This is a genomic window from Rhodopseudomonas parapalustris (assembly GCF_053772255.1).
Genome location: NZ_JAMKBZ010000018.1, coordinates 1 through 57,411, shown reverse-complemented (window position 1 = coordinate 57,411; position 57,411 = coordinate 1). Strand labels below are relative to the sequence as shown.

The window sequence follows — 57,411 nt, the reverse complement described above, 5'->3', positions numbered from 1 at the left end:
TCGTCTCCGGCGGCCCGATGGAAGCCGGCAAGGTGGTGCTGAAGGGCAAGACCCACGCGGTCGATCTGATCGACGCGATGGTCGCCGCCGCCGACAGCGCGATGAGCGACGAAGACGTGCAGACGATGGAGCGCTCGGCGTGTCCGACCTGCGGTTCGTGCTCGGGCATGTTCACCGCCAATTCGATGAATTGCCTCGCCGAGGCGCTCGGCCTGGCGCTGCCGGGCAACGGCTCGGTGCTCGCCACTCACGCCGATCGCAAGCGGCTGTTCGTCGAGGCCGGCCATACCATCGTCGATCTGGCACGGCGTTATTACGAGAGCGACGACGCCTCGGTGCTGCCGCGCAACATCGCCAGCTTCAAGGCGTTCGAGAACGCGATGACGCTCGACATCGCGATGGGCGGCTCGACCAACACCGTGCTGCATCTGCTCGCCGCGGCGCGCGAGGCCGAGCTCGACTTTTCGATGAAGGACATCGACCGGCTCTCGCGCCGCGTGCCGTGCCTCAGCAAGATCGCGCCGTCGGTGCCCGACGTTCATATGGAGGACGTGCATCGCGCCGGCGGCATCATGGCGATCCTCGGCGAGCTCGACCGCGCCGGCCTGCTCGATACCTCCTGCACCACGGTGCATTCCGAAACGCTCGGTGCAGCGCTCGCGCGCTGGGACATCCGCCAGAGCAACAGCGAGAGCGTCCGCACCTTCTTCCGCGCCGCGCCGGGTGGCGTGCCGTCGCAGACCGCGTTCAGCCAGGACCGCCGCTACGACGAGCTCGATCTCGACCGTGAAAAGGGCGTGATCCGCGATGCCGCGCACGCCTTCAGCAAGGATGGCGGCCTCGCCGTGCTGTACGGCAACATCGCGCAGGAAGGCTGCATCGTGAAGACTGCCGGCGTCGACGCCTCGATCCTGACCTTCTCGGGTCCGGTGAAGGTGTTCGAGAGCCAGGACGATGCGGTGTCGGCAATACTGACCAACAAGATCGTCGCCGGCGATGTCGTGGTGATCCGCTACGAAGGTCCGCGTGGTGGTCCGGGTATGCAGGAGATGCTGTATCCGACCAGCTACCTGAAATCGAAGGGCCTCGGCAAAGCCTGCGCGCTGATCACCGACGGCCGGTTCTCCGGCGGCACGTCGGGTCTGTCGATCGGCCACGTTTCGCCGGAAGCGGCGGAAGGCGGTCTGATCGGTCTGGTGCGCGACGGCGATCGGATCTCGATCGACATCCCGAACCGCACCATCAGCCTCGACGTCTCCGAGGCCGAGCTCGCCAAGCGCGGCGAGGAGGAGCAGGCGCGCGGCGACGCCGCCTGGACGCCGAAGGACCGCAAGCGCAACGTCTCGGCGGCGCTGCAGGCCTACGCGATGATGACCACCAGCGCCGCCAATGGTGCTGTGCGCGATGTGAAACGGCGGGGTCGGTAAGCTGAACTAAGCGGCTGACGTTCGGCTGGGCAGCTTTGTTTTGATCAACTCAGAGCTGCCCGCTACTGAGCCCAGTACAAGCACCTCCTCATTGTGAGGAGGCGCGAAGCGCCGTCTCGAACCATGTGCCACAGGCATCCGTGGCCTCATCGTTCGAGACGCCCCCGCTGCGCCCTTCGGGCTACGCCGCGGCTCCTTAGAGCCAGACCGGAAATGCGGGCAGCAAATTTAAAGGCTTTTGTAAGTCGTTCAATTGACGATTAGTTTCGTCATGGCCGGGCTTGTCCCGGCCATCCTCGCCTTTCTTGCTGCGTTCGCTTCAACCCGTCATGCCCGGCACAAGGGCGGGCATGACGGGTTGAAATGAAAGTGCTTGATTTCATCGCCCGTATTTCCAGTCGGGCTCAGGACGAGGACGCAGTGCGTGGGGCAATGATGCTGTGCCCTAGCCTGACCGCCGGAGCGCGGCGAACGGCTGTTGCCGCTTGTCGCGATACGCGGCGACGGCTTCGCCGAAAGCGAGAAACAGTGCGCGGTTGATCGGATTGACCTGCGGATCGTATTCGGCGTGCCACTGCACGCCGAGCGCGAAGCCGGGCGCATCGGCAATGCGGATCGCCTCGATAGTGCCGTCTTCCGCGACGCCTTCGATCACGATGCGCGGGCCGGGCTCGAGAATGCCCTGACCGTGGAGCGAATTCACCCGGATCAGATCGCGGCCGAGCAGGTGGGCGAACACGCCACCTGCTGTGAGCTGCACGTCGTGGCGATCGGCGAATACGACCGTCGGATCGGGATGGATCTCGCCATTCTCCAGCCGCGGCATGCGGTGGTTCATCCGCCCCGGCAGCTCACGGATCTCCGGATGCAGTGAGCCGCCATAGGCGACGTTCATCTCCTGGAAGCCGCGGCAGATCCCGAACAGGGGTATGCCGCGCTCGACGCAGGTTCGCACCAGTGCCAGCGCCAGCTCGTCACGGGGCTGATCATAGGGTTCGTGGCGAGGATTCGGCTCGACCTTGAAATGCGTCGGGTGAACGTTGGCGCGGCCGCCGGTCAGCAAAATGCCGTCGACCACGGCGAGCAGATCTTCGATCTCGGTAAATTCGGACGAGGCGCCGAACATCAGCGGCAGAGCCCCGGCAACCTCGGCGACCGCGCGAAGATTGCGCTCTCCCACATGCTGGACCGCATACCGATTCTCGGCGAGATGGGCGTTGCCGATCACCCCGATCACCGTTCTGCCCGCCATCCTGTTCCTCCCTGACAACCCTCGGACCATACAGCCAAAATGGCGAAAATCGAGCCCAACGATACCGCCGGAACTGGTTGTCAGCTCTGCGCTGGCGAACCCACCGATCAGCCGGTAGAAGCGGGCGCGTGTCGGCCGAGCGCACGTTCGCAACAGGCCGTCGCTGCCCCGTATTTCACCAGGATTCCCCGCAGCCATGGGCCACGCGTCATGACGAGTGTCGTTTCAGCCGGGGGCACCCGATGAGTGCAGTTTTGGGTCCCGAGTCGCCGGCGGTTTCCGGCAGCGCTTCTGCCTCAGCGGCGCCCGGACCCTGGCGGCTGCCGGCCTCCCTGCGTAACTTCGTCCGCAACCGGGAAATCGGCCTGGTGCTTGTCGCAGTGGTGATCGGCCTGCTCTCCGGTCTGCTGGTGGCGATCATCTGGCACGCGAGCGAATTGGCTCACGCCGTGCTGTTCGACATTCCGTTCGACACCCGGCTCAGCGCCAACGGCGTGATCTCGTGGCAGCGGACGCTGTTGGTGCCGCTCGGCGGCGCCGTCATCCTGACCATCATCGGACTGTTCTACGCCGGCCGCTTCAAGGGGCGGCTGGCCGACGCGATCGAGGCCAATGCGCTGTACGGCGGGCGGATGTCGATGCGCGGCAGCCTGCTGATCTCGTTGCAGACCTTGCTGTCGAACGGTTGCGGCGGCTCGGTCGGGCTGGAAGCCGGCTACACCCAGATCTGCGCCGCGCTCAGTTCGCAGATCGGACAGCGCCTCGCCGCCCGACGTGCCGACATGCGGCTGCTGGTCGCCTGCGGTGCCGCGGGCGCGATCAGCGCCGCCTTCACCGCGCCATTGGCGGGGGCATTCTTCGCATTCGAAGTCGTGCTCGGCGCCTACACCTCGGCCAGCCTGGTGCCGGTGATCGCCAGCGCGGTGTCGTCATGGCTGGTGATGCGCAACCTCGTGCACACCTCGTTCCTGCAGATCCCCGGCGTGCCGACGCCGGCGTCGGTCGAGATGGTCGGACAGACCATGCTGATTGGTGTGCTGTGTGCGTTTGTCAGCATCCTGGTGATGCTGGCTGTGGCGTTCTCGGAGCGGGTGTTTCAGCGCATCACCGTGCTGCGCGGCGGGCTGCGGCTGGTGATCGGTGCGGCTCTGCTCGGCGGGTTGGCGCTGCTCACGCCGACCGTGCTCGGCTCGGGCCACGGCGCGATGCAGCTTCTGCTGATGAGCGACCCGACTTGGCTGATGCTGGCGACCACGCTGGTGCTCAAGTCTCTGGCGTCTGCGATTTCGCTCGGCGCCGGCTTTCGCGGCGGTCTGTTCTTTGCCTCACTGATGCTCGGCGCGCTGATCGGGCAGCTCTACAGCACGGTGCTATTGCCGTATTTCCCGAACATCGCGTTGCAGCCCGGGACAGCGGCGGTCGCCGGCATGGTGGCGTTCGGCACTGGAGTGATCGGCGCACCGTTCAGTATGATCTGTCTGGCGCTCGAACTGACCGGGGACTTCTGGGTGACGATCGGTGCGGTGGTGGCGGCCTCGACGAGCGCGCTGATCGTGCGCGAATTGTTCGGCTACAGCTTCGCGACCTGGCGCTTCCATCTGCGCGGCGAGACGATCCGCGGCCCGCAGGACATCGGCTGGGTCAAGCAAATCAGCGCCGCGACGCTGATGCGGTCGGATTTCGCCTCGGCGCAGGACGATCTGCCGATCTCGACCGCGCAGAAACTGTTTCCGCCAGGCCGCGTCAAACAGATCGTGTTGCGACGGGGCGACGGCAGCTATGGCGGAATCGTCAGCTCGGCGGAACTACACGGCCTCACCGACGCCGATCACGATACGCTCGCGACGTTGGCGCAGCAGCGCCATCAGTACCTGCTTCCGAGCGTCACCGTGCGCGACATTCTCGCCACCTTCGATCGCAGCGAGGCAGACGTTTTGGCGGTCGTCGACAGCGCTGCGACGAGGCAGGTGATCGGCACCGTCAGCGAGGCCCATGTGCTGCGAACCTACTCGACCGAACTCGAGCGGCGTCATCAGGAAGTGTTCTTCCGCTGATCGATGCACTGCCGGCTCCGCGCCTGTGCTCGCAAGTTCGTGACAAAGGTTCCCGCTGCGGAGCCTTGCTCAGTGCACGGCTTCTCCTAGCTGTACCGAGCGCCCGCGGTTGGGCGCTCTACGGAGAAAATGATGCCGCACCACGATAACGTCGCCCTTTCGGGCGTCATCCAGCACGTCTTTGCCCATCGCTTCACGCTGGAAGCGCAAGGCGAAACCCATCTGGCAGATCTCGGCCCGAAGGGCGCGGAGGCGTTTCCGCTCGCAGCGGGACTGGCCGTGACGCTGGAGGGCGAGCGTCGTCCTTCCGAGATCAAGGTCACGCGGATCGCTGCGCGAGGCCGCGACGCCGTGCTGATTCATCACAAGAAGCCGCACCATCCGCCGGGGCATCATCATCCCGACGTGCCGGCAGATCCGAAACGTGTGCTCGCGGCGGTCGAGTCCGCGGGCTGGAGCGCGAAGGGCGATCCGCAGCGCAAGCCGAAGCATTTCGAGGTGCTGGCGCGGCAGGGCCGCGGTCCGTGGACCGAGCTTCACGTCGATTTCGCCGGCACGATCTACAAGCAGAAATCGCCCGATCCGGCGAAGTGGTCGGTTCACGCGTAGTTGGACGTCGGGGCAGCGCGACGCGCTGCCCCTCTCGTTTGCGAGGAGGTCAACCCGCTTTGGCGAGCCCGGCCATATAGGCGCGCCAGCCGCCGAAATGGGTGATATCGCGTGCGCCCTCGAGGGCGGCCGGTTCGACCAGAAAGCCCTTGACCTTCGTGCCGTCTGCCAGCGTGATCGTGCCGATCGACAGCGGCTGGGGGATCGCGGCGACGAAACGGCCGAATGCGGATGCCGACAGCGTCCAAACCTCCACCGCGATCGCAGCGCCCGCGCCACGAGCGACCCGTAGCATCCCCGGCTTCGGTGGCACGGTGCCGCTGAGCGCATAGAGCTTGTAGTCCGGCGCTGTGGATGTGGCGCAAGCAAGCCGGCCGTCGAGCGCGGTGAGCTCGCCGTTCAACGCCATGCCGGAGAGATGCGCACCGACCACCGCGATGGCGATTTCGTCGGTAGAGGCACCATCCGCGATCGGGGCCAGCGGCGGTTGCGGCCGGCGACTTGCTCCGATCGGCAACCCGGTATCGGCATGGAAGACACGCCCGAGACTGGCGAGCACGGCGTCGCGGCCTGCGGGTGCCAGCAGCGTGATGCCGAACGGAGTGCCGTCGCTGCGGATCGACGCCGGCAGCGCGAGGCCGCAGAGGTCGAGCAGATTGACGAAATTGGTGTAGGTGCCGAGCCGGCTGTTCAGCGTGATCGGATCGGCCTGCACCTGTTCGACCGTGTAGGCGGTCGGCGCGGTCGGCAGCACCAGCACATCGATGCCGGCGAAGCTGCGCTCGGCGATCTTGCGCAGCGCCTGCAGCCGGTACAGCGCCGCGAAAGTGTCGGCGGCGGACTGTTTGGCGCCGGCGAGGGTGATCTGTCGCGTCACCGCGTGCACCGCGTCCGGTTGCGTGTCTAGCAGCTTCCGGATCGTCAGGTAGCGTTCGGCCACCCACGGCCCTTCGTACAGCAGCCGCGCCGTCTCGTAGAGCGGTTCGACATCGATCTCGACCAGCTCCGCGCCGAGCCGCCGCCAGCGCTGCAGCGCCTCGTCGTAGCTGCGCGCCGCGGTGTCGTCGCCGAAGAACTGCAGTTGATCTTCTTGCGGCACGCCGAGCCGCGCGCGCTCCGGCGTCGCGGTGATCGCCGCCACCGGCCGTTCGCGCGAGAACGGATCTTCGGCGTCCGGCCCCGTCATCACCTGCAGGGCGGTGATCGCGTCATCGGTGGTCAGTGCGAAGATCGAGACGCAGTCGAGCGTGCGGCACGCCGGCACCACACCCGTGGTCGCAATCATCCCGAGGCTCGGCTTCAGCCCGACGATGTTGTTGAGCATCGCCGGCACCCGCCCGGAGCCTGCCGTATCGGTGCCGAGCGACAGCGGCACCAGCCCGGCACCGACCGCGACCGCCGAGCCGGAGCTCGACCCGCCGGGCACCAGATCGCTGCGCATTGCGTTGCGCGGCACGCCATAGGGCGAGCGCACGCCGACCAGCCCGGTGGCGAATTGATCGAGATTGGTCTTGCCGATCACAATCGCGCCGGCGGCGCGCAGTTTGGCGACTGCGGCGGCGTCGCGCGCTGGCTGGTAAGCGAACGCCGGGCAGGCGGCGGTGGTCGGCAGGCCGGCGACATCGATATTGTCCTTCACCGCGACCGGCACGCCGTACAGCGGCAGCAACGGATCGCGCGCCGTCAGCGCGACCGCTTCGGCGATCACATCGGCCTCGTCGCGCAGGGTGATGAACAGCGCCGGATCCGCATAGGCGCGGATGCGCTGGTAGCACCGCGCGATTGTCTGCGCCGGCGTCGTGGTGCCGGCGCGATGCGCGGCGACGATTTCACTGATGGTTTCGAATTGGCTCATACCGACACCGCGTAGATTTCATATTCGTCACGCACCAGATCGATGTGATGGCGCATCGCCTTGGCGGCGCCATCACGGTCGCCGCGCAGAATCGCGATCACCACGCGGTCGTGCTCGGCGTGCGACTTCGCCAGCCGGCCGAGATTGCGGAACTGGGCCCGGCGGAACGGCTGCACCCGTACCCGTGTCGCCAGCGTGATCTCGGCGATGTAGTCGTTGTGCGCGCCGGCATAGATCGCGTTGTGGAAGTGTTCGTTGACGTCGTGGAAGCGCTCCGGATTGCCCTGCGAGCTGAGCATCCGCAGCTCCTCATGGATCGTCTCCAGCGCCCTCCGCTCCAGCGGCGTCATGCGTTCGGCGGCGAAACTGGCGCACAGCGCTTCGAGTTCGGACATTGCTTCGAACATGCCGGTCAGCCGTTCGAACGACGGCTGCGCCACCACTGCGCCGTAGTGGGGTCGCGATTCGACGAGGCCGCTGGTGACGAGCTGCCGCAGCGCTTCGCGCACCGGCGTGCGCGACACCTTGAAGCGTTGTGCGATCTCGGTTTCGTCGAGCGCGGCGCCGGGACGGAGCGTGCCGCGAACGATCTCGTCCGCGAGCTGGCGCCGTAGCTCCTCGGCGCGGGTGATCTTCACCGGCGCCGGTGCGACCCGAGCCAGCCGCACATCGGGCTTGATCACTCCGGCAGGGATCGGAGATGACTTGCCTCGGCGTGGAATGAGGGCCTTGTCGACACTCATGGCGACGCTCGCGGCTCGTCGATGATGCTGACATGGGCCGCGACGATGCGCCAGCCTTCGGCAAATCGCACCCAGGTCTGCATCTGGCGTCCGACCTTGCCGGGCGCGTTGTCGCGGTAGAACAAGGTCGATGCGACCGCGGTGTCGCGGCCGTAAGCTGTGATGATCGTGCGCGCGGTGGTGCGCATCAGTCCGGTCGGCGAGCGGGCGCCGCGGAATGCCTTGATCTCATCATAGCCGTAGAGATTTTCGCCGCCGCCGTAGCGAAGCGTCCGCGGATCGTTGTGGAACAGCTCGTTGAGCGTGGCGACGTCGTTGCCGACAAGCGCGGCCTCGTAGCGGGCGAAGGCTTCGCTGACTTCGGCGACGACTTCGGGCAGATCGATATCCATCTTCAGAAACCTTCTGGCCGCGGTGCGCGGGCGACGCCGGCGCGTTCCAGCGCCGCGGCCACGCGCAGCGCGATGTCCTCGCGCCACGGCGCGGCGATGATCTGCACCCCGATCGGCATCGGCTCGAGCGGGATTGGGGCGGCCACCACCGGCAGGCCGATGAACGAGATCGGCTGGGTGTGGATGCCGACGTTGGCACGCACCGGCAGTTCGACACCATCGAGCGTGAAGGTGACCTGCCCGAGCTTGGGGGCGACGCAGGGCGTTGCCGGGGCGATGATGACGTCGACCTGCTCGAACAATTCGAGCACGCGGGCGCGATACCAGCGCCGGAATTTCTGCGCGCGGTCGACCAGCGGCGCCGGCACCATCGCGCCGGCCAGCAGCCGGTCGCGCACCGCGGGATCGAAGTCATTCGGCTGCCGCCGCAGCCGGTCGAGATGCAGCGAGGCACCTTCGGTCGTGCTGATCACGTAAGCCGCGGCGCGGGCGCGGGCGGCTTCCGGCAGTTCGACCGAGCGGGTGACGCCGAGCGCCTTCACCACGCGGCCAACGGCTTCCTGCGCTTCCGGAAACACATTGGCCTCGAAGTAACCGCCGGCCTTCGCGATCCGTAGTCCATCAATGCCTTGGGCGAGCAGGCCGGAGACCGGCTCGGGAGCCCGCGTGGTGCAGGCGGCGTCGCCATCGTCCGGCCCCTGCATCGCGTCGTAGGCCAGCGCCAGATCGGCGGCACTGCGCGCCAGCGGACCAAGGTGATCGAAGCTCGCCACGAATGGGAACGACCCGGTGCGCGGCAGCCGTCCGTAGGTCGGCTTCAGTCCGAAGATGCCGCACAGCGAGGAGGGCACGCGGATCGAGCCGTTGGTATCCGAGCCGAGCGCCAACGGCACCTCGCCGCCGGCGACCGCAGCGCCCGATCCGCCCGAGGAGCCGCCGGTCATCCGGGTGGGATCGTGCGGATTGCGCGACGGACCGTCGTGAATGTTCTCGCCGGTGAAGTCGTAGGCGTACTCGCCCATGTTGAGCGCGCCGATCAGCACGGCGCCGGCCGCTTCCAGCCGCTTGATCAGCGGTGCATCGTCGGCGGCCGGGCTGCGGTCGCGGTTGATCTTGGAGCCGGCCCGGGTGGGGAGCCCGGCGACGTCGAACAGGTTCTTCACCGCGAACGGCACGCCGGCGAGCGGGCCGATGCTTTCGCCGCGTGCGATTGCGGCGTCGATCTCGCGGGCGCGAGCGCGGGCACGCTCGGCAACGACATCGGTGAACGCGTTGAGCGTCGCGTCGGCCTTGGCGATGCGCGCAAGTGCGGCCTCGGTGGCGGCGAGCGCAGTGGTGGTCCGGTTCGCCACGGCTGCGGCGGTCTCGGCGGCGGTCATCCAGTCAGTGGACATGGCGGAACTGATCTCAGGCACGGAACACGCTCGCAGGTTCGGTCTCGTCGGGAAGCGGAAATTCATCGACCAGCCGCCCCAGCTTCAGCGAGACTTCGAGATTGGCCCGCACCGCGGGCTTCCACGCCGGATCGATCGGCAAATCCAGCGCGGCGGCGACGGCGTCGATGTAGGAGTCGAGAGAGTCGGTCAAAGCAGGCCCCTTTCAAGTAACAGGTTGGTCATTCCGGGGCGCGCGCAGCGCGAACCCGGAATCCCGAGATGATAACAGCGAGATTCCGGGTTCGCTCGCTGGCGCGAGCGCCCCGGAATGACCATGGAGAATTGTGCATCGCGTCATCACGCTGCCGACGGTGGATGCGGGATCGCGGTGAGGAGTTCGCGGGTGTAGTCGTGCTTCGGGCTGCCGAGCACCTGCTCGGAGGATCCTTGCTCGACGATCTTTCCAGCGCGCATCACGATGACGCGGTCGCACAGCAGCCGCACCACGTTGAGGTCGTGCGACACGAACAGGTAGCTCATCCCCATCGATTGCTTGAGGTCCTGCAGCAGGTTCAGCACCACCGCCTGCACCGAGACGTCGAGTGCCGCGGTCGGCTCGTCGAGGATCACCAGCTTGGGCCGCAGCGCGATCGCACGGGCGATGCCGACGCGTGCCTTCTGGCCGCCGGAGAGCTGATGCGGAAAGCGGTCGAGCAGATCGAGCGGCAGGCCGACCTGCTCGGCCAGCTCCTCGCAGCGGGCGCGCACCGCACTCCGGCCTTTGATCTCGTCGAGCTGCAGGATCGGATCGGCGATCGCGCGCGCCGCGGTGAAGCGCGGGTTCAGGCTGTCGGTCGGATCCTGAAACACCATCTGGATCGACTTGCGCAGCGGCAGCCGCGCGAAGCGTTGCGGCAGGATGGTGCCGATCTCCTCACCATCGAACACGATGCGGCCCGAGGTCTGGTCGAGCAGCCGCATCAGCATCATCGACGTGGTCGACTTGCCGCAACCGGACTCGCCGACCAGTCCAACGCTTTCGCCGTGCCCGATCTGGAAGCTGATGCCGTCGACCGCACGAAACACCTCCGGCTCCGGTGACGGCCCGCGCGAGAACAGCCGGCTCAGCGTCGCAGTCGCCCCCTGGCGCGGATATTCCTTCACCAGCTTTTCGACCAGGAGGAGGGGAGCGGCCTGCTCCCTCTCCCCGCTTGCGGGGAGAGGGGTGGGGTGAGGGGGCGTCTCCGCGAGGCCGAGCGCTCCGACTCGTGGAGACGCCCCCTCACCCGGATCGCTGCGCGATCCGACCTCTCCCCGCGCGCGGGGAGAGGTTTGCGCTGTGCCGTGTTCGGTCGCGGTGCTTCGCTCACCTTCCGGCAAAAGCTCCCGCAGACTCACCCCGAGGCGCGGCGTCGCGCGCATCAGTTTCTTGGTGTAGGGGTGCTGCGGATTGGCGAAGATGTCGGCCGCGGAGGCGGTTTCGACCACGCGGCCCTTCTCCATCACCACCACGCGATCGCAATAGGCCGCGGCGAGGCCGAGGTCGTGGGTGATCAGGATGGTCGACAGCCCGCGGCTCTTGGTCAGCTCAACGATCAGGTCCATCACCGCCTTCTGGGTCGTGACGTCGAGTCCGGTGGTCGGCTCGTCGGCGATCAGAAGCTGCGGATTGCAGGCGAGCGCCAGCGCGATCACCACGCGCTGGCACATGCCGCCGGAGAGCTGGAACGGATAGGCGTGGTAGCGCTCGCGCGGCCGCGCGATCTTCACCGCCTCCAGCGCCGCGATCGCCTTCTCGCCGCGATCGGCCGAGGTGGACTGCACATGCTGGCGCAGCACGTCTTCGATCTGGTCGCCGACCTTGCGGATCGGATTGAGCGCGGCGCGCGGGTTCTGGAAGATCATCGAGATCTCGCGCCCGCGCAGGTCGCGCATCTGGTGCTCGCTGGCCGCTTTGAGATCCATGCCACCGAACATTACCGAGCCTTCGGCGATCCGTCCGGCACGATCGAGGATCCGCATCACCGCGTAGGATGTCACCGACTTGCCGGAGCCGGACTCACCGACGATCGCCAGCGTCTCGCCCTTGCCGACACTGATATCGACATGCTGCACCGCCTTGACGATGCCGCGGCGGGTGACGAATTCGACCGTGAGATCTCGAACATCGAGCAGGGGCTGGGTGGTCATGATTACGTCCTCCGCTGCGGATCGAAGATGTCGCGCAGGCCGTCGCCGAGCAGGTTGAAGCAGAACACGGCGATCATCAGCGCGAGGCCGGGGAACAACGCGATCCACCATTCGCCGGAGACCATGAACGACGCGCCTTCCGCGACCATAATGCCCCATTCGGCGGTCGGCGGGCGCACGCCGAGGCCGATGAACGACAGGCCGGCGGCGTTGAGGATGGCGTAGCCCATCGTCAGCGACATCTGAACGATCATGATCGGCATGATGTTCGGCAGGATGTGCACCAGCAGGATGCGCATCTCGCTGTTGCCGGACAGCCTTGCGGCCATCACGAAGCCGGCGTCGCGGCGCACATTGGCTTCGGCGCGGGCGACGCGGGCGTACAGCGGGAAGTTCACGATCGCGGTGGCGATGATGATGTTCTGCACCGTATTGCCGAGCGCCGCGACGATGCCCATCGCCAATACGAACAGCGGAAACGCCATGATGGTGTCGGCGATGCGGCCGACGATGCGGTCGGTCCAGCCGCCGAAGTAACCGGCCGCGACGCCGGCGAGGCCACCCATCAGGAACACCAGCACCACCGAGGCTACCGCGATGAAGACGTCGAGCCTCGTCGCAACGACGACGCGGCTGAAGATGTCGCGGCCGAGCTGATCGGTGCCGAACCAGTTGGTCGCCGACGGTGGCTTCAGCGCCTGCGCGGTGTTGCTGGCGAGAGGGTCGTGCGGCACGATGTAAGGCCCGAACAACGCGGCGAACACGATCACCACCAAGAGGCCGAAGGCGAACGCGGTGACGCGATTGCCGCCGAGCACGTAACGCGCATGCGAGATCATCTCGGCAAGGCCGGAGCGGCGCGCGGGCTTGGCGGGCGCAGTCGGTTCGCCGATCGGAGGGGCGACGGTGGTCATGGTCATGCTCCTAGCCTTCCAGCCGGACGCGTGGGTCGATCACGCCGTAGAGGATGTCGATCACCAGGTTGAGCAGCACGTACATCACCGCCATGGTGAGCACGAAGCCTTGGACCGGGGCGAAGTCGGATGCGATCAGTGCCTCGACCGCGTAGGAGCCGATGCCGGGCCAAGCAAACACCTTTTCGACCAGCACATTGGCGCCGAGCAGGAACGAGAACACCATCGACAGAGTGGTGATCACCGGCAGCATCGCGTTGCGGAACGCGTAGGTCATCGTCACCTTGCGTGGCGACAGGCCGCTGGCGCGGGCGGTGCGGACGAAATCCGATGCCAGCACTGCCAGCATCGAGGCACGGGTCATGCGCGCGATCGGTGCCAGCGAGAAGATCGCCAGGGTTGCTGCTGGGAGCAGAAGCTGGCTCAGCGCCGAGCGGAAGGTCTCGAAGTCGCGCGCGATCAGGCTGTCGATCAGATAGAAGCCGGTCACATTGGGGGGCGCGCTGTAGAACACATCGAGCCGGCCGAGCGGCGCCGGCGCCCAGCCGAGCTTGAAGTAGAAAACGTAGACCAGCAGCAGCCCGGTGAAGAACACCGGCAGCGACACGCCCGCGGTGGTCGTGACGCGGCAGAGATGATCGATCCACGAGCCCGGCCGCGTCGCCGCCATGATGCCGAGCGGGATCGCGATCACGATCGCCAGCGCGAGGCCGAGCAGGGTCAGTTCGGCGGAGGCGGGCAGGCGGTTCTTGAGTTCAGTGACCACCGGCTGGCCGGTGGTCAGCGACTCGCCGAGATCGCCGCGGGCGAGGTCGACGGTGTAGCGGACGAATTGCTCCGGCAGCGATTTGTCGAGACCGAGCTTGTGGCGGATCTGCTCGATCGCCTCTTTGCTCGCCGCTGGTCCGGCGAAATACGCCGCCGGATCGCCGGGCAGCGCACGCGTCAGTAGAAAGGTGACGATCACCACCCCGATCAGGCTCGGGATCGCGAACATCAGGCGTTTGCCGATCAGGGTGAGCATTGGATCATACCCTTAAGTCATCGCGTTAGAGAGCATTGCGTCGTCGAACGCCGCGGCCGGCTCCCCTCCCCCTTGCGGGGAGGGGTCGGGGGTGGGGGGGCCCAGGCGCTTTGCCCGCGTCGCCCTCACCCCGGCCCTCTCCCGCAAGCGGGAGAGGGAGAAGAGCCTCAGCCCTTCACCATCGTCCGGTAGTCGAGGCGGCGGTGGAACCAGTAGGCGAAGCCGGAGACGTTCTTCTGCATCGCGACGTTGAGGTAGGGCTGATACAGCGGGATCCGTGGGATGTCGTGGAAGGCGAGATCAACGAAGCCCTTGACGTCGGCGTCATAAGTCGCGGTGTCGTGGTTGGCTGCGGCGATGCGTGCGCCTTCGATCAGCTTGTCCATCTCTGGCGAATTGTAGTTCATGGTGTTGAAGATCGAATTGCCGGAGCGGTAGCACCAGTAAAAGAAGTACTCCGGATAATCGAGCCAGCCCGAGAAGATGTTGACGTAGAGCGGCATCACCTTCTTGTTCAGCTCGGTACGCCAGTTCGCGCCGGGGATCTTGTTGATGGTGCAGCGGATGCCGATCTGCTTCAGGCTCTCCTGGATCAGAATGCACATCGGTTCGTTGACGCCGGCGAATCCGAGGTCGAACGACAGCGTGGTGTCGAAACCGTCGGTATGACCGGCCTCGGCCATCAGCGCCTTGGCTTTGGCGATGTCGGTGTCGTACTTGGTCGGCTGCGGCCACTTCACTTCGGTCTGCTTGTCGGCGGCTGCGCCGAACATCGGATTGGCGAGGCCGAACATCACCGCGTCGATGATCTTCTGATACGGCACCGCATAAGCGACCGCCTCGCGCACCTTCGGATTGTCGAACGGCGGCTTGCTGACGTTCATGCCGAGATACTGGATGCCGTTCGAGATCGGCAGCGACACCACGTTGACCTTGCCGTCGCGCTTCATCTCGGCGAAGTCCTGGTTCGGCAGCTCGTAGGAGATATCGGCGTCGCCGCGCTCCAGCAGCGCACGGCGATTGCCGGCCTGCGGCACCATCCGCCAGATCACACGCTTGATTTTCGGCAGCGGGCCGCCGACCCACTTGTCGTTGCGTTCCATGATCACTTCGGTGCCGGCGGTCCACTTCACCACCCGGTAGGCGCCGGAGCCTGCGGTGTTCTGCTTGGTGTACTCGAGGCCCCACGGATCCTTGTCGGTGGCGTGCTTCTTCACCAGCTCCGAGTTGACGACGCAGGGCACGATCACCGCGAGATCCGGGATCGTCAGCCGGTCCTTCTTGAGGAAGTCGACCCGCACGGTGTGATCGTCGACGATCACGAACTGCTCGGGCTTGGTCAGCGAGCCGGCGCTCATCTGGAAGGTCGGGAAGCCGCCGACGCTGACGGCGCGGTCGAGCGACCACTTCACGTCCTTGGCGGTGACCGGGGTGCCGTCCTGGAAGGTGGCGTTCTTCTTCAGCTTGAACGTCGCCGACATGTCACCGACGTTCATGTCCTCGGCGAGCTCGCCCTTGAACTTGTCCTTATCGTAGTAGGGGACGCCGCCGGGGCCTTCCTTCATCTCATGGGTGATCAGGCGATCGTAGCAGTTCCAAGACACTTCATAGCCGGGGACGTTGGTGCCGACGCCGTGGATGTCGAGATTGTTCGGACCGCTCTCCGAGACGACCAGCAGACTCTCCGACCTTGCGTCGGCCTTGGCGGCGGACCAGATCGCTGGAGCAGGCACCATTGCACCGGCTGCAAGGGCGGTAGCGGACTTCAGGAAATCGCGACGCTTCATTGACGGCTCCAAAGCACGAGGATGGTAGCTGTTGGAACTCGTTTGCAATCACTGTGCCAGCCTTCAGTAGCCGGTCAAGTAATTGATTATTTTAAGAAAAACACCGGATGGGGCGACTCCCTCTCTGGCTCTGAATTACGCATTGCATACAAAGCGCAGTAGTTGCCTAAAATATAGGCACACAGGGTCGGCCGGGATAATCTGCGGGCTCGGATCGTTGGCCGGAGATCGTCCGCCCGTCGCTCCGGTCGCCAAGTTCTAGGCGTGCAAAACAAAGGCGGCGGGGAAATCCCCGCCGCCCGACGTCTCGATTGATGGCTGGAACGATCCGCTGAGGCGGTCAGTTCATCGTGGTGCTTTCGCTGCGCGCCGGCGCGTAGATCACCGTGTCGGTTGCGGACTTTGCCTCGATCGCGGTGGTCGGCCGCGTCAGCGGGCGATGGCTGCGGTACACCTCGAAGGCGTACCAAGCGGCGACGACGACGGCGATCAGTGCGACCTGAGTCGGCGGCAGGATCAGCGCCAGCGCGACCAGCGCAGTGGCGATCGTCGCTGCTTTCACCACGCTCTCGCCGTCGTGGAACATGGCGTTGAAGCGCTCCCAGTTCTCGCCCTTCCAGAACGGGGCCGAGAAACGATCGAGCGCGAACCGCGTCCAGGCGCCGGCGAAGCCGAGCTTCCGTGCCCACATCAGATAGAGTGAGCCCGCGAAGGCGAGCAGCGACACCGCAGCCCCAACGGGGCCGGCTGCATAACCGATGACCACGACCAGCGCGGCCGTGAATGCAATGATCCAGTATTGCATTGTGTGACCCTTTCGCCCGCGGTGCGGGCGCCTTTCAGATTGATTCGATGGCGGCGATAGCCGGCTCATTATGTGCTGTTTTCCACAGCCGCGCCGCAAAAATATCGCGTGTTAGTTGTTCATCCGATTAGCACTTTGGCGAAAAGGTATCGAGTTGTGGGTTAGTTGCACGACACCGATCATCCGCTGCGACAGGCCGCCGCAGAGGATGATCGGGCGCGTGAGTAATCATCAATTAGCTGGACAATAATACCGGTGAGCGAGCCTCTACCGGGCGAGGCGGCTTTCAGCTTCGGCAATCTTGGCGTTGCGAATGCGTTTCGCATCGCGGCTCGCCATGAACGGCATCCCGAGTTTCCTCGCTTTCACCTGCACCGAGGAGCGCGCGCGCTTCAAAGCTGCCGCGGCACGCACGGCCGATGCGCCGCTTGCAATCAGCTCCTTCAACCGCTCGACCTGCTCGTCGTCCCACGGCCTGCAAGCATTGTTCTTAACGGACATCGGCATCAGCGGCTCCTTTTCGTCTCGGGCCCGCTCGCTCATCAATAGTCTGGTCGGCGGGCAATTCACGGAATCTGCGATGTTGTGTGCGCAGGCTGACCATCGTCGGCTGTCGCTGCAGTCGGAGGAGGTCGCCACGCGGGTCTGGCAATGCGCGCGGCTGGCAGTCATTCAGTCTTCGACACAGAAAGCCGAGCGCAGCCGCTTTCTGCTCAATCCCGATCAAGGGTGAAGGTTCCAAACGCTGCCGCAGAAGTTGCGACGAGAACGCCAACGATCTGGCCGTCGCACGTTTGTCATCGGCGATCGATAGGGGGGACACGCAGCGGCGAGCGCGCCGCGCGATCATCGAAAAATCGAGCACGACCCGAGACTGTCGCGGTGGGGAGCGCTCGCCGGCCGGTATGGCCGCGATGGGTCGGCAGTCGTGTTGACGTTCGGGTCGACGCCGGCGCGATCCCGTTGTTCTCCGATCCCCATTCACAATCCGAGCTAGAGATCCGACGATGCCGCCGAAGCCGATCCTGATTGCACAGATCTCCGACCTGCATATCAAGGCGCCGGGCAGCCTCGCTTACGGCAAGGTCGATAGCGCCGTCGCGTTGACGCATTGCGTTGCGGCGTTGAACAGGCTGGTGCCGCGTCCGGATCTGGTGGTGATCTCCGGCGATCTGGTCGACACGCCGACCGAGGCGGAATACGCGCATCTGATCGATCTACTGGGGCCGTTGCAGATTCCGTTCGTCGCCCTTCCGGGCAGCCATGATTGTCGCGAATTGATGCGCAGGGCATTTCCGCAGCCTGCGTTTCCTGACGAAGGGCCGCTCAACCAGCTCCACCCGGTCGGCGGGCTCGACGTCGTGCTGCTGGATTCCAGCGTGCCGGGCGAACGGCACGGCGAGCTCGACACAGAGACCCTGTCGTGGCTCGAGGCGGTGTTGTCCGCATCGGACCAGCGGCCGGCGCTGCTGTTCCTTCATCATGCGCCGTTTCGCACCGGCATCGGGGAGGCAGACCGCCAGACTCTGCGCAACGCCGCCGAGTTCGCGCTGCTCGTCGAGCGCCACCCCTGGGTCCGTTTGGTTGCCTCCGGCCATGCGCACCGTGCCGCCGTGACCGCTTTCGCCGGCACCGTGGCGACGATTTGCCCCGCGCCCAACGCGACGACTCTCGATTTCGGCAACCCGCGCGAGCCGTCGCTCGGCGCCGGGCCCGCGGCGTTTCACCTGCACGCCTGGCTCGACGGTCCGTCGTTCGGCGACCTGGTCACCCACCAGATCGCGATTGGCCGCTCGGACGGCCCGGACCCGTTCTTGTCGACCCACGATGGGCCGTTGTGAGTTCCCGCCGGAACTTGCCTCATTAACGACGCGCAAAAAGTCCGGACAATTTTACCCAGGGAGAATCCCTGAGCGCTGGAACGATCGGGACGCCTGAGCCTTTGATGAACAGTCGATACGCGTGAAGAGGATGATGCAGGTGAGCAGGAGACCGGTAGTGCTGGTGGTCGAAGACGAACCGCTCCTGCGCATGAACGCTATCGATATGATCGAACGTGCCGGGTACGAGGTTCTGGAGGCGAGTTCGGCCGACGACGCGATCGGCATCCTGGAGGAGCGGACGGACGTCCGGTTGGTCTTCACCGATATCCAGATCCCAGGTTCGATGGATGGCCTCAAGCTGGCCCGCGCGGTGCGCGGCCGGTGGCCGCCCATCAAGATTGTTGCCACCTCGGGCCGGGTGAGCGTCTCCCCGACCGATTTGCCGGATGGAGGAAAATTCGTGCCGAAGCCGTACACCTCCGAACAGATCACTTGGTTGCTGCAGGAGCTGCTGGCGGGAGGCGATTCGTCGAGCGGGGTTAGCGACCGGTCGGGGCTTTCCGAAATTTAACCCGCGTCATTCCAGAAATAGGTCTTTTCGAGCTATCATCTCGTCCCAGCTACATATTAAGGAAGGCGGGCGGGTCTGGAATTGCGATGAAGCGACCACTGATCATATTCTGTCTGCTGAGCGCGGTGGCGATCGCAGCATATTTCACGTTCAGTCATTGGGCGATCAGGCACGAGACGTTAACCTTCTTCGACCAGACGCGCGGCCGGCCGGTTGCCGTCGATCTCGCGGTGCGGCGTGATGCCGAAATGAAGGCTGAGGCCGGAATGGTGACGCTTCCGGTTGCGATCGTCAGTCATGGCAACACCGTCAAGAATACCGAGTACTCGTTCCTCGCCAACGTGCTCGCCGCGCGCGGATATTTGGTGGCCAGCATTCAGCACGACTTGCCGGACGACAAGCCGCTGATGACCGTCGCCGGTTCGCTCTATGTCGGGCGCCTCGCGGTGTATGAGCGCGGCGAACAGAACATTTTCTTTGCGCTCAAGGAGCTGAAGAAGATCGAGCCGAACGCCGATTACGGACACCTGACCCTGGTCGGGCATTCCAACGGTGGTGACATCTCGATGTTCTTTGCCCAGCAGCATCCCGAGCTGGTGCGGCGGGTTGTGACGCTGGATAATCTGCGGGTGCCGTTCGTCACTTCCGGCTTCGCCAAGATCCTGTCGTTCCGCTCCAAGGATCCGCATTTCAAGACCGATCCCGGCGTTCTGCCTGATCCGAAGATCGCCAAGGAGGCGGGCATCGAGATCATCGACACCGGTGCTCAGCACACCGAGATGAGCGACCGCGGTCCGGAGAGCGTGAAGGAGCGGATTCAGTCGACGCTCGACAAATTCCTGTCGGACGACAGTGTCAGCAAGTTGCGTCCCCTGGACGTCCAGAAAGACATCAAGCGGATGTACAACGATCCGCGGGCGATGGGGCCGTAGCGACCGCGCTCGGATCGACCTCGGTTAGATCGGCGATCGGTTCAGTGCGAAGTGATCGAGCCCCGGCGGCCGCTCGCCGTCGATCAGGCGACCGATCATGCGGCTCGCCAAGAAGCTGAATGTGATTCCGTTGCCGCCATAGCCGTAGGCGGCGTAGATTCTCGGCTGACCGGGGACCTCGCCGATCAGCGGCAAGCCATCCACGGTGGTGGAAAACGCGCCCGACCAGACGAACTCCGGAATCGCTGCCGCCTGCGGCCACAGCCGATGCAGCTTGTCGAGCAGGATTCTCGCCTTCTCCGGCATCAGCGCGTCGCGCGCCTCAGGGGCGATCACCTCATCGTCGTCCTCGCCGCCGATGATGATCCGGTTTTCCGCCGTGGTGCGCGCGTACAGATAATCGACCGAGGCTTCCCAGATCAGCGCACGATCCCGCCACAACTGCTCCGGCGGCTGCGGCAGAGTCGCCACCACCCAGCTCGATGCGGTCTTATGCAGGTCGGATGTGACGATGTCCGGCAGGATGTAGCCGGTCGCCAGGACGACATGCGTCGCCTCGATGCAGCAGCCGTTGTCGGTCGCAACGTGTACGCCGCGGCCGAAGCTGTCGTAGGCGGTCGCCTCGGCGTCGAACAGCACCGCGCCGCGCTCCGCGGCGGCGGTCAGCAGCGCGTGCGACAGCAACAGCGGATCGACCTCGGCGGATCCCGGCGAGACGATCGCCGCTTCGCGGTCGAAGCCGTATTCGGTCCGCAGTTCGCGATAGTCGAGAAAGGCGCCAGGCAAGCCGGCGCGCTTGCGAAGTTCGTGCTCCTCGAGCAGTTCCTTCGCGCCGTGATCTCCGGCTGCCAGATACACGGTGTCGCGCGGCCGCAGTGCACTTGGAAGCCGCAGCGAATGCGCCAAACGATACAGCCCGGCCACCGCGCCGTGGCTGAGCCGATACACATCGGCTGCGCGCTCGAAGCCGTAAAATGCCGCCAGTTCGGTCAACGATCTGTCGATCTCCCACTCCAGCATCGCCGTCGACGCCGCCGTGCTGCCGAAGCCGGGGCGTTCGCGATCGATGATGCAGACCTTGCGATCCTGCCGCGCCAGATGCTCGGCCATCATCGACCCGGTGATGCCGCCGCCGACGATCAGCACGTCGACAGCCATGTTGCGGTCGAGTGGCTGGCGGATCGGCCGTGTCAGACCCGCCGCCCATGGCGCGACGCCGCCGTGTAGTTCGCTCTGCCGAGAGGCTCGAAACTGATCCATTACTCATCGTCTCCCGACGCCGCGATCGACGGCCGATCGTGAAAAAGGCCTCGCTCCGTCGATACGGCCGAGACCCTTTTCCGTTCTGTTTGCTGTCGCGTCGGACTTAGCGCCAGAACAATGCCAGCAGAATAATGATCGGCAGGGGGACGCCAATCAGCCACATCAACGCACCTTTTCCGAACGTCATGCCTCATCCTCCAGTCATTCAACCTGCGGCAATAACCATGGCCTTCGCGAACGGTTCCGGGCTCGGATTTCGAAACCGGCTGCTCATCCTGATGCCGTCTTGACGGCTGAGCCGTGCCGGGCGAGGGATCAGGTCTGGTTCGAAGGCATGGAGTGCAAGATGGCTGCGAAGGTGAGCCCGCTGGCGGGTAAGACCGTCGATCCGAACAGTCTGGTCAACGTCCCACGGCTGGTCACGGCGTACTTTGCCGGCAAGCCCGACCCGGCGGTGGCGACCGAGCGGGTGGCGTTCGGCACTTCGGGGCATCGCGGCTCGTCGCTGAATAACGCCTTCAACGAAAGTCACATCGTGGCGGTCAGCCAGGCGGTGTGCGATCATCGCCGTGCCGCCGGCATCACCGGCCCGCTGTATATCGGCATCGACACCCATGCGCTGGCCGAGCCGGCGCTGGTCAGCGCGCTCGAAGTGTTTGCCGCCAACGAGATCGACGTGGTGATCGACGAGCGCGGCGGTTACACCCCGACCCCGGTGATCTCGCACGCCATCCTCACCCACAATCGCGGTCGTACCGATGGGCTGGCCGACGGCGTGGTGGTGACGCCGTCGCACAATCCGCCCGAGGACGGCGGCTTCAAATACAATCCGCCGAACGGCGGCCCGGCCGACACCGACATCACCTCCGCGGTCGAGAAGGCCGCCAACGCGATGCTCGAGAACGGGCTGAAGGGCGTCAAGCGGATCTCCTACGATCGCGCCCGCAAGGCGAGTTGCGTGCATCGCCGCGACTACCTCGCGCCCTATGTCGAAGACCTCGCCAATGTCGTCGACATGGAGGCGATCCGCAGCTCGGGCGTGAAGCTCGGGATCGATCCGCTCGGCGGCGCCGCGGTGCATTACTGGCAGCCGATCATCGAGCGCTACAAGCTCGACGCCAAGGTCGTCAGCGACGCAGTCGATCCGACCTTCCGCTTCATGACCGTGGATTGGGACGGCAAGGTCCGGATGGATTGCTCGTCGCCTTATGCGATGGCGCGGTTGATCGGGATGCGCGATGACTTCGACGTCGCGTTCGCCAACGACACGGATGCCGACCGCCATGGCATCGTCACCCGTTCCAGCGGGTTGATGAATCCGAACCATTATCTATCGGTGGCGATCGCCTATCTGTTCGCGCATCGGCCGCATTGGGGCCGCGAGGCCGCGATCGGCAAGACCGCGGTGTCGAGCGCGATGATCGATCGTGTCGCCAGCAAGATCGGCCGCAACGTGGTCGAGACCCCGGTCGGCTTCAAATGGTTCGTCGACGGCTTGATCGGCGGCAGCTTCGGCTTCGCCGGCGAAGAGAGCGCCGGCGCTTCGTTCCTGCGCCGCGATGGCAGCGTCTGGACCACCGACAAGGACGGCATCATCCTCGGTCTGCTCGCAGCCGAGATCACCGCCGTCAGCAAGGCCGATCCGGGCGAATTGTATCAGCGGCTCACCGCGGAACTCGGAGCGCCGTTCTATGCGCGGATCGATGCGGCGGCGTCGCCGGCCCAGAAGGCGATGTTCAAGACCCTGACCGCCGAGAAGCTCGGCATCAAGCAGCTCGCCGGCGAGCGGGTCACTGCGACGCTGACCAAGGCACCCGGCAACGGCCAGAGCATTGGCGGCGTCAAGGTGACTACAGCCAACGGCTGGTTCGCGGCGCGTCCGTCCGGCACCGAGGACGTCTACAAGATCTACGCCGAGAGCTTCGTCAGCGGCGATCATCTGAGCCAGATCCAACACGAAGCCCAGGCCGCCCTCAGCGCAATGTTCGCCGCAGGTTGACGCGCGACAACGTTGGGGCCGGCCAGTCGGGCGATGAACGAGCTGAACGCAGAGCTTCGTCATTGCGAGGAGCGAAGCGACGAAGCAATCCAGCATTTCGCGACTATCGCTTCTGGATTGCTTCGCTTCGCTCGCAATGACGGACTCGACTGCCTCGGAATCGGTTGGAAGTTCCTATGTCGGGCTGGACTGAATTCGTCGCCGCCTTCGCTGTGTTCTTGCTCAGCCACGCGATTCCAGCGCGGCCGGCGGTGCGTGCGAGGTTGGTCGGTGCGCTCGGCGAGCGCGGCTTCCTGATCGCCTACAGCATCGAGTCACTGGTTGTGCTGATTTGGCTGATCGTTGCCACGGGGCGGGCGCCGTTCGTCGAGCTGTGGCCGTTCGAGATCTGGCAGATGTGGGTGCCGAACCTGGCGCTGCCGCTGGCCTGCCAGTTTGCGGCGTTCGGCATCGGCGCCGCCAATCCGCTGTCGTTCGGCGGCGATCCGCGCAAATCCTTCGATCCGCAACATCCGGGCGTGGTCGGTATCATCAGGCATCCGTTGTTGGGGGCGATCGGCCTGTGGGCCGGCGCGCACGTCGTGCCGAACGGTGACCTCGCGCATGTGCTGTTGTTCGGCTTTTTCGCGCTGATCGCGCTGCTCGGGATGGTCATCATCGATCGCCGTAAGCGGCGCCAACTCGGCGCCGGGCGGTGGGCCGAGCTCGCGGCGCGGACGTCGTTCTGGCCGTTCGCTGCGCTGATCAGTGGCCGCTTCAGGCCGCAGACTTGGCGGATCAACCCGCTTCGGTTCGGCGTCGGCCTAGCCGCGTGGCTCGCGCTGCTGCTGCTGCATCCGCTGGTGATCGGCGTGTCGCCGCTGCCCTGACAAGCGGTAGAAGCAGGTTCCCTGCAAATCGTTCGCGAGTTTGTGCTGGCACAACCAGCCTCGCGGGCCGCCCGCATAAACCGGATGAAGCCGGCGAATGGACTGCCGGCGTCAGACCCGGTGGACCGCGATGAGCAGCACGACAACCCAATCTTCCGCAGCCGGCCCCGCCAAGCGCAAGCCGGTGCCACGCTATTCGCCGCAGGCCGGCTGGACCGTGCTGTCGGCCGGGTTCCGTCCGTTCTTCCTGCTCGGCGCGATTTTCGCGGCGGTCTCGGTGCTGCTGTGGCTGCCGGTGTATCACGGCGAACTGACACTGCAGACCGCGTTCGCGCCGCGCGATTGGCACGTCCACGAGATGCTGTACGGCTACCTGCCGGCGGTGATCACCGGCTTCCTGCTCACCGCAATTCCGAATTGGACGGGCCGGCTGCCACTGCAGGGCGCGCCGCTCGCGACGCTGGCGCTGGTCTGGTTGGCCGGCCGGCTGGCCGTGACCTTCTCGGCGGATACCGGCTGGCTCGCGGCTCTGCTGATCGACGCGAGCTTTCTGGCGCTGGTGGCGCTCGCCGCGCTGCGCGAGATCATCGCCGGCCGCAACTGGCGCAACCTCAATGTCGTCGCGCTGCTGACGCTGCTGCTGGCCGGCAATGTCGCGTTCCATCTCGAGGCGCATGTCGGCGGGGCGGCGGACTACAGCATTCGCATCGGCATGGCGGTGGTGATCCTGCTGATCTCGCTGATCGGCGGCCGGATCACGCCGAGCTTCACCCGTAACTGGCTGGTGCGCGAACAGCCCGGCCGCCTGCCGCAGCCATTCAACAAGGTCGACATGGCGATCGTGGCGTTCAGCGCGCTGACGCTGGTGCTGTGGGTCGTGCTCCCGGTCAGCCGGATCAGCGGCGCCGCGCTGCTGCTCGCCGGCGTGCTGCATCTGATCCGGCTCGCCCGCTGGGCCGGCGACCGCACCGTGAAGGAGAAGCTGCTGCTGGTGCTGCACGTCGGCTACTTCTTCGTCCCGCTCGGCTTTCTGCTGACGTCGGCGGCGGCGTTCGAGCTGATCCCGGCCAGCGCCGGCATTCATGCCTGGATGGTCGGCGGCGCCGGCGTGATGACGCTCGCGGTAATGACCCGTGCCTCGCTCGGCCACACCGGTCAGCCGCTCACAGCCTCGCTGTCGACCCAGGGAATCTATCTGGCGGCGCTGTTCGCTGTTGCTGCGCGGATCGCGGCGTCCCTGCTGCCGGCCTGGAGCGATCCGTTGCTCCACTTGGCGGCGCTCGGCTGGGCGACAGCCTTCCTCGGCTTCGCGCTCAGCTACGGGCCGACGCTGCTCGCCCGCGGCAAGCCGCACTGACGATGTTCCGATCCGACCTTCAACCCCAGCCAGGACAGGGCTCATGACCGAAGCTGCCACCGCCGAACGCGTCCTCGATGTCCGCGAGATCCCGCCGTATCAGCGCCACGAGATCATTCCGCGGCTGTTCGATCAGCTTGCGGTCGGCGCGGCGATGCAGATCGTGGTCGATCACGATCCGCGGCCGCTGCGGCAGTTCTTCAGCGCCGTGCACGGCGAGGATTGCGAGTGGAGCTATCTCGAGCAGGGCCCCGACGTGTGGCGCGTGCGGCTCCGCCGCGCCGCATAGGGATCCTTCGGGACGGCCGGTGGTCGGACCTCCCGCGTCGCGCTAACCTCTCGGCAAAACAACGGGAGGCACGGCATGGACGATGGGCAGCAGGCGGACGGATTCGACAAGACGGCGCATCGCGTCGTCGAGCCGCGGCCGTTTTCCGCGCTCAGGCTCGGCGAACGTTTCGTGCTGCCGAGCCGCACCATCACGGAGGCGAACTTCTCAGCGTTCCAGGCCGTCTCCGGCGACAACCACCCGATCCATTACGACGTCGAATATTGCCGTGCGCAGGGCCATCCCGGGCTGCTCGCGCACGGCCTGCAGGTGTTGTGTTTCACGGCGGCCGGCGCCGGGCTGTTTCCGCACGTCGTCGGTGAGGCGCTGCTGGGTTTCATCGAGCAGTCGTCGAAATTTCACAAGCCGGTCTATGCCGGCGACACGCTGTATCCAGCGCTCACCATCACCGGACTGAAGCCGCAGCGCTCGACCGGCATCGTCACCGTGGAGTCGACGGTGCACAATCAACGCGGCGAGCTGGTGCTGAGTGGCGAGCAGAAATATCTGATGCGGATGGCGACGCCTTAGTCGAACAGCCGTCTATCCCGCGCCGAACTGCGCGAGTTCGTCGTCGGAAAAGCCGGCCTGCTGTAGCACCACCTTGGTGTGCTCGCCGAGCCGCGCCACGCGCGGGTTCGGAGACGGATTGGCCGCCGACATCCGGAACGGCAGATTGAGAACCTTGAAGCTGCCGGCGTCGTCGTGCACCTCGGCGAGCGCTTGGCGGTGCGCGGTCTGCGGATCGGCCATCGCCTCGGCCACGGTGCGATAGGCCGAGCAGGGCACGCCGAACTTGTCGAGCGCCGCCAGACATTGCTGCGACGTCAGCTTGCGCGACCAATTTTCGATCGTATCCATCAGCTCGCCCCAGTTGAGGCGGCGGTCGGCGTATTTCTCGAACCGCGGATCGGTGATCAGGTCGGGGCGCTCGGCTGCCAGCATGAAGCTGCGGAACGACTTCTCGCTCGCCACCGCGATCATGACGTAGCCGTCGGCGGTTTCGACCGGCCCGAACTGCGGGCGCGACGACAGCGTCACCGGGAACTGCGACCATTGCATCTCGTTCAGCGTCAGCGTCAGCATCGATTCCAGCATCGAGACGTCGATATGCTGGCCCTCGCCGGTGCGCGTGCGCTGATACAGCGCCGAGGTGATTGCCCCATAGGCGTAGATGCCGCTGACCACGTCCGCAAGATAGATGCCGCAGTAATCGGGGCGGTCGCGGCCGGGCTGATAGGCGAGATGCGCCATGTCGAAGCCCGATGCGGCATGGATCGCGGGCGCGTAGGCCGGCAGTTCCGCCGACGGCCCGGTCTGGCCGTAGCCGGAGATCGAGCAGTAGATCAGCTCGGGATTGAAGCTGCGCAGCGACTCGTAGTCCATCCGCAGACGCTGCATCACGCCGGGGCGGAAATTCTCCACCAGCACGTCGGCGGAGGCGACCAGCCGCTGCACGGCTTCGAGTCCGGCCGGCGATTTCAGATCGAGCACGATACTCTTCTTGCCGACGTTGAGCTGGCCGAACGCGGTGCTGCAGGCCTCGCGCACCGGCGGCCGGTTGCGCATGGTGTCGCCGTCGGCGGCTTCGACCTTGATCACCTCGGCGCCCATGTCGGACAGCATCCGGGTGCAATGCGGGCCGGCGATGGTGGTGGAGAAATCGAGCACGCGGAGCCCGTCGAGGGCTTTGGCGCCGGAAACCGGCGCGGTGGTGGCCTGCGGCTTCTGCGTCCGCGTGTCGACGGTCATTCGGTCCTCCCCATGCTTCCCGTTCAGATGACGGCGTCGAAGGCGCCGTCCCGCGGGATGTTCTGCTTGCTCAACCAGCGGGCAAGCTAGCGGGTCGTTCTGACCGGATCAACGGCTCGCGGCCGGGGACGCCTATGGGTCGGACAGCCAGCCCATGCTGAGCGCGAACCGCACCACCTCGACGCGGTTGTGGAAGCCGAGCTTCGCCATTCCGCGCGCCTTGTAGGTTTCGACGCTCTTGGCGCCGATCTGCAGCTTGGCGGCGATGGTCTTATTGCTGTGGCCGATCGCGGCCAGCCGCAACACCTCGATCTCGCGGGTCGATAGTTCCGACACCGCGTTGTTCTCTTCGCCGTGGTGCGGGTGCGTCGTGGCGCGGCCGATCGCCCGCCCGGCGATCGCCGGGTCGAGATAGATGCCGCCGGTGCCGACCGCATGGATGCCGCGGATCAGTTCCTCGGTGGCGGAGCGTTTCAGCACGTAGCCGGCAACGCCGAGGTCGAGCAGTTGCCGCAAGTAAGCGCCGTCCTCGTGCACGGTCAGGACCAGCACCCGGCAATCCGGGCAGGCGGCGAGAAATTTCCGCGCCACCTCGATGCCATTGAGGCCGGGCATCGACAGATCGAGCACGGCCACGTCGGGTTTGAGCTCCGTGGCACGTCGCAGCGCGTTGGGGCCGTCGTTGGCTTCACCGACCACTTCGAGGCCGGGGTCGTCAGCGACCAGGGCTTTCATGCCGCTGAGCACGACCGGGTGATCGTCGGCGAGAAAGACGCGCAGTCGGGAAGGGGCTTGCTGGTCCATCGCGGTCACTTCCATAGGTCACAGCGGAATTCGGGCGTAGAGCGCGGTGCCGTTGCCCGGCGCGGTTTCGAGTTCGAGCGTGCCGCCGACCAGCGACAGCCGCTCACGGATGCCGAGCAGACCGAGCCGGTTCGCCGGTTGTTTGGGGCCTGCAGAGGAGAAGCCTCGGCCGTCGTCTTCGACGATCATCGTGACTTGGCGGTCGTGCAGCCGCAGCATCACGCCGACATGGCGGGCCGCGGCATGGCGGATCACGTTGGTCAGCGCTTCCTGCAGCACACGATACAGCGTGGTCTCGACCGCGGGCGGCAGCCGGCTCGCGCCGAGCGTGATGTGCAGATCGAATTCGATGCCCGATCTTTCGCTCCAGGAATCCAGCAGAGTCTGGATCGCGGTCTGGATGCCGAGATCGTCGAGCGCCGTGGGGCGGATTTCCCACGCCAGCCGATTGGCCTGGCTGCCGATGTCGGCGGTCAGGCTCTTCATCTCGGCGATCCGCTGTTTCAATTCAGGCGCATCGCCGGCGGCCTGGCTGAGTTTGTCGAAGCCGAGCTGCAGCAAGGTCAACGACTGGCCGAGCGTGTCGTGCAACTCGCGTGCAATCCGCAGCCGCTCGGCCTCCTGGTCCTCGACGGTCCGGCGCAGCACCTGGGAGAGATCGTCCTCGACCAGCACGCGGCGCCGCTTCTCCTCCTGCAGCGTCTGTGCGACGTCCTTCGAGCGGTTCAGGCCGATTTCGACCTGTCGCATCAATTGTTCCTGCAGCAGCAGCGCCGACCGGCGCTCGCGGGCAATGCCGTTGATCCTCCGCAACACGACGTCGAGCAACGACTCGCGCAGCCGGTGCGCCGCGTCGATCTCGGCGTCGAGCCAGGGTTCGCCGTGCAACCGCACCGCTTCTTCCCAGCTTGCCGGGCAGCGATTGGCCGAGGGGCGTCCGTCGCCGCTGTCGACGCCGACCGGTTTGTTCGGCGCGCCGGCCCAGGTGACGCGGCGGACGACCTCGGGTCGAAACCACAGCACGTAGTCACGCGGAGTGTTCGACAGTGACAGTGCGATCAGTCCGCAGGCCTGTGCGGCGAACGCTTTGGACGGCGGATAGGCGAGCGGCAGGCAGTCGGTGTGATACACGCCGTCGTGCGCCACGCCGTGCAGCCAGCCGATCAGCGCGGCGACCTGCTTGGTGTCCGGGGTGATCCCGGTCCCGGTGAACTGGCCGTCGATCCACAGGCCGACCCCGGCCGCCGGAATGAAATCCAGCAGATCGGGATAGAAGCGGATCAGCCCTTCGCCGAGGTCGGACTCCTGGCTCATCCGCGTAACCAGTTCCTCGTGGACGCGTGTGCTGCGCAGGCGTGCTGTGAGCTGCTCGGCGGCGAGCCGCGCTTCGAGCTGCGACGACGCCATCTCGGCGAACAGCGCGCAGGCCTCGCGCATCCGGTAGGGCAGGAAGCGCGGCATGGCGTGGTGGCAGACCATCAAGCCCCAGGGGGCGCCGTCGACGGTCAGCGACAGCGACAGCGACGCAGCGACGCCGAGCTGAGCCAGATACAACCGATGCTCAGGCGAGGCGCTGCGGATCGAACTGTGGGAAAGGTCGAGCGCGGCGCCGCTGCGCGGATCGATCCCCGGCATCACCGGCGCGGCGACCGCGCGGGCATCGGGCTGCAGGCGGATTCGGCTGCCTGAGCTTGGCCGATTCGGTATGTCGGGCTGCGGATCGCGCAGCCCGAGAAAAGAGCTGATCTCTGGCGCGCGCGCCTCGGCGATCACATCGCCGCTGCCATCTGCCGCGAAGCGATAGACCATCACCCGGTCGAAGCCGGTGACGCCACGCAGCTCGGCCGCCATCGCCTCACAGAATTCCTGCACCGTGGAGGCGGACTGCACGCGCCGGACCATCGACTGAACCAGCGCCAGCGAGTTTTCCGGCGGCCGTTCGCGGCACGGGTCGAGCTCTACCACCAGCAACCCGGAGGCGTGATGGGCGATCACGTCGGTCGGCATGGCGTCGGGCGCGTCGAGCGTGAACGCATATAACGGCTGTTCGATCTGCTGGTCCGCCGTCGCCAGTATGCGCAGCCGGGCGATCTGATCGGACGAAAACACCGTGGCCGCCGCGGCGCCGGGCAGCAGCTCCGCAGGCGCGCCGCACAACGTCTCGGTGGCGCCGCCAGCATGAACGATCGCCAGATTGTCCGGCGCGAGCGCCAGCAAGGCAGCGTGGGGCTGGATCGATCCGGGAGGACTCGCCGCCGCGCGCCGGCCGCCGACACGACCGGATGCGGCGCAGTCCGCGACGCCAAACTCGGTCGAATTGTCAAGACCAGAGTGCATCACAATTTACTCAATTTTCCGTGTCCGGGACTTGTCGGACCGGTTTGAGGCTGTCCGGTATGACACGGACAGTCCCGGGTGTCATGTTAAATTGACAAAGATGTGTGTCAGGATAGTCTTACAATCACTCGGATGTGATCAAGACGTGAGTCTTCGTCATCCGAGGGCTGGAAGCATCCGCATCGGCCCGTTCCAAGGCGAGACGAGTCTCGTCGTTGTCGGCCGGGTGTCGGGGCTAACAGGAAATGCTGAGACCAAGCGAACGAATGTTCGGCGTAGCAGCGACAATCAACCTACGTGCAGGTTCAGCACGACACTGTAAGTCTCTCTGGAGGATTTACTATGGCAGACGATCCCAACAAGGTCTGGCCGACCGGTCTGACGATCGCGGAATCGGAAGAGCTCCACAAGCATGTGATCGACGGCACGCGCATCTTCGGCGCGATCGCCATCGTCGCTCACTTCCTGGCGTATGTTTACTCGCCCTGGCTGCACTAAGGAGTACGTAAGATGAATCAAGGTCGTATTTGGACTGTTGTGAAGCCGACCGTCGGTCTTCCGCTCCTGCTCGGCAGCGTCACTGTGATCGCGATCCTGGTGCACTTTGCTGTTCTCAGCAACACCACCTGGTTCCCGAAGTACTGGAACGGCAAGGCCGCGGCGATCGAGAGCTCGGTCTCCATCGGCTAATTCAGCTTCTTTTCGAAGCTGTTGTGGCTGGACCGGGATCCAAGGGTCCCGGTCGCTTGCTTTGTAGCGGGAGCGGAGTGCGGAGATTTGATCTGCCGCAGTTCATCTTTGGCCTCAAAGTGGTGCTGTTCGATCGGACACCGGCGGACCTGACCGCCGGGCTCACGCAAGCTGGAATCGCTGCACGATGAACACAGTCAGCCAAAAGATGATGAAAGTCTGGGCCTCGCTCGGGCCCCGCTTTCTGCCTTTCGCGGATGCGGCCACGCCGGATCTGCCATTGTCCCGGTTGCTGCGCCTGTCGCTGTTTCAGGTCGCGGTCGGCATGTCGCTAGTGCTGCTGGTCGGCACGTTGAACCGGGTGATGATCGTCGAGCTCAACGTGCCGGCGTCGATCGTCGGCATCATGGTCTCGCTGCCTTTGATTTTCGCGCCTTTCCGGGCGCTGATCGGCTTCAAATCCGACATCCACAAATCCGCACTGGGCTGGCGCCGCGTGCCGTTCCTCTACAAGGGGACCATGGTGCAGTTCGGCGGCCTGGCGATTTTGCCGTTCGCGCTGCTGGTGCTGTCGGGCGGCGGTGATGCAGGTCAGGCGCCGGTCTGGGTCGGGCAGGCTGCGGCAGCCGCAGCGTTCCTGCTGATCGGCGCCGGGGTGCACACGACGCAGACTGTCGGGCTTGCGCTCGCGACCGATCTGGCGCCGCCGGATTCGCGGCCGAAGGTGGTCGGCCTGATGTACACGATGCTGATGCTGGGCATGATCGCCAGTGCGATCATCTTCGGTATCCTGCTCGCTGATTTCTCGCCCGGTCGCCTGATACAGGTGATTCAGGGCTCTGCGGTGGTCACCATCATCCTCAACGGCGTCGCCTCGTGGAAGATGGAGGCGCGCCGCCGCGACAATCCCAATCAGGCGACGCCGCATCCGGATGCGCCGAGCGGTGGTTTTCGGCAGTCGTGGGATGCATTCATCCATGGTCCGAACGCGATGCGCCGGCTGGTGGCGGTTGGTTTCGGCACCATGGCGTTCAGCATGGAAGACGTGCTGCTCGAACCCTACGGCGGACAAATTCTCAATCTCAGCGTCGGTGATACCACCAAGCTCACCGCGGCGCTGGCGGTCGGCGGCCTGCTCGGCTTCGGCTATGCGTCGCGCGTACTCAGCCGCGGCGCCGATCCGTTCCGGATGGCGAGCGCCGGTGCGCTGGTCGGGATTCCCGCCTTCCTCGCCGTGATCTTCTCCGCAAGCTTGTCGTCGACGATGGCGTCGGCGCTGGTGTTCGGCTTCGGCACGCTGATGATTGGCTTCGGTGCCGGTCTGTTCGGGCACGGCACGCTGACCGCGACGATGAATGCGGCGCCGAAGGATCAGGTCGGTCTGGCACTCGGCGCATGGGGCGCGGTGCAGGCGTCCGCGGCCGGCATCGCCATTGCGCTCGGTGGTATTTTGCGTGACCTGGTAACCGCTTACGCGCCGCACGGGTGGGACGGCGCCGCAGCGGGTTATCACTTTGTCTATTACCTCGAACTAGTGTTGCTCATTGCCACGCTGGTGACGATGTTCCCTCTGACGCGGCGGCGCGACACGATTCTGATGCAGGGCCAGTTGACCAGGTCCTGAGATTGAGACGGAGTACCCATGACGCAAATCATCGCCCGCTTGTACGACTCCGGCAGCCGCTTGTCGGCGCTCGAAAGCGATCTGAAGAGTAACAATTTCAAGTACGCCGTGGTGTCGGTAGGCCGGTCGTCGGCCGACGAGACCGCTGCGGCGCTCGTCAAGGCCGGCGTGTCGCGCTCGGAAGCTGCGGCCTACGCCGACTATCTGAAGAAGGGTGGCGTCGTCGTCGCGGCGCAGGCCGAATTCGGCTTCGGCGCCAAGCTGACGAAGATTCTCGACGGCTACGGGCCGAACCCGATCAGCCTGAAGTCGTCGTCGTCCTCGCGCGCCGCTGATCAGAGCGAGGGCGCGCCGTTCTCGAACATGATCCACGCGCCGGTGTTGCTCGACACGTCCGGCCCGTACAAATCCTATTCCGGTGACTTGCTGCTGGTCGACAGCGACAAGACCTTCTCTGGTACGCCGCTGGTTATCAGCAGCGATGGCCCGTATCAGTCGTTCTCCGGAACACCGTTGTTGCTCGACAGCAGCGGCCCGTACAAGTCCTTCTCAGGGACTCCTCTGTTGCTGGACACCAGCGGTCCGTACAAATCGTACTCGGGCGAGCCGCTGTTGATCAACAACTCCACACCCTTCTCCTCCTGGCTGGGCCTGCCAGTGCTCCTCTAAGTAAAAGGAATCGACCATGAGCGAAGAATACAAAGGACATTCCGGTCACCCGCTGATCCTCAAGCAGGAAGGCGAGTACAAGAGCTATTCCGGCGAACCGCTGATCCTGAAGCAGGAAGGCGAGTACAAGGGCTACTCCGGTACTCCGCTGATCCTCGAGCAGAAGGGCGAGTATCAGAGCTTCTCCGGCACGCCGCTGATCCTGAAGGACGAAGGCGAGTATCGGGGCTTCTCCGGTATGCCGCTGATCCTGAAGCAGGACGGCGAGTACAAGTCGTTCTCCGGCTATCCGCTGCTGCTCAACATCTGAGCCGTCGGCACATCACAGGTCCCATGACGCCGCGGGCAGCAATGTCCGCGGCGTCGTGCGTTTGGGTCGCAAAAAAATGCTGGGCAAACTCGCCCGCAGCGGCCAATCTGTTTCCAACGACACAAAAAAAGTCGAGGAAACATGCCCCACTCCGATGCCCACCGGATCGGCGCGACCGCTGATGCTCCGGCCAATGCCTCCATCCCCCACACCGATTGCGACCATGTCGACGTTCTGATCGTCGGCGCCGGAATTTCCGGCATCGGTGCGGCCTATCATCTGACGACGCAGTGCCCGGACACGCGCTTCGTGGTGCTCGAAGCCCAAGACGGATTCGGCGGCACCTGGCGCACCCATCGCTATCCCGGCATCCGATCCGACAGCGATCTCTACACCTTCGGCTATCGCTTCAAGCCGTGGACCGGCAAGCCGATCGCGACCGCAGCCGAGATCCGCGACTATCTCGGCGAGGTGATCGACGATCACGATCTCGCTCGTCACATCCGCTACGGCCATCGCATCATTTCGGCGAGCTGGTCGAGCGAGGATGCGTGCTGGACGGTCGAAGCGCGGCGCGGGGAGGGCGGCGAGACGGTGCGCTTCACGGCGAACTTCCTCTGGATGTGCCAGGGCTATTATCGCCACAGCGAAGGCTACACCCCGGAGTGGCCGGGCATGGCCGAGTTCAAGGGCCGGATCGTGCATCCGCAGACCTGGCCCGACGATCTCGATGTCACCGGCAAGCGGGTGATCGTCATCGGGTCGGGAGCGACGGCGGCGACGCTGGTGCCCTCGGTCGCGCCCGCCGCCGCGCACGTCACGGTGCTGCAGCGTTCGCCGACCTACTTCATTCCCGGCCGCAACAAGATCGAGATCGCCGACACGCTTCGCGAGCTCGGCGTTTCCGAAGACTGGATCCACGAGATCGTCCGCCGCAAGATCCTGTTCGATCAGGCGACTTTCACCCGCCGGTCGATGACCGAGCCGGAGGTGGTGAAGGAGGAGCTGTTGGCTGGCGTCCGAGCCCATCTCGGTCCCGATGCCGATCTCGATCCGCATTTCACCCCGAGCTATCGGCCGTGGCGGCAGCGCATCGCCTTCGTTCCGGAGGGGGATCTGTTCAAGGCGATCGCGTCGGGCAAGGCGTCGGTGGTCACCGACGAGATCGAGTGCTTCACCGCCGAGGGCATCAAGCTGAAATCCGGCGAAACTCTTTCGGCCGACATCATCGTCACCGCCACCGGCTTCAATCTCAACGTGCTCGGCGATATCGCGTTCTCGATCGACGGCAAGGCGCTGGATTTCGCCGACACCATCACCTATCGCGGCATGATGTTCACCGGCGTGCCGAACATGACCTGGGTGTTCGGCTACTTCCGTGCGAGCTGGACGCTGCGCGCCGACCTTGTCGCGGATTTCGTCTGCCGGCTGCTGAACCATATGAAGGAGCGAGGCTATCGCAGCGTGGTTCCGGCGCTGCGGCCGCAGGATCGCGATATGCCGCTGCTGCCGTGGATCGATCCGGAGAATTTCAATCCGGGCTACCTGATGCGTGGCATGCACCTGCTGCCGAAGCGCGGCGACAAACCGGAATGGCAGCATAGCCAGGACTATTGGACCGAGAAGGACCAGTTTCCATCGATCGACCTCGCCGATCCCGCCTTCGTCTACGCGGCCTGACGCTGCGCTCGAATGTCACGAAACCGACGTGGTCGGCCGCCGTTATGCGGTAGCCGACACGCTTCGGCGGGACGGGTTAAGCGTCGGTTAATTCAATGGGCGCCCGTTAAGCTGCGGCATTTGTTCGCATTTTCTAGATTCACGCAGCTGTGAGGCTGCGAAAACCGTGCCGGATCAGGCGGTTCCCGGCCGTGTGACATTGCGCCGCCGCCACCCCATGTTGTGCTGCACAAATCCGCTATTAACATCTGTTCATCAGTCGCTTCCACGGTCGGGGACGGTTGTCGGCGGTCTTTTCATGTCGCTGATGGCACGGGCCTTGCTCGACTGAATTGAAGCGCACGAGATGAGGGTTCAGATGCGGCGAACGATAAGCTTTGGATTGACGGCGCTGGCGCTCGCCTGCCTTGCACCGGCGTTGGCCGGCTGCAACGAGCCGTCCGTCGCCAACGCGTCGTCGCCCGAAAAGCCGGAAGTCGGCGTCGTCACCATCAAGGCGCATCCGCGCTCGATCGTGCGCGAGCTGCCGGGCCGAATCGCACCGGTCAGGGTCGCGGACGTTCGCCCGCGCGTGTCGGGAATCATCTTGAAGCGGCCGTTCCAGCAGGGCAGCGAAGTGAAAGCCGGCGATCCGCTGTATCAGATCGACCCGCGCCCGTTCGAAGTCGAGCTGAAAGCGGCCGAGGCCGCTCTGGCCAAGGCGACCGCAGCCCGCGATCAGGCCGAGATGCACGCCAAGCGCATTTCGATGCTGGCGCATGAGCAGGCGGCGTCGCGCGCGGCCAGCGAGGTCGCGACCAGCAATCTGCGCCAGGCCGCCGCCGAAGTCGCGGTGCGCGAGGCCGAGGTCTCCCGTGCCAAGCTCAATCTCGAATATGCGACCATCCGCGCCCCGATCAGCGGCCGGATCGGCGCGGCGCTGGTCAGCGAAGGGGCGCTGGTGGTGCAGAACGACTCCACCAGCCTCGCCACGATCCAGCAGCTCGACCACGTCTATGCCGACTTCACTCAGCCGGTGTCGGAGATGGCGCGGCTGCGCCGTGCCTTCGATTCCGGCGAGCTCGATCAGATCGCGCCGGACGCCGTTCGTGCCCATCTGGTGCTCGACGACGGCACTCAGTATCCGTTGCACGGCAAGCTGCTGTTCTCGGACGCCAAGGTCGACGCCTACACCGGTCAGGTGACGCTGCGCGCCGAATTCGACAACCCAAAGCGCGAGCTGTTGCCGGGCATGTATGTCCGGGTTCGGATTGAGCAGGGCATCGATGCGGATGCGATCGCGGTGCCTGAGCAGGCGGTGCAGCGCAATAGCGGCGGCGGCAGCGAAGTGTTCGTCGTCAAGCCCGACAACCGCGTCGCCGTGCAGGCGGTGCGGCTGGGTCCGCAGCAGGACGGGCAATGGCTCGTGCTGGATGGCCTCAAGCCGGGCGCTCGTGTCGTGGTCGAAGGCTTTCAGAAATTCGCCGCCGGCGACACGGTGGTTCCGGTGAATATCGGCGAACGTCGGTCGGCGGCTGTCACCGGCGAGACCGCGGACACCGCCAGCGCGGTGCGGTAGGCGCCGCATATGCCCTCATTCTTTATCGACAGGCCGATCTTCGCCTGGGTCATCGCGCTGTTCATCTGCTTGATCGGCGCGATCTCGATTCCGTTTCTGCCGGTCGCGCAGTATCCGATCATCGCGCCGCCGTCGATCGCGATCGCCACCGCCTATCCGGGCGCCTCGCCGGAAAACCTCTACAACAGCGTCACCCGGCTGATCGAAGAAGAGCTGAACGGCGCCAACGGCATCCTCAACTTCGAATCGACCTCGGATTCGCTCGGCCAGGTCGAGATCACCGCCAACTTCGTGCCCGGCACCGACACCCAGCTCGCCTCGGTGGACGTGCAGAACCGCATCAAGCGGATCGAGTCGCGCCTGCCGAAGGCTGTGCTGCAGCAAGGCATCCTGGTCGAGGAAGCCTCCAGCGCAGTGCTGCAGATCATCACCCTGAGTTCGACCGACGGTTCGCTCGATGAAGTCGGCCTCGGCGACTTCATGATCCGCAACGTTCTCGGTGAAATCCGCCGCATCCCCGGCGTCGGCCGCGCCACGCTGTATTCGACCGAGCGAGCGCTGCGGATCTGGATCGATCCGGACAAGCTGGTCGGCTACAATCTCACTGCCGACGACGTCACCAAGGCGATCGAAGCGCAGAACGCCCAGGTCGCGTCCGGCAGCATCGGCGCCGAGCCGTCGCCCAAGGACAAGAAGACGTCCACGCTGGTGCTGGTCAAAGGCCAGCTCTCTTCGGCGGACGAGTTCGGCGCGATCGTGCTGCGTGCCAATTCGGACGGTTCCACGGTGCGGCTGCGCGACGTCGCCCGCATCGAGATCGGCGGCTTCTCCTATCAGTTCAACACCCGCCTCAACGGCCAGCCGACCGCCGGCCTGTCGGTGCTGATGTCGCCGACCGGCAACGCGCTGGCCACTGCGGGGGCGGTCGAAGCCAAGATGAAGGAGCTGTCGCGCTTCTTCCCAGCCAACATCAAATACGAGATCCCCTACAACATCACCCCGGTCGTCGAAGCCTCGATCACCAAGGTGGTGCACACGCTGCTGGAGGCGGTGGCGCTGGTGTTCGTGGTGATGTTCCTGTTCCTGCAGAACATCCGCTACACCATCATTCCGACCATCGTGGTCCCGGTGGCGCTGCTCGGCACCTGCGCGTCGCTGTTGCTGTTCGGCTATTCGATCAACATGCTGTCGATGTTCGGCATGGTGCTGGCGATCGGCATCCTGGTCGACGACGCCATCGTGGTGGTCGAGAACGTCGAACGCATCATGTCCGAGGAGGGGCTGCCGCCTAAGGAAGCGACCCGCAAGGCGATGTCGCAGATCACTTCGGCGATCATCGGCATCACCCTGGTGCTGATCGCGGTGTTCCTGCCGATGGCGTTCTTCCCGGGCTCGGTCGGCATCATCTACCGGCAGTTCTCAGTGACGATGGTGTCGGCGATCGCGTTCTCAGCGTTGATGGCGCTGACGCTGACTCCGGCGCTGTGCGCCACGCTGCTGAAGCCGGTGACCAAGGGCCACGCCCACGCCGAGCGCGGCGTGTTCGGCTGGTTCAACCGGACCCTGGATGTCGTTCGCGAGCGTTATTCCGGGATCGTGCGCTGGAATCTCGGCCGCACCGGCCGACTGATGGTGATCTATGCGGTGCTGGTCGGCGTGCTCGGCTGGGCGATGGTGAGGATGCCGGGCGGGTTCTTGCCGGTCGACGACCAGGGCTTCATCACCGTGGACGTACAGACGCCGTCGGACTCGTCCTATAACCGCACCTACGACGTGGTGAAGCAGGTCGAGGACTATCTGCTCAAGCGCGACGGGGTCGAGAACGTCACCTTCCTGACCGGCTTCAGCTTCCTCGGTCAGGGTATGAACGCCGCGCAGGCATTCGTCACGCTGAAGGATTGGGGTGAGCGCGACGACAATTCGTCGGCTGCCGCGATCGTCGACGACGCCAACCGCAAGCTCGGCAGCATCCGCGACGCGCGCGTTTCGGCCTTGCAACCGCCGCCGGTCGACAACCTCGGCAATTCGTCGGGCTTCAGCTTCCGTCTGCAGGATCGCGGCCAGAAGGGATACGACGCGCTGGTGAAGGCCAGCGACCAGCTCGTCGCCGCCGCCAATGCCAGCCCGGTGCTGCAGAAGGTCTATGTCGAAGGCCTGCCGCCGGCTCCGGTGCTCAATCTGGTGATCGACCGCGAGAAGGCCGGTGCGTTCGGCGTCACCTTCGAGGACATCAATTCGACGGTCTCGACCAATCTCGGCTCGTCCTACGTCAACGACTTCCCCAATCGCGGCCGCATGCAGCGCGTGATCGTGCAGGCCGACGCCGTCGGGCGGATGAATGGCGACGACATCCTCGCCTACACGGTGAAGAACAGCCGCGGCCAGCTCGTCCCGTTCTCCTCCTTCGCGACCGTGGAATGGGCCAAGGGGCCGACCCAGATCGTCGGCTTCAATTACTATCCGGCGATCCGCATCAGCGGCGAGGCGCGGCCCGGCTTCACCTCCGGCGACGCGATCGCCGAGATGGAGCGGCTCGCCGATCAGTTGCCGCGCGGCTTCGGTTACGATTGGACCGGTCAGTCGCTGCAGGAGAAGCTGTCCGGCTCGCAGGCGCCGATCATTCTGGCGCTGTCTGCGCTGGTGGTGTTCCTGGTGCTGGCGGCGCTCTACGAGAGCTGGACGATTCCGCTGTCGGTGCTGCTGACGGTTCCGCTCGGAATCGCCGGTGCGGTGATCGCGGCGTCGATGCGTTCGCTGCCGAACGACGTGTATTTCACCGTCGGTCTGATCACGATCATCGGCCTTGCCGCCAAGGATGCGATTCTGATCGTCGAATTCGCCAAGGATCTTCGCAAGGGAGGCAAGAGCTTGCGCGACGCGACGATGGAGGCCTGCCATCTCCGGTTCCGCCCGATCCTGATGACCGGTCTGGCGTTCTGCTCCGGCGTGCTGCCAATGGTGATCGCGCACGGCGCCGGCGGCAAGAGCCAGCAGGCGCTCGGCACCGGCGTGATGGGCGGCATGATCGCGGTGGTGATCCTGGCGCTGCTGATGGTTCCGGTGTTCTTCGTCGTGGTGCAGCGGCTGTTCGCTGGCGATCGTTCCGACGATCCGGTCGCGGAGACGATCACTCATCGGGTTCCCATGCACGCCCAACTGCCGCACGATCAGGCGTAAAGTCCGGCCGAGATCAGTCTCGTTCGGCACAACCGCCGGGGCGGAACGAATCGAATTATCTCCAGTTGGTTGTCGACAGGTGAACAACTCTACCCGTCGACAACCGGAGGTAATTCATGAACGGAGACCAACCCATTAGCTGGCTGATGTTCTTCACGCTCGCCGCAGGCGTCGTGGTGGTCGGGCTCGCTTTCGTCAACTTCATCCGCTCGCGCTCCAACCGCGAGATCGCCGCCGATACGCTCGAGGGCAATGGTACGGGTCGCGGCGCCGCCGCAGATGGCGCGCTGCCGGAGCTTGCTGCGATCGCGGTCTTTGCGTTCATCGCAATGGGCTTGCTGGCGGCGGGAGCGACCTACAAGTCCGATGAACGCGCGACCGCGCAGATCAGTAACCCGATCCCCGAGGCCGGCACCACCGGCCTGGCTCAGCCCAAGGGGGTACAGAACGAGCCGAAGCGCTATCAGCCGAACAACCCGGGCACCGACACCCGTACCTCACCGACGGGCTCGGATGCGGGTGTGGGCAACTCGCCCGGTTCGACCGGCACGCTGACGAAGTAACTGCCGGAAAATCTTGCCAGACTGATACGAGGCCTCGGTCGAAAGACCGAGGCCTTTGCGCGTTTGGAATTTGCTCGCTCGGAGGGGGCATCGAGCCTGACTTTTTTCCGGCCAGCCTCTCAGGATGAGGGCTTCGTCCCTTGGGAAAGGCCAAGTCCGTCCGTCAATCGACCAAGCGGTTGACTGTTCGAACGGGGAGGCGTTTGGAGCGTCGGCTGCTGATGTGATCAGACATGAAAACGGGGGCCGTGGCCCCCGAGGTCATGCTCGCGTAACTGAGGCGCTGATCAATGCGCGGCTTCGTAAGCCGCATTCTGTTGCTCCATCAGCGCGATCTTTTCGCTGATCTTGGCGCGCTGGGCCGTCAACGTGGAGGCGACGCCGGGCGATGCAGCGGCCACCTTCAGAGCATCGTCGTATTTCGACAGATTGCGCTTTTCGCCGTCGATCAGGCCGGGCAGGACGCTGCCATCGAGGCCGTCGAACAGCGACCGCACGCTCATGATGGTGCGGTGAACCACGCTCATGAAGGAGCCGGAATCATCGGCCGTCTCGCCGGCATTGATCAGCATCCCGGCAAGCTCTTCGGCGTTGCTGTGATGCAGCGCGATCATGTCGCGGAACAGTGGCGTCATGCCCTTGCCTTCGGCGTCTTCGAGCGCTTCTTCGTAGCCGTTGCGCGCATCGATCGCGGTGGTGTGCAGCGTCTTCAGATGGTCGATGATGTCGTTGTCCACGTCAGCCTCCATGCTCGGTACAGCGATGCGCGAGCGACGCCCGCCATCTCGTGCGCGATAACCGGAATCAGGAAACTCGGTTCCGCGTAGCTACCGCGGCGTGAACATGAATTAGTTGCGGTGCTCGCCGTCGTGCGGCTCGAGGCCGTAGGGCTTTACCAGAGCCCAGACATGAGCAGGTATCATGTTCTTCATTTTGTGTTTGTAGTGGCGCCGCAGATGCAGCACGGTCTCCACCGCCTTCATCTCGACCCGGGCGCGGGCGAATTCGAGCCCGCGCGGGCCGACCTTCGGCATCAGCCAGCCCATCAGCGGCCGCAGCCAGTTCGGCATGCCGCGCACCGGCAGACCGCCGGCGGCGAGCTCGGTGTTCTTCAGGAAGCCCTTCACCGGCGCGACCCGGTTGCCGGCGCTGGTCGGCTCGCTCAAGCGAACGTCGTCGCCGAGCAAATTCAGCAGCTCTTCGCCGCGTTCGTTGCGCACCAGCAGCCATTGCTCCCCGCGCCCGCCCATGTAGCCGACGGTGATGTCGGCGAGCGTGTTGGTGTAGTCGACGCAGGTGCGGCAGGTGATCGGGAAGAAGTCCGGGGGCAGCTTGGAGATCGGTAGCAGCAGGAACGGAATCGCCTTGCTGCGGCCGTCGTCGAACCGCAGCTCGACGTGATAGTCGGCGCGGAATTCGAGATAGGTGATGGTTTCCGGCTTGTCGGACAACAGATCGAGGAAGCCGTGAAACGCCTCGGTGGTGGTATTGTCCGAGCACGGCGTGCCGATCACATACAGCCGCTCCAGTCCGAGCTGTTGCTCGAGCCGGCGCAGTGCGTAGATCTGGCACGGCACGCCGATCACCGCGAGCCGCTTGTAACCTGCAGCGATCGCGGGCTCCAGCAGGGCCAGCGACGGGGCGTAGCCCATCCGCATGCCGCGGCATTGCGCCATGCCTTCCGGCTTGGTCACCAGGACCGGCATCGGCTTCCATTTGTCGTCCGGGTCCGGAGCCATCGCGATCACCGCATCGACTGCTCCGGTCTCCAGCAGCCGCTGCGCGATCGTCGTGGTGATGCCGGTCCATTGCGCGCCGTCGCGCGGCTCTTTCATCGCCGCCTGCACCATGCGGCGATATGGGCCGAAGAAGGCCTCGTCGCCGGATGCTGGGTCGCGGGTGCGGCCATGGACCCGTTGTTCCATCGCCGGATAGTCCGGCTTGATGAACTGGCAGGCCTGTCCGCACTGCTTCGGATCGCTCATCCGCGACACGCCGCAATCGGTGCACAGCTCGCGCTCCGCCGGCGCGTTCAGCGGCGGCGTCCACAGCTCGGACTGAATGTTGCGATCGTCCATGAGCGCGTCTTCTAGGAACCGGCGGATGGCGTCGCCATTCGCCTTAAGTTGCTGAACCGATCAATAGAGCCAAAGCCGGGCGATCGATAGATCTGCGTCAAATTCGCGGCCGATCGCCACCAGACCAATTCGTCGCAGCCGGCTCACGTCGAGTGGCGCATCGGTGCGATGAGGACTGAAGGCGACGAACGGAAATTCGACGACGCGCCAGCGTCGCTCTGTTTGGAACGACTGGCGATAGGATTGTTGCGGTCGCACCAGATCGGTGGTGCGAAGATGCAGGCCGTAAGTCTCGTCGTTGCCGAGCAGCTCGGCGGCGATTCCGTGAAAGCCGGTGGCATCGAACGCACCGCCGTCCGGGGACAGATCGAGTGCGATCTGGATGAAGCCGCCATTGTTGGCGGTCGAGACTGCGCCTCGCATCCGCGCTGCCGTTCTGCCTTCGACCTCGCCGAGTTGCACGGTTCCCTGCGACACGCCGCCCATCACGGTGTCGGTGACCAGACGCCACAGCCGCTGTCCTGCCGCTGGCCACAGCTCGTGCTGCATCAGCGGATCACCATCGGGAACGTCACCGCGATCGCCCAGGCGAACAGAATTGCATTCGCGAGCGCGCCCGGGAGCGGGTGATTGGTGGCTTTGTAGGTCCAGTTGCTGATCAGGCCGAACGCGAGGAACAGCAGCAGGATCGCCGGAACGATGATGATCAGGAAGAACAGCTTCTGCAAATTCAGCGCGACAGCGACGGCGAGCGAAGCGAGGAAGCAGAATTTCCCCAACGCATAGGCGCCGGGCTTGGCCCGTTGGCCGTGCGCCATCCACTCAGCGGTGAGAAAATACGGAATCGTGCCGCAGGCGACCGCGGCGATCAGATGGATGCGCGGTTCGATCGGCATGAACGAGAACAGATAGCTGTCCAGCGCAATGCCGAAGCCGAGAATGTTGTAGGCGATCGCCGCCACGGCCGCGATCACCAGCGCGGCGATCGCGACGCGGGGGCGGTCGGGATCGGGCAGGGCGTCGAGAGTTGCGAGCCCGTGCGGCTGATGCGGAGCGAGGTGCGGCGCTGCGCGCCGGCTCCGCAGCCGGATCAGCACCAGGATCGCCGCGGTCAGCAGGCCGTACAGTAGGAAGTGCAGCGTCAGATAGTCGCCGAGCAGGATGGTCAGGAAATCGGTCGGCGCCTTCCACAGCAGCAGCGGTGTCAGCACCGCGGGCACGATCGCGGTGACCAGAAGCTGCTTCCAGGTCAGGTTGGCACCGATCGGCACCGCGGCTGCCCGCGGCAGCAGCTTCGACAGCGGCCAGGCCAGCGCGATCAGGCCGCCGAACAGCAGTGCCAGCCAGCGCGGCCGCTGGTCGATCCAGCCGGAGCTGGTGCGGCCGAATGCGTCGTTCATCCAGTGCAGCGCTTCGCGCATCGAATCCTGGCTGTACAGCACGCCGATATGTTCGACGCCCGAAGCCAAGACGAAGCGGCGCGCGGTGCCATCGGCGAAGCTGCCGTAGGTCCGGCCCGCGACGGCGCCGCCGCCGGCGACCTGGTTGACGATGCGCAGCCCCTCGTCCTTCAACATCTGCGGTTCGAGCGCACCGACGATCACCAAAAGATCGTGCGGCAGCGTGGCGGTGGACTTTCGGGTGAATACAGACACCGCGACCGTGGCGGTGATCTCCGGATGAGCCACCGCATAGGCCACCACGATGTCGGATGCCATCGAATGGCCGAGCACTGCGGCGCGGCCGTCGCTCTCCGGCAGCTTGCGGGCATAGTCGGTGACCCGCCCGAGCTCGTCGACCAGCACGCCGGTGATCTTGGTCGGCTCGTCGACGTCGCCGACCATCGTCACCGGATTACGGCCGTGCCCGGTGAAGTCGAAGGTGACCGCGATATAGCCGTTGCGCGCCAGTGTCTGCGCGAAAGGCTGCATCAATTGCTGCGAACCGGCAAAGCCGTGGGCGATCACCACCACTGGTGCGTTGGTGGCGGCCGGTTGCCGAAAGATCGTGACCGGCGTCTGACCGACCGTCGCGTGGTTGATGAGCAGGCCGTCCTTGCCGCGTTGCAATTGCCACAGGCCAGCGGCAATCGCCACCAGCGCTGCGAGGGCGACCAGAATACGAAGCGGCTTCAGCGTGCGGCGCGCGGCCATTAATCGACGTCCGGGACGTGCTTCTTGCGGATGCGGCGGATCGTCCACCAGATCGACAATGCGGCGATCGGAACGAACCCTGCGGTCAGGAGGTTGGGATCGATCTTCAGGCGGCCGGCCTCCGCGGCACCCTTCACCATGTAGCCGAACAGCCCGACCACGTAATAGGTGATCGCCGCGGTCGACAGTCCTTCGACGGTGGTCTGCAGCCGGAGTTGTAGCTGTGTCCGGGCGTTCATCGACTTCAGCAGTTCCTGGTTCTGCTGTTCGACCTCGACGTCGACCCGGGTGCGCAGCAGATTGGCGGCGCGAGCGAGCTTCAGCGACAAGTCGGATTGCCGCGCCTCGGTGGTGGCGCAGGTGCGCATCGCCGGCTTCATTCGGCGGGCGAGGAACGACGACCAGGTCGGCAGTCCGCCGACCTTGCGTTCGCCGAGCGTCGCCAGGCGGCCGTTCATGATCTCGTCATAGGCGCGGCTGGCGCCGAACCGGTACAGGCTCGCGGCCGCGCCGGCTTCGACCTCGGCGGCGAGTTCGGTCAGCTCCTGCAGCAGCTTGTTGTTGTTGGCGAGATCGCCGACGCGGCGCATCTCTGCGGTGACTTCGGCGAGGCGCTTCTCGCTCGCGGCGATCGACGGCGCGAGCCGCTGCGCCTCGGGCAGGCCGAGCAACGCCAGCGTGCGGTAGGTTTCGACCTCGAGAACGCGCTGAACCAAAGCGCCGGCGCGTTCCGCCGACATCCCGCGATCGATCACCAGCACTCGCACGAAGCCGGACGGGCCAGGCTGAAAATCGGTGGCGAACAGCGCCGCGCCGTCGGAGTTCTCCGCGACCGCGAGACTGGCGCGATCGAACAGCCGCTCCGGGGAGGTGCGCGGCGGATCCTCCGGCATGACGTGCAGGTCGATCGCGACCAATAGCGGCCCCGGCTGCGGCATTAGACGCATCGGCGAAGCGAGAGACGGTGCTTCCGGGTGAAACGGCGTTGCGGCCGGATCGGCCGGAATTTCCCAGGTGTAGGTGGTGAATTCGGAGTGCTGCTCCCAGCGCAGCATCGTGGTGCCGAACCGGGCGCGATGATGCTTTTCGCCGGGCGGCGGCGGCTGCAGACCGCGCGACTCGCAGAAACTGATCATCGCGTCGCGGTCGGCGGCAGCGCGTGCGCCCGAGGTGTCGAATGCGAAGTGCAGTACGCGCGCCGGGACGCTCAGCGCAGTAAACGGACGCGCATGAACTTCACCCAGAACGACCGCGCGCAATGGATGCGGCGAAAGTCGAACGTCGCCGTCACCGATCAGAACTTCAGCCGTCATCTCGCTTTTGACCTTGCTCAATATTGCGCCTAGTTGACTTGAGTACCATTGCGTGGCGATAGACAGAAGCTGAAAGGTTCTGCAGAAGACTGTCGCAGGCGCCGGAATTGTCCGAGATCAACGACCCCGGAACCCCGCCGGGCTTCTACGAGACTTCGGTGTCATCCGTTTGCAATCTGGCTCGGGCTGGTCATAAGGTTCGGCCGAACTTCGCCGCGGGCCCGTCGCGGTTGTCGAATGGAGCGTGTGGTGAAATTTCCAGTCCGTATTGGTACGCGCAAGAGCGTGATGGCGCTTGCCCAGACTGAAGACATCGCCAAGCAGTTGAGCGCGGCTGCCAGTGAGCTCGATCCTCAGATCATCAAGTTCGAGACCGTCGGCGACAGCGATCAGGTCAGCAAGCTGTTGCCGCACGGCGGCAAGGGCGGCGCCTTCGTGGCCGAGATTCGCGCCGCGATGCTGCGGGGCGAACTGCATTGCGCAATGCACTCGCTCAAGGACATGCCGGCCAACGAAGAGACTCCCGGCCTGATCGTCGCCGCCACGCTGGCGCGCGATCCGGCGTGCGACTCGCTGGTGCTGCGCAAAGGTCTGACTCTCGAAGAGCTGAAGAAGTCGCGTGGCAAGGGTTACACCATCGGCACCAATGCGGTGCGGCGCGCGGCCTATGCCAAGCGGCTGTTTCCGGAAGTCCAGGTGATCCATTTCCGCGGCGCCGCCGATACCCGGATGCGCAAGCTCGACAATGGCGAGAAGCAGCGGCTGCCCGACGGCAGCGAGGTTGGTCCGGCCGATGCGCTGATCATGGCGCGCGCCGGCATCGAGCGCGTCGGCTTCGTCGATCGCGTCGCTCACGATTTCACCCCGGAAGAAATGCTGCCCGCGGCCGGCCAGGGTATCGTCGCGGTGGAATGCCCCGTGCATGAGTGGAAGACCCGTCAGTATCTGGCGCTGATCGACGATCAGAAGTCGCGGATGTGCTGCGACGCCGAGCGCGAGGTGCTGTGGGTGCTCAACGGCCACTGCAACTCGCCGATCGCGGCGCACTCGATCATCACCGGCAACGAGATGACGTTGCGCGCTTCGGTTCTCGATCTGGAGGGCGGCATGTTCATCGAGGCGGTACGCACCGGTCCGGCCAATCGGCCGCGCGAACTCGGTCGCACCGTCGGACTTGAACTGCTCGACAAGGGCGCAGCCGCGGTGATCGAAAAGACCCGGCCGGAGTAATCGCAATGGCCACAGTATTTCCGTTCTCCGCGATCGTCGGCCAGGAAGAGATGAAGCTGGCGTTGCTGATCGCAGCGGTCGATCAGAAGGTCGGCGGCGTGCTGGCGTTCGGCGATCGCGGCGCCGGCAAGTCGACCGCGGTGCGTGCGCTCGCGGCGCTGCTGCCCAAGATGAAGACCGTGGTCGGGTGCCGCTACAATTGCGATCCCGATCAGCCCGAGCGCTACTGCGAAGAGTGCAAGGAGAAGGTCAAGCACGGCAAGGTCAAGACCGCGCAGGTCCCGGTGCCGGTGGTCGATCTGCCGCTCGGCGCGACCGAAGATCGCGTCGTCGGCGCGCTCGATCTCGAACGCGCGCTGGCCAAGGGCGAGAAGGCATTCGAGCCCGGCCTGTTGGCGCGCGCTCATCGCGGCTTCCTCTACATCGACGAAGCCAACCTGCTCGAAGACCATCTGGTCGATCTTCTGCTCGACGTCGCCGCCTCCGGCGAGAACGTGGTGGAGCGCGAAGGCCTCAGCATTCGTCATCCGGCGCGGTTCGTGCTGGTCGGCACCGGCAACCCGGAAGAGGGCGAGCTGCGTCCGCAATTGCTCGACCGCTTCGGCATGTCGGTCGAAGTGAAGACGCCGGACACGCTGCCCGAGCGCATCGAAGTGGTGCGCCGCCGCGATGCGTTCGAGAACGATCCGGCCGCCTTCATTGCCGACTGGTCGAAGGAAGAGGCCAAGCTGCGCCGCAAGATCTCCCAGGCCAAGGAGCGCCTGCCCGAAGTGACGGTGCCCGATGCTGCGCTGGAGCGCGCCGCCAAGCTGTGCATGACGCTCGGCACCGACGGCCTGCGCGGCGAGCTGACTCTGATGCGGGCCGCGCGTGCGCTCGCCGCCATCGAACACGCCAAGACCGTGACCGACGAACACCTGAAGCGGATCGCGCCCTCTGCCTTGCGGCACCGGTTGCGCCGCAATCCGCTCGACGACGCCGGCTCCAGCGTGCGGGTCGACCGCGCGCTCGCCGAAATCTTCGGATGAGCATCGAGGTCGCATGGTCCGATGCGGTGACCGCGGCGCAATTGTTCGCGGTCGATCCGGTCGGTACCGGCGGTGTGTTGCTGCGCTCGCGTGCCGGCCCGGTGCGCGACCGCTGGCTTGCGATGCTGCGCGCCGCGCTGCCGCCTGAACAACCCTACAAGCATCTGCCGCTGCACATCGCCGACGGTCGCCTTCTCGGCGGGCTCGACCTGTCGGCGACGCTGCTTGCCGGCCGTCCGGTGGCCGAGCGCGGCCTGCTGTCGGAAGCCGACGGCGGCGTGCTGGTGGTGGCGATGGCCGAACGGCTGCAGTCGTCCACCAACGTGTATCTGACCGCCGCGATGGACGCGCACGAGACCGCGGTGGAGCGCGACGGCCTGTCGCTGCGGATGCCGGCGCGGTTCGGCGTGGTGGCGCTCGACGAAGGCATCGAAGACGAGTTCGCGCCGGCCGGCCTGCGCGACCGGCTCGGCTTCCATCTCGATCTCGATCAGTTCGCCTGGCGCGAGACCGACGACTTCCCGATTTCGCTCGACGACATTCGCGCCGCCCGCGAGCGGCTCGCGAGCATCAAGGTCGAGAGCGAGCAGATCGAAGCGGTGTGTACCGCCGCCGCCGCGCTCGGTATCATCTCGCTGCGTGCGCCTTTGCTGGCAATCCGTGCCGCCAAGGCGAGCGCGGCGCTGTTCGATCGCACCAAGATTGAACAGGACGACATCACGCTCGCCGCACGCCTGGTGCTGGCGCCGCGCGCGACGATCTTCCCGCAGCCCGAGCAACCGGATCAGGCCGACGAGCCGCCGCCGCCCGAGCCGCCGCCGCCGGAAGACGACAATCAGGACAACAGCGATCAAGAGCAGCAGACGCCCGACATCGACAAGGCGCTGGACGAAGTGATCCTCGCCGCCGTCAAGGCCGCGATGCCGCCCGGCGTGCTGGAGGCGATGCGCGCCTCGGCCGGACGGGCGCGCGCCCGCTCGGCCGGCAAGGCCGGCGAGCTGCAGAAGTCGAAGAAGCGCGGCCGCCCCGCCGGCAGCATTCGCGGCGAGCTGCGCGACGGCTCCAAGCTCAACGTGATCGAGACGCTGCGCGCAGCGGCCCCGTGGCAGCCGCTGCGGCGGCGCCAGGCGGAAGGGCGCAGCGGCAGCGCGCCGCGTATCCTGGTCGAGAAGGACGATTTCCGGATCGCGCGCTTCAAGCAGCGCACCGAAACCATCACCATCTTCGTTGTCGACGCCTCCGGCTCCGCCGCGCTGCATCGCCTCGCCGAGGCCAAGGGCGCGGTCGAACTGCTGCTGGCGGATTGCTACGTGCGCCGCGATCAGGTGGCGATGATCTCGTTCCGCGGCACCATCGCCGAAATTCTGCTGCCGCCGACGCGGTCGCTGGCGCGCGCCAAGCGTGGTCTCGCCGGGCTCCCCGGCGGTGGCGGCACGCCGCTGGCGTCCGGACTCGATACCGCGTTCATGCTGGCCGACTCGATCAAGCGCAAAGGCCAGACACCGACAGTGATCGTGCTGACCGACGGGCGCGCCAATATCGCCCGCGATGGTGCGCCGGGCCGGCCGCAGGCCGAAGAGGACGCCAAGGCGTCGGCGCGCCAGTTCCGCGTCGCCGGAATTAGTTCTGTGGTGATCGATATGTCGCCGCGCCCGGGGCCGCAGGCCGAAGCCTTCGCCAAGGAAATGGATGCGCGCTATCTGCCGCTGCCGCACGCCGACGCCACCGTTCTGGCACAGGCGGTGACCGCCGCGACCCGGCAGGACTGATCGGTCATCTTGCGCCCGATTAGTCCGGTGCGGCGACGCCGGTCAGGCGTCGAGTACGAACGCGTCGTCGCTGGCGGAAACGATCGGCTGAATCGCAACCGGCGGTTCGGCGGACGTCGCCAGCCGTTCGATCCGCGCATTGACGGTGGCGTTGCGCTGCGGCGAGCGTGCGATCCGCCATTCCAGTTCGTTGCGGTTCTGCAGGTCGGTGAACTTCACCGCGAAGCCGTCGGGGCGGTGACGCACGACACGGCCGACGCAGCCGCCCACCGCCAGCGGCGTGCCGATCTCCGGCTGCACGTCCGCAGACACCGCAACGCCCGAGATCGACATGTCGATTACGAAGCAGGCGTGCATCGATCCGTCGGCCAGGGTCAGCGTCGAGTGCGGGCACGCCGGGACGATCCGCGCCTGTTCCCGCGCGTCCTTGATCTCCGGATCGTGCATCTTGCGTTCCAGCCAGGTGAGCTGGTTCGACAGCCGCTCGCGCATCGCGCGGGTCACCGAGAGCTCCAGCAGGAAGCCGCCGGGAAGCGTGTCGCTGATATGGCCTTCGAGCTTGCCGAATTCGCTGAAGTAGGACGAGATATGGTCGCCGACCCGACCGATCACCGGAACATCGACGATCATTCGAAACGGAGAAACCCGGCTGGTGCGGCAAGCGAATTGTCGCAGCTTGCCGTTGTGATCGTACCAGTTCGCCAGCGAGTAGTTGCCGCCGACGGTCACGTTGACGGCACGCTGCTTCAGAAAACGCTGGACGGACACGTCGATATTCCTGGTGGAGAAACTTCGCACTCGTAACGCATTCCTCGGCGTTCGGTTCTCCGCTGGACGGCGTACCGGTCGTAATGATCCGGACCGTGGTTATCGAACTCTTGCGTCTGCCAATCGGGTTGTCGGAGACTGGAACTGTGGTTGCTATCAGCGGCAGATTTGCCTGCAAAGCGCCGATCGGTGCTCTTTCTGCGCGAGTCTTCGATAGACTGTGCAACCGGTTCGAGTCGGCGCGAGTCGCCATCAGTGCTTCGAGGGCAGTTGCGGCGGGGGCAAACAAAAAGGGCCGGCGCGCGCGCCGGCCCTTCGATCACGATCGCGTCGCCCGAAGGCGCGGGGCTCAGCCCTTGTAGTCGCGGACGCGTTTCACCATCTGCTCGACATGCGCGATCGACGCGTCGGGCGTGATGCCGTGGCCGAGATTGAAAATGTGACGGCCGGACGAGAAGTTCTTCAGCACCTCGTCGACGCCTTCGTCGAGCGCCGAGCCACCGGCGATCAGCAGCAGCGGATCGAGATTGCCCTGCACCGCGACCTTGGTCTGCACCTGCTCGCGCACCAGCTTCGGTTCGGCGGTCCAGTCGATGCTGACGGCATCGACGCCGGTACGCTCGATGAAGGCCGGCAGCAGCGCGCCGGCGCCGCGCGGGAAACCGATGATCTTGGTGCCCGGCTTGACCTTGCGAATGCCTTCGACGATCCGGCGGGTCGGCTCGATGCACCACTTCTCGAATTCGCGCGGCGGCAGGATGCCGGCCCAGGTGTCGAAGATCTGCAGCACGTCGGCGCCGGCATCGAGCTGCTTGAGCAGATAGGCAATCGAGCTCTCGACCAGCACATCGATGATCTTGGCGAACGCGCCGGGGTGCTGATACGCCATCAGTCGCGCCGGATGCTGATCCGAAGTGCCCTGGCCGGCCACCATGTAGGTCGCGACCGTGAACGGCGAACCGCAGAAGCCGATCAGCGTGGTCTCGGGCTTCAGTTCGCGGCGCACGATGCGCAGCGCTTCGAATACCGCCTCGAGCTTGGACAGATCGATCGCGCTGTTCAGCGTGCCGACCAGATCCGGCGAATTCAGCGGGTCGAGCCGCGGGCCTTCGCCGACTTCGAACCGCACCGAGCGGCCGAGCGCGTAGGGCACCACCAGAATGTCGGAGAAGATGATCGCGGCGTCGAAGCCGAATCGCCGGATCGGCTGCAGCGTGACCTCTGCGGCGAGCTCCGCATTGAAGCACAGATCGAGGAAACTACCGGCTTGCGCCCGCGTTGCGCGGTATTCCGGCAGGTAACGTCCGGCCTGCCGCATCATCCACATCGGGGGAGAGGCCTGCCGATTGCCGGAAAGCACTTCCATGAACGGTTTGGTCACCAGATTCTGTGTCAAGAGAGCTACCCACTGTTGTACGACAAGTCTTCTTGACGGTCTGATACACTGCGCGCACCGTCTTGACCACGCCGACCTGCGGCGGAGATGCCGCGAATAGGAATTTCGAGATGAACGCAACCGCACCCACCCCCGCATCGTCCGAGACGCTCAGCGGCAACCCGGCGCTTCCGCCGCCGGTCCCGGGCGAACGTCACGACATCGACAGTTTCGGCGGGCGGCTGACCTATTGGTCCGCGTCGCCGTCGGAGCCGTCGTCCGAGCCGCCATTGTTGCTGATCCACAGCGTCAATGCCGCAGGCTCGGCCTACGAGGTTCGGCCGATCTTCGAGCACTATGCACAGAGCCGGCCAGTCTATGCGATCGAATTACCGGGCTTTGGTCATTCGTCGCGGGCAAAGCGTCAATACTCCGTTCGGATGATGACGGACGCGATTCATGCCGTCGTCACCGAGATTCAGAAGGTGCACGGCGACAAGCCGATCGATGCGCTAGCGCTGTCGCTCGGCAGCGAATTTCTCGCGCGCGCCGCGAGCGAAACGTCGCAGGCGTTCCGCAGCCTGGCGCTGGTCGCCCCCACCGGATTCGACAAGAAAAACCAGCGCTGGACCCGCGGCTCGCGCGCGATTCCGTGGCTGCATGCGTTCTTCGAGAACCCGGTGTGGAGCGAAGGCGTCTTCAAGCTGCTGACGATGAAGCCGGTGATTGGCTGGTTCCTGAAGAAGGCGTTCGGTGCGCCGAATATCGATCAGGGCATGCTCGATTACGACTATCTGACGACGCATCAGCCCGGTGCCCAGCACGCGCCGTATTACTTCGTCGCGGGCTATCTGTTCAGCCAGGACATCCTGCGAATCTATCAGGACCTGACGATCCCGGTCTGGTTCAGCCACGGCGTGCGCGGCGATTTCGTCGACTACAGCCTGAAGACAACCGTCGAGGGCCGTCCGAACTGGACCGTCACCGTGTTTCAGACCGGCGCGCTGCCTCATTTCGAGGTGCCGGGAGAATTCATGCGGGCCTATGACGAGTTTCTCGGCCGGGTGACCAAGATCGGGGCCTGAGGCTTTCGCGATGTCCGACCTGGTTTGGAGTCGGGACGGGCTCGATTGGCCTCATCGCGAGGCCAGCCGCTTCGTCGAAGCGGGCGGCTTCCGCTGGCATGTGCAACGGATGGGATCGCCCGCGGCTCCGGCGATCCTGCTGATCCACGGCACCGGCGCGGCGTCACACTCCTGGCGCGGTCTGGCGCCGCTGCTGGCGCGGCACTATCACGTCGTCGCGCCGGATCTGCCCGGCCATGGCTTCACTCAGTCGCCGCGCGGGCATCGGATGTCGTTGCCCGGCATGGCAGCGGATGTCGGCGCGTTGCTGCGGGCGATCCAGGTCTCCCCGCGCCTCGTCGTCGGCCACTCGGCGGGCGCGGCGATCCTGGCGCGGATGTGCCTCGATGGCGCGATCGATCCGGCGATTCTGTTCAGCCTGAACGGCGCTTTCCTGCCCTATGGCGGTCCGGCTGCGAGCTTCTTTTCGCCGCTCGCCAAGATGTTGGTGATGAATCCGTTCGTGCCGAGCCTGTTCGCCTGGCAGGCCGGGCACCGCGGCGCGGTCGAGCGGCTGATCGGCAATACCGGTTCGACCATCGATCCGGCGGGGATCAAACTCTACGGCAAGCTGGTCTCCAGCCCCCATCATGTCGCCGCCGCCCTGCGGATGATGGCGAACTGGGATCTCGAGCCGCTTTTGAAATTGCTGCCGAATTTGAAGCCGCTGCTGGTGCTGGTGGCGGCGGAAGGCGACCGCGCGATTCCGCCCTCGGTGGCGGTTAAGGTGCGGGAAATTCAGCCGAAAGCGGTGATCGAGCGGATTCCGGCGCTCGGCCATCTCGCCCACGAGGAACGTCCGGCACTGATCGCTGCGCTGATCGAACGCTACACGGAAAAACTGGAGAATATCGAATAGATCAAAGACGGATTGTCAGGACCTGCTTACAGATTGCCGCTAGCCCTCTGTCAATTTTTTGTTACAGTGGTACCCATGCTCGATCCTGGCTCCAATCCTGCTGTTCGTCCTCCTCGCGATCACGCCCCGCATGCGGTGGTGATCGGCTCCGGCTTCGGCGGTCTCGCTGCCGCTGTCCGGCTCGGCGCCAGGGGGTATCGAGTCACCGTTCTGGAGAAGCTCGATCAGCCTGGCGGTCGCGCTTACGTGCACCGGCAGGACGGCTTCTCGTTCGACGCCGGCCCGACCATCGTAACGGCGCCGTATCTGTTCGAAGAGCTGTGGAAGCTGTGCGGCAAGCGGATGTCGGACGACATCACGTTGAAGCCGATGTCGCCATTCTATCGCATCCGTTTCGACGACGGCACGCACTTCGACTATTCCGACGACCGCAACGCGGTGCTCGATCAGATCGCCAAGTTCTGTCCCGACGACGTGCCGGCCTACGACCGCTTCATGGCGGCGTCGCACGAGATCTTCAAAGTCGGCTTCGAGCAGCTCGGCGACCAGCCGTTCAGCCACTTCACCGACATGCTGAAGATCGCGCCGGCGATGATCAGGCTGGAGAGCTATCGCAGCGTCTACGGTCTGGTCGCCAAGCATTTCAAGGATCCGAAGCTGCGTCAGGTGTTCAGCTTCCATCCGCTCTTGATCGGCGGCAACCCGTTCATGTCGAGCTCGGTGTACTGCCTGATCACCTATCTGGAAAAACAGTGGGGCGTGCATTCGGCGATGGGCGGCACCGGCGCGCTGGTCGCCGGCCTGGTCAAGCTGATCGAAGGGCAGGGCAATGAGATCCGCTACAACCAGGATGTCCGCCAGATCGTCGTCGATAACGGCACCGCCTGCGGCGTGAAGCTCGCCGACGGCGAGGTGATCAAGGCCGACATCGTGGTGTCCAATGCCGATTCGGCCTCGACCTATCGCTATCTGCTGCCGCCGGAGACGCGTAAGCGCTGGACCGACGCCAAGATCGAGAAGTCCCGCTACTCGATGAGCCTGTTCGTCTGGTACTTCGGCACGAAGCGCCGTTACGAGGACGTCAAGCACCACACCATTCTGCTCGGGCCGCGCTACAAGGAACTGATCAGCGATATCTTCAGCCGCAAGGTGGTCGCCGACGATTTCAGCCTGTATCTGCATCGCCCGACCGCGACCGACCCGTCGCTCGCCCCGCAGGGATGCGACACGTTCTATGTGTTGTCGCCGGTGCCGAATCTGCTCGGCAATGTCGACTGGCACAGCAAGGCGGAGCCCTATCGCGCCGCGATTGCCAAGATGCTGGGCGCGACCATTCTGCCGGATCTGGAAAACCAGATCGCGACCTCGAAGATCACGACGCCGCTCGATTTCCAGGACCGGCTGTCGTCGTTCCGGGGCGCTGCGTTCGGTCTGGAGCCGGTGCTGTGGCAGAGCGCCTGGTTCAGGCCGCACAATCAAAGCGAAGACGTCAAACGGCTTTATCTCGTCGGCGCCGGAACGCATCCCGGCGCTGGCCTGCCTGGGGTTCTATCCTCGGCGCGGGTGCTCGATGCGCTGGTCCCCGAGGCCGACAGTTTGGTGACATCATGAGTTTGCAATCCGATATGTTGGCCCAATCCGACATGCTGGCCTGCCGCGAGATGATCAAGGAAGGCTCGCACACCTTCCACGCGGCCTCGATGGTGTTGCCGCGCCGGATCAGCGATCCGGCGATCGCGCTGTATGCGTTCTGCCGCGTCGCCGACGATGCCGTCGATCTCGGGCTCGATCGCGCCGCCGCGGTCGAAGTGCTGAAGGATCGCCTGGATCGCGCCTGTCGCGGCGTGCCGCGGGCCTATCCGTCCGACCGCGCCTTCGCTGATGTGGTGGCGCGGTTTTCGATTCCGCCGGCGATTCCCGAGGCGCTGATCGAAGGTCTGGAATGGGACGCGCAGGGGCGTCGCTTCGAGACGCTGTCGGATCTGTATTCCTATTGTGCCCGCGTTGCCGGCACCGTCGGCGTGATGATGACGCTGGTGATGGGCCAGCGCAATCCGGACATCGTGGCGCGCGCCTGCGATCTCGGCTGCGCGATGCAGCTCACCAACATCGCCCGTGATATCGGCGAAGACGCGCGCAACGGCCGCATCTACATGCCGCTGCAATGGATGCGTGAAGCGGGCGTCGATCCGGCGGCCTGGCTCGCCGATCCGAAATTCACGCCGCAGATCGCCAGCATCGTCAAGCGGCTGATCGACACCGCGGACGCGCTGTATGATCGCGCCACGCTCGGTATCGCCAACTTGCCGCGCTCCTGCCGGCCGGGGATCTTCGCGGCGCGCGCGCTGTATGCCGAGATCGGCCGCGAGGTCGAGCGCTCGGGCCTCGATTCGGTGTCGAGCCGTGCGGTGGTGTCCACCGGCCGCAAGCTTGCGGTGCTGGCTCGGCTGCTGGCGTTCCAGGAAACCGAATGGGCGCCGGCGAAGTATCTGCCGGCCAAGTTCGGCGACATGGAGGAGACCAAGTTCCTGGTCGATGCCGTGATCGCGCATCCGGTGCGCGAGGTGCCGCCGCGCCAGAAGATCAAGCCGGTCGAGCAGAAAGTGGCTTGGTTGGTCGACCTGTTCACCCGCCTCGAACGCCGCGATCAGATGCTGCAACGCAGCCGGGTGTAGTTAGCAGATCTCCGTCTCAATTTCGTCATGCCCGGGCTCGTCCCGGGCGTCCACGAGCGGCGGTTGCGCCGGCATTTGTGGCGCATGGGTCGAGACGGCGCTTCGCGCCTCCTCACCAAGCGGCTTTGCTTTGTTGAAGCCCTGCAACGCGTTTGGACCTCCTTCAGAGCAGGCAACCGAGCGTGACCTCATCCTGAGAGCCTGACCGGAAATGCGGGCAGCAAGTTCAAAGGCTTTCGTAAGTCGTTCAATTGACGATTAGTTTCGTCATGGCCCGGCTTGTTGTTCAGCCCGGAGACATAGTC

The 57,411-nt window shown here is 65.3% G+C and carries 50 protein-coding genes (1 of these 50 only partly in view); 28 read left to right on the top strand and 22 right to left on the bottom strand.

Going from position 1 to position 57,411, the window contains the following annotated elements:
* Positions 1-1,427, top strand: partial view of a dihydroxy-acid dehydratase gene (gene ilvD, locus M9H71_RS16340; protein ID WP_455406014.1) — the 3' portion only. The gene continues 424 nt to the left of window position 1, outside the view; 1,427 of the gene's 1,851 nt are visible here — the last part of the coding sequence; its start codon lies off the left edge, out of view; the stop codon is at positions 1,425-1,427.
* Positions 1,428-1,872: 445 nt separating this feature from the next.
* Here the strand turns inward: ilvD and M9H71_RS16335 are convergent, their stop codons facing one another.
* Positions 1,873-2,679, bottom strand: a complete 807-nt coding sequence (locus tag M9H71_RS16335; protein WP_455406013.1) for a gamma-glutamyl-gamma-aminobutyrate hydrolase family protein — start codon at positions 2,677-2,679, stop codon at positions 1,873-1,875.
* 242 nt (positions 2,680-2,921) lie between these two features.
* Between M9H71_RS16335 and M9H71_RS16330 the strand changes: the two genes are divergently transcribed.
* Positions 2,922-4,733: a chloride channel protein gene (locus tag M9H71_RS16330; protein WP_455406012.1), complete on the top strand. Its 1,812-nt coding sequence runs from the start codon at positions 2,922-2,924 to the stop codon at positions 4,731-4,733.
* Positions 4,734-4,865: 132 nt separating this feature from the next.
* Complete coding sequence (locus tag M9H71_RS16325; RefSeq protein WP_455406011.1) at positions 4,866-5,342, top strand: hypothetical protein; 477 nt, start codon at positions 4,866-4,868, stop codon at positions 5,340-5,342.
* A 49-nt stretch (positions 5,343-5,391) separates the two neighbouring features.
* On the opposite strand, the gene atzF is transcribed toward M9H71_RS16325, so the two are convergent.
* The 10 genes from atzF to M9H71_RS16275 form a co-directional block, all read right to left on the bottom strand.
* Complete coding sequence (gene atzF / locus M9H71_RS16320) at positions 5,392-7,197, bottom strand: allophanate hydrolase (protein WP_455406010.1); 1,806 nt, start codon at positions 7,195-7,197, stop codon at positions 5,392-5,394.
* Positions 7,194-7,940 (bottom strand): GntR family transcriptional regulator, encoded by a 747-nt coding sequence (locus M9H71_RS16315; protein ID WP_455406009.1) that lies wholly within the window; start codon positions 7,938-7,940, stop codon positions 7,194-7,196. The genes atzF and M9H71_RS16315 overlap by 4 nt, the downstream gene beginning before the upstream one ends.
* Positions 7,937-8,332 carry an oxalurate catabolism protein HpxZ gene (gene hpxZ, locus M9H71_RS16310; RefSeq protein WP_455406008.1) on the bottom strand — a complete coding sequence of 132 codons (396 nt, stop codon included), beginning with the start codon at positions 8,330-8,332 and terminating at the stop codon, positions 7,937-7,939. Before hpxZ ends, M9H71_RS16315 begins: the two co-directional genes overlap by 4 nt.
* Positions 8,333-8,334: 2 nt before the next feature.
* Positions 8,335-9,726: an AtzE family amidohydrolase gene (locus tag M9H71_RS16305; RefSeq protein ID WP_455406007.1), complete on the bottom strand. Its 1,392-nt coding sequence runs from the start codon at positions 9,724-9,726 to the stop codon at positions 8,335-8,337.
* Positions 9,727-9,739: 13 nt separating this feature from the next.
* Positions 9,740-9,919 carry a DUF4089 domain-containing protein gene (locus tag M9H71_RS16300; protein WP_455406006.1) on the bottom strand — a complete coding sequence of 60 codons (180 nt, stop codon included), beginning with the start codon at positions 9,917-9,919 and terminating at the stop codon, positions 9,740-9,742.
* Positions 9,920-10,065: 146 nt separating this feature from the next.
* Positions 10,066-11,898: a dipeptide ABC transporter ATP-binding protein gene (locus M9H71_RS16295; protein WP_455406005.1), complete on the bottom strand. Its 1,833-nt coding sequence runs from the start codon at positions 11,896-11,898 to the stop codon at positions 10,066-10,068.
* A 2-nt stretch (positions 11,899-11,900) separates the two neighbouring features.
* Positions 11,901-12,812: an ABC transporter permease gene (locus tag M9H71_RS16290; RefSeq protein WP_455406004.1), complete on the bottom strand. Its 912-nt coding sequence runs from the start codon at positions 12,810-12,812 to the stop codon at positions 11,901-11,903.
* Between the two features lie 10 nt (positions 12,813-12,822).
* Positions 12,823-13,836 carry an ABC transporter permease gene (locus M9H71_RS16285; RefSeq protein WP_455406003.1) on the bottom strand — a complete coding sequence of 338 codons (1,014 nt, stop codon included), beginning with the start codon at positions 13,834-13,836 and terminating at the stop codon, positions 12,823-12,825.
* A gap of 167 nt (positions 13,837-14,003) precedes the next feature.
* Positions 14,004-15,623 (bottom strand): ABC transporter substrate-binding protein, encoded by a 1,620-nt coding sequence (locus tag M9H71_RS16280; RefSeq protein WP_455406002.1) that lies wholly within the window; start codon positions 15,621-15,623, stop codon positions 14,004-14,006.
* 340 nt (positions 15,624-15,963) lie between these two features.
* Positions 15,964-16,428: a hypothetical protein gene (locus tag M9H71_RS16275; protein ID WP_455406001.1), complete on the bottom strand. Its 465-nt coding sequence runs from the start codon at positions 16,426-16,428 to the stop codon at positions 15,964-15,966.
* A gap of 313 nt (positions 16,429-16,741) precedes the next feature.
* On the opposite strand from M9H71_RS16275, the gene M9H71_RS16270 reads away from it, so the two are divergent.
* From M9H71_RS16270 to M9H71_RS16255, 4 genes are all read left to right on the top strand, one after another.
* A complete protein-coding gene (locus M9H71_RS16270) occupies positions 16,742-17,161 on the top strand; it encodes a hypothetical protein (RefSeq protein WP_455406000.1) in 420 nt (139 codons plus the stop codon).
* A gap of 274 nt (positions 17,162-17,435) precedes the next feature.
* On the top strand, positions 17,436-18,269 hold the full coding sequence (locus M9H71_RS16265) for a phosphodiesterase (RefSeq protein ID WP_455405999.1): 834 nt from the start codon (positions 17,436-17,438) through the stop codon (positions 18,267-18,269).
* A gap of 130 nt (positions 18,270-18,399) precedes the next feature.
* Entirely contained in the window at positions 18,400-18,822 is a 423-nt protein-coding gene (locus M9H71_RS16260; RefSeq protein WP_455405998.1) for a response regulator, read from the top strand.
* Between the two features lie 86 nt (positions 18,823-18,908).
* Positions 18,909-19,754 carry an alpha/beta fold hydrolase gene (locus M9H71_RS16255; protein WP_455405997.1) on the top strand — a complete coding sequence of 282 codons (846 nt, stop codon included), beginning with the start codon at positions 18,909-18,911 and terminating at the stop codon, positions 19,752-19,754.
* 24 nt (positions 19,755-19,778) lie between these two features.
* On the opposite strand, the gene M9H71_RS16250 is transcribed toward M9H71_RS16255, so the two are convergent.
* Positions 19,779-21,014, bottom strand: coding sequence for an NAD(P)/FAD-dependent oxidoreductase (locus M9H71_RS16250; protein ID WP_455405996.1), 1,236 nt, complete (start codon positions 21,012-21,014; stop codon positions 19,779-19,781).
* A 349-nt stretch (positions 21,015-21,363) separates the two neighbouring features.
* Between M9H71_RS16250 and pgm the strand changes: the two genes are divergently transcribed.
* The 5 genes from pgm (at position 21,364) to M9H71_RS16225 (ending at position 26,101) form a co-directional block, all read left to right on the top strand.
* Positions 21,364-23,016 carry a phosphoglucomutase (alpha-D-glucose-1,6-bisphosphate-dependent) gene (gene pgm, locus M9H71_RS16245; protein ID WP_455405995.1) on the top strand — a complete coding sequence of 551 codons (1,653 nt, stop codon included), beginning with the start codon at positions 21,364-21,366 and terminating at the stop codon, positions 23,014-23,016.
* Positions 23,017-23,192: 176 nt separating this feature from the next.
* The gene (locus M9H71_RS16240) at positions 23,193-23,885 is read left to right on the top strand and encodes an NnrU family protein (protein ID WP_455405994.1); all 693 of its coding nucleotides are present in this window, start codon (positions 23,193-23,195) and stop codon (positions 23,883-23,885) included.
* Between the two features lie 130 nt (positions 23,886-24,015).
* Positions 24,016-25,242 carry an NnrS family protein gene (locus M9H71_RS16235; protein ID WP_455405993.1) on the top strand — a complete coding sequence of 409 codons (1,227 nt, stop codon included), beginning with the start codon at positions 24,016-24,018 and terminating at the stop codon, positions 25,240-25,242.
* Positions 25,243-25,285: 43 nt separating this feature from the next.
* The gene (locus M9H71_RS16230; RefSeq protein WP_455405992.1) at positions 25,286-25,531 is read left to right on the top strand and encodes a DUF2249 domain-containing protein; all 246 of its coding nucleotides are present in this window, start codon (positions 25,286-25,288) and stop codon (positions 25,529-25,531) included.
* A gap of 75 nt (positions 25,532-25,606) precedes the next feature.
* Entirely contained in the window at positions 25,607-26,101 is a 495-nt protein-coding gene (locus tag M9H71_RS16225; protein WP_455405991.1) for a MaoC family dehydratase, read from the top strand.
* Positions 26,102-26,113: 12 nt separating this feature from the next.
* Here M9H71_RS16225 and M9H71_RS16220 read toward each other — a convergent pair whose 3' ends face one another.
* The 3 genes from M9H71_RS16220 to M9H71_RS16210 form a co-directional block, all read right to left on the bottom strand.
* Complete coding sequence (locus M9H71_RS16220; RefSeq protein WP_455405990.1) at positions 26,114-27,322, bottom strand: CaiB/BaiF CoA transferase family protein; 1,209 nt, start codon at positions 27,320-27,322, stop codon at positions 26,114-26,116.
* Between the two features lie 132 nt (positions 27,323-27,454).
* A complete protein-coding gene (locus M9H71_RS16215; RefSeq protein WP_455405989.1) occupies positions 27,455-28,126 on the bottom strand; it encodes a response regulator transcription factor in 672 nt (223 codons plus the stop codon).
* A gap of 18 nt (positions 28,127-28,144) precedes the next feature.
* Positions 28,145-30,463 carry a GAF domain-containing protein gene (locus tag M9H71_RS16210; protein ID WP_455405988.1) on the bottom strand — a complete coding sequence of 773 codons (2,319 nt, stop codon included), beginning with the start codon at positions 30,461-30,463 and terminating at the stop codon, positions 28,145-28,147.
* 342 nt (positions 30,464-30,805) lie between these two features.
* On the opposite strand from M9H71_RS16210, the gene pufB reads away from it, so the two are divergent.
* From pufB to M9H71_RS16165, 9 genes are all read left to right on the top strand, one after another.
* The gene (gene pufB, locus M9H71_RS16205; protein ID WP_011157052.1) at positions 30,806-30,961 is read left to right on the top strand and encodes a light-harvesting antenna LH1, beta subunit; all 156 of its coding nucleotides are present in this window, start codon (positions 30,806-30,808) and stop codon (positions 30,959-30,961) included.
* A gap of 12 nt (positions 30,962-30,973) precedes the next feature.
* Entirely contained in the window at positions 30,974-31,153 is a 180-nt protein-coding gene (locus M9H71_RS16200; RefSeq protein WP_164605542.1) for a light-harvesting protein, read from the top strand.
* A gap of 187 nt (positions 31,154-31,340) precedes the next feature.
* Complete coding sequence (locus M9H71_RS16195) at positions 31,341-32,777, top strand: PucC family protein (RefSeq protein WP_455405987.1); 1,437 nt, start codon at positions 31,341-31,343, stop codon at positions 32,775-32,777.
* A gap of 18 nt (positions 32,778-32,795) precedes the next feature.
* Positions 32,796-33,446: a hypothetical protein gene (locus M9H71_RS16190; RefSeq protein ID WP_455405986.1), complete on the top strand. Its 651-nt coding sequence runs from the start codon at positions 32,796-32,798 to the stop codon at positions 33,444-33,446.
* A gap of 16 nt (positions 33,447-33,462) precedes the next feature.
* Positions 33,463-33,756 carry a hypothetical protein gene (locus tag M9H71_RS16185; protein WP_455405985.1) on the top strand — a complete coding sequence of 98 codons (294 nt, stop codon included), beginning with the start codon at positions 33,463-33,465 and terminating at the stop codon, positions 33,754-33,756.
* A gap of 141 nt (positions 33,757-33,897) precedes the next feature.
* Positions 33,898-35,436, top strand: coding sequence for a flavin-containing monooxygenase (locus M9H71_RS16180; protein ID WP_455405984.1), 1,539 nt, complete (start codon positions 33,898-33,900; stop codon positions 35,434-35,436).
* Positions 35,437-35,794: 358 nt separating this feature from the next.
* The gene (locus M9H71_RS16175) at positions 35,795-36,994 is read left to right on the top strand and encodes an efflux RND transporter periplasmic adaptor subunit (RefSeq protein ID WP_455405983.1); all 1,200 of its coding nucleotides are present in this window, start codon (positions 35,795-35,797) and stop codon (positions 36,992-36,994) included.
* A 9-nt stretch (positions 36,995-37,003) separates the two neighbouring features.
* A complete protein-coding gene (locus M9H71_RS16170) occupies positions 37,004-40,171 on the top strand; it encodes a multidrug efflux RND transporter permease subunit (RefSeq protein ID WP_455405982.1) in 3,168 nt (1,055 codons plus the stop codon).
* 116 nt (positions 40,172-40,287) lie between these two features.
* Entirely contained in the window at positions 40,288-40,734 is a 447-nt protein-coding gene (locus tag M9H71_RS16165) for a hypothetical protein (protein ID WP_455405981.1), read from the top strand.
* A 287-nt stretch (positions 40,735-41,021) separates the two neighbouring features.
* Here the strand turns inward: M9H71_RS16165 and M9H71_RS16160 are convergent, their stop codons facing one another.
* The 5 genes from M9H71_RS16160 to M9H71_RS16140 all read right to left on the bottom strand — a co-directional run bounded on the left by M9H71_RS16160 (position 41,022) and on the right by M9H71_RS16140 (position 46,278).
* Positions 41,022-41,471 (bottom strand): ferritin-like domain-containing protein, encoded by a 450-nt coding sequence (locus tag M9H71_RS16160; RefSeq protein ID WP_455405980.1) that lies wholly within the window; start codon positions 41,469-41,471, stop codon positions 41,022-41,024.
* A gap of 111 nt (positions 41,472-41,582) precedes the next feature.
* A complete protein-coding gene (locus tag M9H71_RS16155; RefSeq protein ID WP_455405979.1) occupies positions 41,583-42,812 on the bottom strand; it encodes a Coenzyme F420 hydrogenase/dehydrogenase, beta subunit C-terminal domain in 1,230 nt (409 codons plus the stop codon).
* Between the two features lie 60 nt (positions 42,813-42,872).
* A complete protein-coding gene (locus tag M9H71_RS16150) occupies positions 42,873-43,361 on the bottom strand; it encodes a CIA30 family protein (RefSeq protein ID WP_455405978.1) in 489 nt (162 codons plus the stop codon).
* A complete protein-coding gene (locus M9H71_RS16145) occupies positions 43,361-44,965 on the bottom strand; it encodes an alpha/beta hydrolase (protein WP_455405977.1) in 1,605 nt (534 codons plus the stop codon). The genes M9H71_RS16150 and M9H71_RS16145 overlap by 1 nt, the downstream gene beginning before the upstream one ends.
* Positions 44,965-46,278 (bottom strand): DUF3422 family protein, encoded by a 1,314-nt coding sequence (locus M9H71_RS16140; protein WP_455405976.1) that lies wholly within the window; start codon positions 46,276-46,278, stop codon positions 44,965-44,967. The genes M9H71_RS16145 and M9H71_RS16140 overlap by 1 nt, the downstream gene beginning before the upstream one ends.
* A gap of 237 nt (positions 46,279-46,515) precedes the next feature.
* Here M9H71_RS16140 and hemC point away from each other — a divergent pair, with 237 nt between their 5' ends.
* Genes hemC through M9H71_RS16125 form a run of 3 tightly spaced genes read left to right on the top strand, consistent with a single transcriptional unit; the run spans position 46,516 to position 50,305 of the window.
* Positions 46,516-47,508, top strand: a complete 993-nt coding sequence (hemC, locus tag M9H71_RS16135; protein WP_455405975.1) for a hydroxymethylbilane synthase — start codon at positions 46,516-46,518, stop codon at positions 47,506-47,508.
* A 5-nt stretch (positions 47,509-47,513) separates the two neighbouring features.
* Positions 47,514-48,536 carry a magnesium chelatase ATPase subunit I gene (gene bchI / locus M9H71_RS16130; RefSeq protein ID WP_455405974.1) on the top strand — a complete coding sequence of 341 codons (1,023 nt, stop codon included), beginning with the start codon at positions 47,514-47,516 and terminating at the stop codon, positions 48,534-48,536.
* Positions 48,533-50,305 carry a magnesium chelatase subunit D gene (locus tag M9H71_RS16125; protein WP_455405973.1) on the top strand — a complete coding sequence of 591 codons (1,773 nt, stop codon included), beginning with the start codon at positions 48,533-48,535 and terminating at the stop codon, positions 50,303-50,305. The genes bchI and M9H71_RS16125 overlap by 4 nt, the downstream gene beginning before the upstream one ends.
* A gap of 42 nt (positions 50,306-50,347) precedes the next feature.
* Here the strand turns inward: M9H71_RS16125 and M9H71_RS16120 are convergent, their stop codons facing one another.
* A complete protein-coding gene (locus M9H71_RS16120; protein WP_455405972.1) occupies positions 50,348-51,073 on the bottom strand; it encodes a PilZ domain-containing protein in 726 nt (241 codons plus the stop codon).
* A gap of 349 nt (positions 51,074-51,422) precedes the next feature.
* On the bottom strand, positions 51,423-52,439 hold the full coding sequence (hemE, locus tag M9H71_RS16115; RefSeq protein ID WP_455406065.1) for a uroporphyrinogen decarboxylase: 1,017 nt from the start codon (positions 52,437-52,439) through the stop codon (positions 51,423-51,425).
* A 140-nt stretch (positions 52,440-52,579) separates the two neighbouring features.
* Here hemE and M9H71_RS16110 point away from each other — a divergent pair, with 140 nt between their 5' ends.
* The 4 genes from M9H71_RS16110 (at position 52,580) to M9H71_RS16095 (ending at position 57,106) form a co-directional block, all read left to right on the top strand.
* Entirely contained in the window at positions 52,580-53,533 is a 954-nt protein-coding gene (locus tag M9H71_RS16110; protein WP_455405971.1) for an alpha/beta fold hydrolase, read from the top strand.
* A 10-nt stretch (positions 53,534-53,543) separates the two neighbouring features.
* Positions 53,544-54,431 carry an alpha/beta fold hydrolase BchO gene (bchO, locus tag M9H71_RS16105; protein ID WP_455405970.1) on the top strand — a complete coding sequence of 296 codons (888 nt, stop codon included), beginning with the start codon at positions 53,544-53,546 and terminating at the stop codon, positions 54,429-54,431.
* Between the two features lie 75 nt (positions 54,432-54,506).
* The gene (locus M9H71_RS16100) at positions 54,507-56,042 is read left to right on the top strand and encodes a phytoene desaturase (RefSeq protein WP_455405969.1); all 1,536 of its coding nucleotides are present in this window, start codon (positions 54,507-54,509) and stop codon (positions 56,040-56,042) included.
* The gene (locus tag M9H71_RS16095) at positions 56,039-57,106 is read left to right on the top strand and encodes a phytoene/squalene synthase family protein (protein WP_455405968.1); all 1,068 of its coding nucleotides are present in this window, start codon (positions 56,039-56,041) and stop codon (positions 57,104-57,106) included. The genes M9H71_RS16100 and M9H71_RS16095 overlap by 4 nt, the downstream gene beginning before the upstream one ends.
* Positions 57,107-57,411: the final 305 nt, after the last annotated feature.

Bases quoted from the DNA above. Each gene is read 5' to 3' on its own strand.
- M9H71_RS16335 (WP_455406013.1), bottom strand. From the start codon at position 2,679: ATGGCGGGCAGAACGGTGATCGGGGTGATCGGCAACGCCCATCTCGCC.
- M9H71_RS16330 (WP_455406012.1), top strand. From the start codon at position 2,922: ATGAGTGCAGTTTTGGGTCCCGAGTCGCCGGCGGTTTCCGGCAGCGCT.
- M9H71_RS16325 (WP_455406011.1), top strand. From the start codon at position 4,866: ATGCCGCACCACGATAACGTCGCCCTTTCGGGCGTCATCCAGCACGTC.
- atzF (WP_455406010.1), bottom strand. From the start codon at position 7,197: ATGAGCCAATTCGAAACCATCAGTGAAATCGTCGCCGCGCATCGCGCC.
- M9H71_RS16315 (WP_455406009.1), bottom strand. From the start codon at position 7,940: ATGAGTGTCGACAAGGCCCTCATTCCACGCCGAGGCAAGTCATCTCCG.
- hpxZ (WP_455406008.1), bottom strand. From the start codon at position 8,332: ATGGATATCGATCTGCCCGAAGTCGTCGCCGAAGTCAGCGAAGCCTTC.
- M9H71_RS16305 (WP_455406007.1), bottom strand. From the start codon at position 9,726: ATGTCCACTGACTGGATGACCGCCGCCGAGACCGCCGCAGCCGTGGCG.
- M9H71_RS16295 (WP_455406005.1), bottom strand. From the start codon at position 11,898: ATGACCACCCAGCCCCTGCTCGATGTTCGAGATCTCACGGTCGAATTC.
- M9H71_RS16290 (WP_455406004.1), bottom strand. From the start codon at position 12,812: ATGACCACCGTCGCCCCTCCGATCGGCGAACCGACTGCGCCCGCCAAG.
- M9H71_RS16285 (WP_455406003.1), bottom strand. From the start codon at position 13,836: ATGCTCACCCTGATCGGCAAACGCCTGATGTTCGCGATCCCGAGCCTG.
- M9H71_RS16280 (WP_455406002.1), bottom strand. From the start codon at position 15,623: ATGAAGCGTCGCGATTTCCTGAAGTCCGCTACCGCCCTTGCAGCCGGT.
- M9H71_RS16275 (WP_455406001.1), bottom strand. From the start codon at position 16,428: ATGCAATACTGGATCATTGCATTCACGGCCGCGCTGGTCGTGGTCATC.
- M9H71_RS16270 (WP_455406000.1), top strand. From the start codon at position 16,742: ATGCGTTTCGCATCGCGGCTCGCCATGAACGGCATCCCGAGTTTCCTC.
- M9H71_RS16265 (WP_455405999.1), top strand. From the start codon at position 17,436: ATGCCGCCGAAGCCGATCCTGATTGCACAGATCTCCGACCTGCATATC.
- M9H71_RS16260 (WP_455405998.1), top strand. From the start codon at position 18,400: ATGATGCAGGTGAGCAGGAGACCGGTAGTGCTGGTGGTCGAAGACGAA.
- M9H71_RS16255 (WP_455405997.1), top strand. From the start codon at position 18,909: ATGAAGCGACCACTGATCATATTCTGTCTGCTGAGCGCGGTGGCGATC.
- M9H71_RS16250 (WP_455405996.1), bottom strand. From the start codon at position 21,014: ATGGATCAGTTTCGAGCCTCTCGGCAGAGCGAACTACACGGCGGCGTC.
- pgm (WP_455405995.1), top strand. From the start codon at position 21,364: ATGGCTGCGAAGGTGAGCCCGCTGGCGGGTAAGACCGTCGATCCGAAC.
- M9H71_RS16240 (WP_455405994.1), top strand. From the start codon at position 23,193: ATGTCGGGCTGGACTGAATTCGTCGCCGCCTTCGCTGTGTTCTTGCTC.
- M9H71_RS16235 (WP_455405993.1), top strand. From the start codon at position 24,016: ATGAGCAGCACGACAACCCAATCTTCCGCAGCCGGCCCCGCCAAGCGC.
- M9H71_RS16230 (WP_455405992.1), top strand. From the start codon at position 25,286: ATGACCGAAGCTGCCACCGCCGAACGCGTCCTCGATGTCCGCGAGATC.
- M9H71_RS16225 (WP_455405991.1), top strand. From the start codon at position 25,607: ATGGACGATGGGCAGCAGGCGGACGGATTCGACAAGACGGCGCATCGC.
- M9H71_RS16220 (WP_455405990.1), bottom strand. From the start codon at position 27,322: ATGACCGTCGACACGCGGACGCAGAAGCCGCAGGCCACCACCGCGCCG.
- M9H71_RS16215 (WP_455405989.1), bottom strand. From the start codon at position 28,126: ATGGACCAGCAAGCCCCTTCCCGACTGCGCGTCTTTCTCGCCGACGAT.
- M9H71_RS16210 (WP_455405988.1), bottom strand. From the start codon at position 30,463: ATGCACTCTGGTCTTGACAATTCGACCGAGTTTGGCGTCGCGGACTGC.
- pufB (WP_011157052.1), top strand. From the start codon at position 30,806: ATGGCAGACGATCCCAACAAGGTCTGGCCGACCGGTCTGACGATCGCG.
- M9H71_RS16200 (WP_164605542.1), top strand. From the start codon at position 30,974: ATGAATCAAGGTCGTATTTGGACTGTTGTGAAGCCGACCGTCGGTCTT.
- M9H71_RS16195 (WP_455405987.1), top strand. From the start codon at position 31,341: ATGAACACAGTCAGCCAAAAGATGATGAAAGTCTGGGCCTCGCTCGGG.
- M9H71_RS16190 (WP_455405986.1), top strand. From the start codon at position 32,796: ATGACGCAAATCATCGCCCGCTTGTACGACTCCGGCAGCCGCTTGTCG.
- M9H71_RS16185 (WP_455405985.1), top strand. From the start codon at position 33,463: ATGAGCGAAGAATACAAAGGACATTCCGGTCACCCGCTGATCCTCAAG.
- M9H71_RS16180 (WP_455405984.1), top strand. From the start codon at position 33,898: ATGCCCCACTCCGATGCCCACCGGATCGGCGCGACCGCTGATGCTCCG.
- M9H71_RS16175 (WP_455405983.1), top strand. From the start codon at position 35,795: ATGCGGCGAACGATAAGCTTTGGATTGACGGCGCTGGCGCTCGCCTGC.
- M9H71_RS16170 (WP_455405982.1), top strand. From the start codon at position 37,004: ATGCCCTCATTCTTTATCGACAGGCCGATCTTCGCCTGGGTCATCGCG.
- M9H71_RS16165 (WP_455405981.1), top strand. From the start codon at position 40,288: ATGAACGGAGACCAACCCATTAGCTGGCTGATGTTCTTCACGCTCGCC.
- M9H71_RS16155 (WP_455405979.1), bottom strand. From the start codon at position 42,812: ATGGACGATCGCAACATTCAGTCCGAGCTGTGGACGCCGCCGCTGAAC.
- M9H71_RS16150 (WP_455405978.1), bottom strand. From the start codon at position 43,361: ATGCAGCACGAGCTGTGGCCAGCGGCAGGACAGCGGCTGTGGCGTCTG.
- M9H71_RS16145 (WP_455405977.1), bottom strand. From the start codon at position 44,965: ATGGCCGCGCGCCGCACGCTGAAGCCGCTTCGTATTCTGGTCGCCCTC.
- M9H71_RS16140 (WP_455405976.1), bottom strand. From the start codon at position 46,278: ATGACGGCTGAAGTTCTGATCGGTGACGGCGACGTTCGACTTTCGCCG.
- hemC (WP_455405975.1), top strand. From the start codon at position 46,516: ATGGAGCGTGTGGTGAAATTTCCAGTCCGTATTGGTACGCGCAAGAGC.
- bchI (WP_455405974.1), top strand. From the start codon at position 47,514: ATGGCCACAGTATTTCCGTTCTCCGCGATCGTCGGCCAGGAAGAGATG.
- M9H71_RS16125 (WP_455405973.1), top strand. From the start codon at position 48,533: ATGAGCATCGAGGTCGCATGGTCCGATGCGGTGACCGCGGCGCAATTG.
- hemE (WP_455406065.1), bottom strand. From the start codon at position 52,439: ATGGAAGTGCTTTCCGGCAATCGGCAGGCCTCTCCCCCGATGTGGATG.
- M9H71_RS16110 (WP_455405971.1), top strand. From the start codon at position 52,580: ATGAACGCAACCGCACCCACCCCCGCATCGTCCGAGACGCTCAGCGGC.
- bchO (WP_455405970.1), top strand. From the start codon at position 53,544: ATGTCCGACCTGGTTTGGAGTCGGGACGGGCTCGATTGGCCTCATCGC.
- M9H71_RS16100 (WP_455405969.1), top strand. From the start codon at position 54,507: ATGCTCGATCCTGGCTCCAATCCTGCTGTTCGTCCTCCTCGCGATCAC.
- M9H71_RS16095 (WP_455405968.1), top strand. From the start codon at position 56,039: ATGAGTTTGCAATCCGATATGTTGGCCCAATCCGACATGCTGGCCTGC.